Source organism: Pontibacterium sp. (assembly GCF_964228735.1).
Taxonomy (GTDB): domain Bacteria; phylum Pseudomonadota; class Gammaproteobacteria; order Pseudomonadales; family Balneatricaceae; genus Pontibacterium.
This window is the reverse complement of sequence record NZ_CAXRBQ010000123.1, coordinates 1-57,671: the sequence shown is the minus strand read 5'-3', so window position 1 is coordinate 57,671 and position 57,671 is coordinate 1. Positions and strand designations below refer to the sequence as shown.

General features: G+C 55.2%; 52 protein-coding genes (1 of these 52 running past the window's edge). 34 read left to right on the top strand and 18 right to left on the bottom strand.

What is annotated here, in order from left to right; translation table 11 throughout:
* Window positions 1–1,236: the 3' portion of a 1-acyl-sn-glycerol-3-phosphate acyltransferase gene (locus ACEQ15_RS14220; protein WP_370279873.1), read on the top strand. The gene continues 1,038 nt to the left of window position 1, outside the view; 1,236 of the gene's 2,274 nt are visible here — the last part of the coding sequence; its start codon lies beyond the left edge, outside the window; the stop codon is at window positions 1,234–1,236.
* A gap of 45 nt (window positions 1,237–1,281) precedes the next feature.
* Here ACEQ15_RS14220 and ACEQ15_RS14215 read toward each other — a convergent pair whose 3' ends face one another.
* From ACEQ15_RS14215 to mpl, 6 genes are read right to left on the bottom strand one after another with little or no spacing between them, the layout of a single operon-like run.
* Window positions 1,282–2,079 (bottom strand): class I SAM-dependent methyltransferase, encoded by a 798-nt coding sequence (locus ACEQ15_RS14215; protein WP_370279872.1) that lies wholly within the window; start codon window positions 2,077–2,079, stop codon window positions 1,282–1,284.
* A gap of 23 nt (window positions 2,080–2,102) precedes the next feature.
* Entirely contained in the window at window positions 2,103–2,408 is a 306-nt protein-coding gene (locus tag ACEQ15_RS14210; RefSeq protein WP_370279871.1) for a hypothetical protein, read from the bottom strand.
* A gap of 42 nt (window positions 2,409–2,450) precedes the next feature.
* Complete coding sequence (locus tag ACEQ15_RS14205) at window positions 2,451–3,251, bottom strand: undecaprenyl-diphosphate phosphatase (protein ID WP_370279870.1); 801 nt, start codon at window positions 3,249–3,251, stop codon at window positions 2,451–2,453.
* 3 nt (window positions 3,252–3,254) lie between these two features.
* A complete protein-coding gene (gene tsaB, locus ACEQ15_RS14200; protein ID WP_370279869.1) occupies window positions 3,255–3,944 on the bottom strand; it encodes a tRNA (adenosine(37)-N6)-threonylcarbamoyltransferase complex dimerization subunit type 1 TsaB in 690 nt (229 codons plus the stop codon).
* A gap of 55 nt (window positions 3,945–3,999) precedes the next feature.
* Window positions 4,000–4,617 carry a flavin prenyltransferase UbiX gene (locus ACEQ15_RS14195; RefSeq protein ID WP_370279868.1) on the bottom strand — a complete coding sequence of 206 codons (618 nt, stop codon included), beginning with the start codon at window positions 4,615–4,617 and terminating at the stop codon, window positions 4,000–4,002.
* Window positions 4,614–5,984: a UDP-N-acetylmuramate:L-alanyl-gamma-D-glutamyl-meso-diaminopimelate ligase gene (gene mpl, locus ACEQ15_RS14190; RefSeq protein WP_370279867.1), complete on the bottom strand. Its 1,371-nt coding sequence runs from the start codon at window positions 5,982–5,984 to the stop codon at window positions 4,614–4,616. The genes ACEQ15_RS14195 and mpl overlap by 4 nt, the downstream gene beginning before the upstream one ends.
* Window positions 5,985–6,194: 210 nt before the next feature.
* Here mpl and ACEQ15_RS14185 point away from each other — a divergent pair, with 210 nt between their 5' ends.
* The 3 genes from ACEQ15_RS14185 (at window position 6,195) to ACEQ15_RS14175 (ending at window position 8,332) form a co-directional block, all read left to right on the top strand.
* Window positions 6,195–7,196: a class 1 fructose-bisphosphatase gene (locus tag ACEQ15_RS14185; RefSeq protein ID WP_370279866.1), complete on the top strand. Its 1,002-nt coding sequence runs from the start codon at window positions 6,195–6,197 to the stop codon at window positions 7,194–7,196.
* A gap of 118 nt (window positions 7,197–7,314) precedes the next feature.
* Entirely contained in the window at window positions 7,315–7,848 is a 534-nt protein-coding gene (gene ppa / locus ACEQ15_RS14180; protein ID WP_370279865.1) for an inorganic diphosphatase, read from the top strand.
* 202 nt (window positions 7,849–8,050) lie between these two features.
* The gene (locus ACEQ15_RS14175; RefSeq protein WP_370279864.1) at window positions 8,051–8,332 is read left to right on the top strand and encodes a hypothetical protein; all 282 of its coding nucleotides are present in this window, start codon (window positions 8,051–8,053) and stop codon (window positions 8,330–8,332) included.
* Window positions 8,333–8,358: 26 nt separating this feature from the next.
* Here the strand turns inward: ACEQ15_RS14175 and ACEQ15_RS14170 are convergent, their stop codons facing one another.
* Window positions 8,359–10,551, bottom strand: coding sequence for an EAL domain-containing protein (locus ACEQ15_RS14170; protein WP_370279863.1), 2,193 nt, complete (start codon window positions 10,549–10,551; stop codon window positions 8,359–8,361).
* A gap of 189 nt (window positions 10,552–10,740) precedes the next feature.
* Between ACEQ15_RS14170 and ACEQ15_RS14165 the strand changes: the two genes are divergently transcribed.
* The 4 genes from ACEQ15_RS14165 to ACEQ15_RS14150 all read left to right on the top strand — a co-directional run bounded on the left by ACEQ15_RS14165 (window position 10,741) and on the right by ACEQ15_RS14150 (window position 16,410).
* Window positions 10,741–11,586 carry an AAA family ATPase gene (locus tag ACEQ15_RS14165; RefSeq protein WP_370279862.1) on the top strand — a complete coding sequence of 282 codons (846 nt, stop codon included), beginning with the start codon at window positions 10,741–10,743 and terminating at the stop codon, window positions 11,584–11,586.
* A complete protein-coding gene (locus ACEQ15_RS14160; protein WP_370279861.1) occupies window positions 11,586–12,761 on the top strand; it encodes a VWA domain-containing protein in 1,176 nt (391 codons plus the stop codon). Before ACEQ15_RS14165 ends, ACEQ15_RS14160 begins: the two co-directional genes overlap by 1 nt.
* A 135-nt stretch (window positions 12,762–12,896) precedes the next feature.
* Window positions 12,897–14,636 carry an ABC transporter ATP-binding protein gene (locus ACEQ15_RS14155; RefSeq protein WP_370279860.1) on the top strand — a complete coding sequence of 580 codons (1,740 nt, stop codon included), beginning with the start codon at window positions 12,897–12,899 and terminating at the stop codon, window positions 14,634–14,636.
* Window positions 14,626–16,410, top strand: coding sequence for an ABC transporter ATP-binding protein (locus ACEQ15_RS14150; RefSeq protein ID WP_370279859.1), 1,785 nt, complete (start codon window positions 14,626–14,628; stop codon window positions 16,408–16,410). Before ACEQ15_RS14155 ends, ACEQ15_RS14150 begins: the two co-directional genes overlap by 11 nt.
* 9 nt (window positions 16,411–16,419) lie before the next feature.
* Here ACEQ15_RS14150 and ACEQ15_RS14145 read toward each other — a convergent pair whose 3' ends face one another.
* The gene (locus ACEQ15_RS14145) at window positions 16,420–16,599 is read right to left on the bottom strand and encodes a DUF1289 domain-containing protein (RefSeq protein WP_370279858.1); all 180 of its coding nucleotides are present in this window, start codon (window positions 16,597–16,599) and stop codon (window positions 16,420–16,422) included.
* Window positions 16,600–16,958: 359 nt separating this feature from the next.
* On the opposite strand from ACEQ15_RS14145, the gene ACEQ15_RS14140 reads away from it, so the two are divergent.
* From ACEQ15_RS14140 to ACEQ15_RS14130, 3 genes are all read left to right on the top strand, one after another.
* A complete protein-coding gene (locus ACEQ15_RS14140) occupies window positions 16,959–18,539 on the top strand; it encodes a BCCT family transporter (protein WP_370279857.1) in 1,581 nt (526 codons plus the stop codon).
* Between the two features lie 84 nt (window positions 18,540–18,623).
* A complete protein-coding gene (locus ACEQ15_RS14135; RefSeq protein ID WP_370279856.1) occupies window positions 18,624–19,742 on the top strand; it encodes a mandelate racemase/muconate lactonizing enzyme family protein in 1,119 nt (372 codons plus the stop codon).
* Window positions 19,743–20,876: a mandelate racemase/muconate lactonizing enzyme family protein gene (locus ACEQ15_RS14130; protein ID WP_370279855.1), complete on the top strand. Its 1,134-nt coding sequence runs from the start codon at window positions 19,743–19,745 to the stop codon at window positions 20,874–20,876.
* A gap of 51 nt (window positions 20,877–20,927) precedes the next feature.
* Here ACEQ15_RS14130 and ACEQ15_RS14125 read toward each other — a convergent pair whose 3' ends face one another.
* From ACEQ15_RS14125 to upp, 3 genes are all read right to left on the bottom strand, one after another.
* Window positions 20,928–21,566 carry a GntR family transcriptional regulator gene (locus ACEQ15_RS14125; RefSeq protein ID WP_370279854.1) on the bottom strand — a complete coding sequence of 213 codons (639 nt, stop codon included), beginning with the start codon at window positions 21,564–21,566 and terminating at the stop codon, window positions 20,928–20,930.
* Between the two features lie 123 nt (window positions 21,567–21,689).
* A complete protein-coding gene (locus ACEQ15_RS14120; protein WP_370279853.1) occupies window positions 21,690–22,982 on the bottom strand; it encodes a uracil-xanthine permease family protein in 1,293 nt (430 codons plus the stop codon).
* 19 nt (window positions 22,983–23,001) lie between these two features.
* The gene (upp, locus tag ACEQ15_RS14115) at window positions 23,002–23,628 is read right to left on the bottom strand and encodes a uracil phosphoribosyltransferase (RefSeq protein WP_282350462.1); all 627 of its coding nucleotides are present in this window, start codon (window positions 23,626–23,628) and stop codon (window positions 23,002–23,004) included.
* A gap of 171 nt (window positions 23,629–23,799) precedes the next feature.
* On the opposite strand from upp, the gene ACEQ15_RS14110 reads away from it, so the two are divergent.
* Both ACEQ15_RS14110 and ACEQ15_RS14105 read left to right on the top strand, forming a co-directional pair.
* Complete coding sequence (locus ACEQ15_RS14110; RefSeq protein WP_370279852.1) at window positions 23,800–24,360, top strand: hypoxanthine-guanine phosphoribosyltransferase; 561 nt, start codon at window positions 23,800–23,802, stop codon at window positions 24,358–24,360.
* A gap of 158 nt (window positions 24,361–24,518) precedes the next feature.
* Window positions 24,519–24,662 (top strand): hypothetical protein, encoded by a 144-nt coding sequence (locus ACEQ15_RS14105; protein ID WP_370279851.1) that lies wholly within the window; start codon window positions 24,519–24,521, stop codon window positions 24,660–24,662.
* A gap of 58 nt (window positions 24,663–24,720) precedes the next feature.
* On the opposite strand, the gene ACEQ15_RS14100 is transcribed toward ACEQ15_RS14105, so the two are convergent.
* A complete protein-coding gene (locus tag ACEQ15_RS14100; protein ID WP_370279915.1) occupies window positions 24,721–25,494 on the bottom strand; it encodes a ParA family protein in 774 nt (257 codons plus the stop codon).
* Between the two features lie 343 nt (window positions 25,495–25,837).
* Here ACEQ15_RS14100 and aroQ point away from each other — a divergent pair, with 343 nt between their 5' ends.
* The 9 genes from aroQ (at window position 25,838) to ACEQ15_RS14055 (ending at window position 35,331) form a co-directional block, all read left to right on the top strand.
* Entirely contained in the window at window positions 25,838–26,275 is a 438-nt protein-coding gene (aroQ, locus tag ACEQ15_RS14095; RefSeq protein WP_370279850.1) for a type II 3-dehydroquinate dehydratase, read from the top strand.
* 43 nt (window positions 26,276–26,318) lie between these two features.
* Window positions 26,319–26,777, top strand: coding sequence for an acetyl-CoA carboxylase biotin carboxyl carrier protein (gene accB, locus ACEQ15_RS14090; protein WP_370279849.1), 459 nt, complete (start codon window positions 26,319–26,321; stop codon window positions 26,775–26,777).
* Window positions 26,778–26,810: 33 nt separating this feature from the next.
* A complete protein-coding gene (gene accC / locus ACEQ15_RS14085; protein ID WP_370279848.1) occupies window positions 26,811–28,154 on the top strand; it encodes an acetyl-CoA carboxylase biotin carboxylase subunit in 1,344 nt (447 codons plus the stop codon).
* 131 nt (window positions 28,155–28,285) lie between these two features.
* Complete coding sequence (gene prmA, locus ACEQ15_RS14080; protein WP_370279847.1) at window positions 28,286–29,179, top strand: 50S ribosomal protein L11 methyltransferase; 894 nt, start codon at window positions 28,286–28,288, stop codon at window positions 29,177–29,179.
* 246 nt (window positions 29,180–29,425) lie between these two features.
* On the top strand, window positions 29,426–30,409 hold the full coding sequence (gene dusB / locus ACEQ15_RS14075; RefSeq protein WP_370279846.1) for a tRNA dihydrouridine synthase DusB: 984 nt from the start codon (window positions 29,426–29,428) through the stop codon (window positions 30,407–30,409).
* A gap of 20 nt (window positions 30,410–30,429) precedes the next feature.
* Entirely contained in the window at window positions 30,430–30,714 is a 285-nt protein-coding gene (gene fis / locus ACEQ15_RS14070; RefSeq protein ID WP_370279845.1) for a DNA-binding transcriptional regulator Fis, read from the top strand.
* A 61-nt stretch (window positions 30,715–30,775) separates the two neighbouring features.
* A complete protein-coding gene (gene purH / locus ACEQ15_RS14065) occupies window positions 30,776–32,356 on the top strand; it encodes a bifunctional phosphoribosylaminoimidazolecarboxamide formyltransferase/IMP cyclohydrolase (RefSeq protein WP_370279844.1) in 1,581 nt (526 codons plus the stop codon).
* Between the two features lie 65 nt (window positions 32,357–32,421).
* Complete coding sequence (gene purD, locus ACEQ15_RS14060) at window positions 32,422–33,711, top strand: phosphoribosylamine--glycine ligase (protein WP_370279843.1); 1,290 nt, start codon at window positions 32,422–32,424, stop codon at window positions 33,709–33,711.
* 171 nt (window positions 33,712–33,882) lie between these two features.
* Entirely contained in the window at window positions 33,883–35,331 is a 1,449-nt protein-coding gene (locus ACEQ15_RS14055) for a tetratricopeptide repeat protein (protein WP_370279842.1), read from the top strand.
* Between the two features lie 70 nt (window positions 35,332–35,401).
* On the opposite strand, the gene ACEQ15_RS14050 is transcribed toward ACEQ15_RS14055, so the two are convergent.
* Window positions 35,402–36,610, bottom strand: a complete 1,209-nt coding sequence (locus ACEQ15_RS14050; RefSeq protein WP_370279841.1) for a murein L,D-transpeptidase family protein — start codon at window positions 36,608–36,610, stop codon at window positions 35,402–35,404.
* Window positions 36,611–36,924: 314 nt separating this feature from the next.
* Between ACEQ15_RS14050 and ACEQ15_RS14045 the strand changes: the two genes are divergently transcribed.
* The 8 genes from ACEQ15_RS14045 (at window position 36,925) to ACEQ15_RS14010 (ending at window position 46,620) form a co-directional block, all read left to right on the top strand.
* A complete protein-coding gene (locus ACEQ15_RS14045) occupies window positions 36,925–37,965 on the top strand; it encodes a Leu/Phe/Val dehydrogenase (RefSeq protein WP_370279840.1) in 1,041 nt (346 codons plus the stop codon).
* A 22-nt stretch (window positions 37,966–37,987) separates the two neighbouring features.
* Window positions 37,988–39,079 carry a pyruvate dehydrogenase (acetyl-transferring) E1 component subunit alpha gene (gene pdhA, locus ACEQ15_RS14040; RefSeq protein WP_370279839.1) on the top strand — a complete coding sequence of 364 codons (1,092 nt, stop codon included), beginning with the start codon at window positions 37,988–37,990 and terminating at the stop codon, window positions 39,077–39,079.
* Entirely contained in the window at window positions 39,069–40,055 is a 987-nt protein-coding gene (locus tag ACEQ15_RS14035; RefSeq protein WP_370279838.1) for an alpha-ketoacid dehydrogenase subunit beta, read from the top strand. Before pdhA ends, ACEQ15_RS14035 begins: the two co-directional genes overlap by 11 nt.
* A complete protein-coding gene (locus tag ACEQ15_RS14030; RefSeq protein WP_370279837.1) occupies window positions 40,052–41,185 on the top strand; it encodes a dihydrolipoamide acetyltransferase family protein in 1,134 nt (377 codons plus the stop codon). Before ACEQ15_RS14035 ends, ACEQ15_RS14030 begins: the two co-directional genes overlap by 4 nt.
* A 150-nt stretch (window positions 41,186–41,335) precedes the next feature.
* On the top strand, window positions 41,336–43,258 hold the full coding sequence (locus ACEQ15_RS14025) for a PrkA family serine protein kinase (RefSeq protein WP_370279836.1): 1,923 nt from the start codon (window positions 41,336–41,338) through the stop codon (window positions 43,256–43,258).
* A gap of 119 nt (window positions 43,259–43,377) precedes the next feature.
* A complete protein-coding gene (locus ACEQ15_RS14020) occupies window positions 43,378–44,667 on the top strand; it encodes a YeaH/YhbH family protein (RefSeq protein WP_370279835.1) in 1,290 nt (429 codons plus the stop codon).
* Window positions 44,664–46,184 carry a SpoVR family protein gene (locus ACEQ15_RS14015; RefSeq protein WP_370279834.1) on the top strand — a complete coding sequence of 507 codons (1,521 nt, stop codon included), beginning with the start codon at window positions 44,664–44,666 and terminating at the stop codon, window positions 46,182–46,184. Before ACEQ15_RS14020 ends, ACEQ15_RS14015 begins: the two co-directional genes overlap by 4 nt.
* Window positions 46,185–46,248: 64 nt before the next feature.
* On the top strand, window positions 46,249–46,620 hold the full coding sequence (locus tag ACEQ15_RS14010) for a histidine triad nucleotide-binding protein (protein ID WP_370279833.1): 372 nt from the start codon (window positions 46,249–46,251) through the stop codon (window positions 46,618–46,620).
* A 63-nt stretch (window positions 46,621–46,683) separates the two neighbouring features.
* On the opposite strand, the gene ACEQ15_RS14005 is transcribed toward ACEQ15_RS14010, so the two are convergent.
* The 5 genes from ACEQ15_RS14005 to ACEQ15_RS13985 all read right to left on the bottom strand — a co-directional run bounded on the left by ACEQ15_RS14005 (window position 46,684) and on the right by ACEQ15_RS13985 (window position 52,090).
* Complete coding sequence (locus ACEQ15_RS14005) at window positions 46,684–47,151, bottom strand: DM13 domain-containing protein (RefSeq protein WP_370279832.1); 468 nt, start codon at window positions 47,149–47,151, stop codon at window positions 46,684–46,686.
* A 163-nt stretch (window positions 47,152–47,314) separates the two neighbouring features.
* Complete coding sequence (locus ACEQ15_RS14000; protein ID WP_370279831.1) at window positions 47,315–48,349, bottom strand: DUF2333 family protein; 1,035 nt, start codon at window positions 48,347–48,349, stop codon at window positions 47,315–47,317.
* A gap of 112 nt (window positions 48,350–48,461) precedes the next feature.
* On the bottom strand, window positions 48,462–49,037 hold the full coding sequence (locus ACEQ15_RS13995; protein ID WP_370279830.1) for a GNAT family N-acetyltransferase: 576 nt from the start codon (window positions 49,035–49,037) through the stop codon (window positions 48,462–48,464).
* Between the two features lie 98 nt (window positions 49,038–49,135).
* A complete protein-coding gene (locus ACEQ15_RS13990) occupies window positions 49,136–50,392 on the bottom strand; it encodes a DUF2252 family protein (RefSeq protein ID WP_370279829.1) in 1,257 nt (418 codons plus the stop codon).
* A gap of 102 nt (window positions 50,393–50,494) precedes the next feature.
* Complete coding sequence (locus tag ACEQ15_RS13985) at window positions 50,495–52,090, bottom strand: methyl-accepting chemotaxis protein (RefSeq protein WP_370279828.1); 1,596 nt, start codon at window positions 52,088–52,090, stop codon at window positions 50,495–50,497.
* A 253-nt stretch (window positions 52,091–52,343) separates the two neighbouring features.
* Here ACEQ15_RS13985 and ACEQ15_RS13980 point away from each other — a divergent pair, with 253 nt between their 5' ends.
* From ACEQ15_RS13980 to ACEQ15_RS13965, 4 genes are all read left to right on the top strand, one after another.
* Window positions 52,344–53,285 carry a bifunctional enoyl-CoA hydratase/phosphate acetyltransferase gene (locus ACEQ15_RS13980; RefSeq protein WP_370279827.1) on the top strand — a complete coding sequence of 314 codons (942 nt, stop codon included), beginning with the start codon at window positions 52,344–52,346 and terminating at the stop codon, window positions 53,283–53,285.
* Window positions 53,285–54,466, top strand: coding sequence for an acetate/propionate family kinase (locus ACEQ15_RS13975; protein ID WP_370279826.1), 1,182 nt, complete (start codon window positions 53,285–53,287; stop codon window positions 54,464–54,466). Before ACEQ15_RS13980 ends, ACEQ15_RS13975 begins: the two co-directional genes overlap by 1 nt.
* 103 nt (window positions 54,467–54,569) lie before the next feature.
* Window positions 54,570–55,766, top strand: coding sequence for a substrate-binding domain-containing protein (locus ACEQ15_RS13970; protein WP_370279825.1), 1,197 nt, complete (start codon window positions 54,570–54,572; stop codon window positions 55,764–55,766).
* Window positions 55,767–55,779: 13 nt separating this feature from the next.
* Complete coding sequence (locus tag ACEQ15_RS13965) at window positions 55,780–57,540, top strand: sensor histidine kinase (protein ID WP_370279824.1); 1,761 nt, start codon at window positions 55,780–55,782, stop codon at window positions 57,538–57,540.
* Window positions 57,541–57,671: the final 131 nt, after the last annotated feature.

Sequence of the window (57,671 nt, the reverse complement as noted above, 5' to 3'; positions counted from 1 at the left end):
GGCCATGCCATTGAGTACTTTATTGAAGGAGGCCGCAGCCGTACCGGGCGTCTTTTACATCCCCGCACCGGTCTACTGCGCATGACCCTGGAGTCTTTCCGGGCAACACCCAATGTGCCACTGGCAATCGTTCCGGTGTGGATTGGTTATGATCGGCTGATCGAAGGCGCCAGTTACCAGGCGGAGCTGTCTGGCCAAGCCAAGAATCAGGAGAGTTTGGGCAACAGCCTGGCATCACTCAGCATACTGGGGAAACGCTTCGGCAGTGTACACCTGAACTTAGGCGAACCTCTGCTGCTGGCAGAACAGGATGACCCAGAAAAATCCGTCTTCGAACAGGCACACCTGCTGGGACGCCAGACATTGAAAGAGGTTAACCGGGTCGCCTCACTCCTGCCGATCTCGCTGCTGGCCACTTGCCTACTTGTTCAGCCAAGCCGCCGCATGACGAGCGACCAGCTCATGACACAAAGCCTGCAACTGCTGGATGTTCTGCGCCGCTTACCAAAGGTCAACCTCAGCCTGCCTGAAAGCGCTCCACAGCTCTGGCTGGATGAAGCGGTGCACCACCAGCTGATCAATCGCCAGGAAAATGAGATCAGCATCAGTGAAGAGCAGGCACAAAACCTCACCTTTTACCGCAACATGATCTCCCACCTGGTGGCACTGCCCGGCCTCTACCTGCTGGCAGCGAGACGCTTGGGCGGATGCCGTTCACAAACTATCAGCCGCCTGATCAGCCAGCTCTACCCCACTCTGGATGCTGAACTCACGCTGCCATGGCAGGCGGATCAGCTGACGCCAGTGCTGCGTGATATTCGCGACAGCCTGACAGACACCGGCTTGCTTACCCAATCCGAGCAGAGTTTCTACGCCACCGAGTCAGCTACCAGCCAGCTATTGCAACTGAGCACCGAACCGCTGCTGCTGCGTTACTATTTGGTACTGCGCGTTGTGGACCGCTATCATCAGATCAGCCAGGAGGACCTGCTCAGCCAAAGCAGTCGTCTGGCCAAGCAGCTACACCGCACCTACGGCTTCCAGTCACAGGAGTATGCAGATAAACGGGTGTTTAGCAGCTTTATCGAGCAGGCGCTGCGTAACGGTTTGTTACAGGAAGAGAAAGGCCGTTTAATGCTGGTAGAAGATCCGCAACCATTGTTCAAGTTGGCGCGCAGGATCCTTCGCCCCCACCTGATTGTGATGGTGGATCAGAAACTGGGCAGTGCAGGCTAAGCCTGCGGCCTAATGCCCAGCATCAAGTCCGAGAAGCGGAGCCGATTAGCCCAGCTTTTTCAGGGTGTAGATATCGTACCGGCTGGACTTGCCTTCCAACTGATAACTCGGCGCGCGGGTGCCAATCGTTGGCGCCTTGCGCGGGCGCTTAACCACCACACGATTCTCGGCAATCGCCAGCGCCGCTTCCAACAACTCCTCAGCATCCGTATCGTCGCCCACCACCGGACGGAAGACACGCATCTCCTTCTTCACCAGCGCTGATTTATCGTTGTGGGGAAACATCGGATCCACGTACACCACCTGGTAGCGCTCGCCACTTGCGGTCTGCTCACGCATCCAATCAATGCTGTTGGCGTGATGTAGTTGCATGTGTGCAACGATCTCCGCAACCTCCGGGTCTTGCCCAGCGCGCTCAAGTCCGTCACGCAGCAGCGCATGGATCACCGGAGAGCGCTCAACCAAGATCATCTCACACCCCAGCGTCGCCAATACAAAGGCATCTTTACCCAGGCCGGCGGTCACATCCAACACCTGAGGACGGATTCCGCCTTTGATACCCACCGCTTTAGCGATCATCTGCCCTTTGCCGCCACCAAACTTGCGGCGGTGCGCTGTAGCTCCGGCAAGGAAATCCGCGTTGATCGCCCCAGGCGCTTTCTTGCCCGTTGCCTGCAGACTTAAGCCATCCGCCCCCACCTGCAGCAATACCTCAAACTGCTCGGGATCATCGCCCTCGCTCAGCAGCGGGCAGCAGATCTCTTCAGCCAGGGCAGTGGCCACCTCAACAAAAGCAGGATCTAGCGGTAGGACGGCGTAGGGATTCAGGGGAGTATCGCTCATGGAGGTCTCGGGACAGAGTGGGATCAAACGTAGAGATCAACACCTACCAGCTCACCGCTCAAGTTACGCGGTTGAAAACTGGCGGTTTCGGAATAGGTTTCCAGCGCATTTCGCACTGACAGGCCAATGCCTTTGAGATGTTCAAAGGTCTCACTGCGGCTGCCCTGCTGTAGGTATTCACCTTGCAACACGGCAGAGTGATTGGTCTTGCGACCGGCGTCGGTACGCTGGCTATCCGTCGTTTTCTGCAGGGGCTGCGCACGTGTCACCGCTCGCTGCTTCTGCAGCGTCGCGAGCTGTGGCAATGTATTGTGCGCACCAACCTGCATATGCAATCTCTGTTAGCTATTCAGCGTTTTGGCCATGGTGGCTTACAGGGTGAAATACACCGCCAGCAAGGCCACACCTAATGCTAAACGGTAGATCACAAACGGCATCATGCCAATACGATCCAGCCATTTCAGGAAGAGATGGATACAGCTAAAGGCACTGACAGCCGCAATCACTGCACCACCGATCACCATCACCCACTGGGCATCGGTACCAGTTTCTACCAGTTCTTTACCTTTCAGCAAACCCGCACCCAGAATGACCGGGATAGATAGCAGGAACGAGAAACGGGCCGCCGCCTGACGTTCCAAACCCAGCATCAGCGCCGCAGTGATCGTTATCCCGCTACGGGATGTACCCGGGATCAATGCTACTGCCTGGGCTACACCGATAATCATTGCATCTTTAAAGGTAATCTTCTCCAGTGAGCGGACCTCTGTACGACTTTTATCCGCCCACCATAGCAGTGCACCAAAGATCAGGGTTGTACCAGCAATCACCAAAATGGAACGACCATACACATCGATGACGTCGTTGATCGCCAAACCAAAGGCCACTGCAGGGATCGTTGCAAAGGCTACATACCAGGCCAACCAACCTTCCGTGGATTGACGTCCACGCAGGGAGTTCAGCCAAGCGCCGATCATGGCAGCGATATCCTTACGGAAGTAGAGCATCACGGCACTCAACGTGCCCACGTGTACACCAACATCAAACGCCAATCCCTGGTCTTCCCAGCCCAGCAACTGCGACGGCAGAATCAGGTGGGCTGAACTGGAGATCGGGAGAAACTCGGTCAGCCCCTGAATCAGGGCGAGAAGTGTAACTTGTAGCCAATCCATAACTTATTGCTGGTCCTTCTTTTTCCATGCAACTTCATCACGCAAATAAACCGGCAGCGCCTCTTCCGGCGCCACGGCTTTCCCTGCGTTCCAATCTTCCAATGCCAATGTGACAATCTCTGCGGCCGCCGGATAAATCATCTCTTCCAGTGGTTTTACCGCCTGCTGTACCTCGGCAGACATCACGTCCAGGTACACCCAACCGCTGCCACCCACGGTCCAGCTATCTGCCGCATCCGGCAGTTGCAGCTGCTGTGGTGCACATACGGTTTCCGGCATCAGCTCCACCGGCAAGCCGTTCTGGATCTGGTACGCACAGCAGTAGATCTCGTCCATACGCGCATCCAGTGCGGTGACAATATACTCGGCGCCCGTATCACGGTGAATTTTCAGCGCCATCGCCGCCAGTGTCGAGGTTGGCAACATTGGCAGTTCCGCCGCAAACGCCAGGCCCTGAGCGGCACCGGTGGCGATACGGATACCGGCAAATGAACCCGGTCCACGCCCGACGGCAATGGCGTCCAGATCCGCTACAGTCAGGTCATGTTCACGCAGCATATCCTGCACCATCGGCAACAACTGCTTGGTGTGCTGACGAGGAATGATGCGGAAATCCTGCGTTACGTTTCCGTTTATATCCAACGCCACGGAGCAGGCATCAGTGGAGGTATCCAGCGCTAAAATCTTGGTCATGACTCAAACCTGTTATCAGACAAGGGGCGAATTCTACTCTGTGCGCGACCTGATTTCACCTGATCAGATCATCACCCCAGCGTGGCATCAGGTCCTGCTCAACACCCAGCTGATTGAGGATACGTGCTACGACGAAGTCGATCATGTCTTCAACGCTGGTTGGCTTATTGTAAAAGCCCGGACTGGCCGGGATCACCACTGCGCCCATGCGGGTGAGCTTGAGCATATGCTCCAGGTGAATCTCTGAATACGGTGCTTCGCGCGGAACTAGGATCAGTTGGCGACGCTCTTTCAAAGCCACATCCGCCGCCCGTTCAATCAGGTTATTGCTGGCACCGCAGGCAATCGCTGATAAGGTACCGGTGCTACACGGACACACCACCATCGCCGACGGCGCTCCGGAACCGGATGCCACCGGCGACATCCACTGCTCGCGCCCGAAGACACGGATCTGCCCCGCTTTGGCATTGCAGTGAGTGGTCAGAAACTGTTCCTGCTCAGCGGTACCACCCGGCAGATTCACATCGGTTTCCGTTGCGATCACCACCTGCGCAGCGCGGGAGATCAGCACCATCACCTGAATATCTGCGGCCACCAGGCATTCCAGCAGGCGCAGGCCATACTGGGCACCGGACGCGCCGGTGATCGCCAGCGTTACGCGGTCCAGCTTCATGCCTGTTTCTCCTGCAGCGCATCGACCAAGCGGCCGTGAATACCTTCAAAGCCCCCATTGCTCATCACCACCACATGGGTGCCCGGTGCGGACTGCGCAACCACCTGATCGATAATGTCCTGTGTATCGCTGCATACCTTTGCGGGTACCGGGCTTTCAGATACCGCCTCTTGCAGAGACCAATCCAGATGGGATGGCTGATACCAGAACACCTGATCGGCCATCACTGTGGATGCTGCCAGCGTATCCTGATGCACACCCTGCTGCATGGTGTTGGAGCGTGGTTCGATAACCGCAATGATTGGTGCATCTCCCACATTGGCGCGCAATCCCGCCAGGGTGGTTTCAATCGCGGTTGGGTGATGGGCAAAATCGTCGTATACACGGACGTTATCCACATCCCCCACCAGCTCCATACGACGTTTCACACCACCGAATTCGTTCAAAGCCTCAATGGCGTGTTCCGGCTGCACGCCCACATTGCGTGCTGCAGCGATGGCTACCAGGCCGTTATTCACGCTGTGCAGGCCGGTCATCGACCAGTTCACGGTGCCTTTCACCTCACCGTTAAAACGCACTTCGAAGCGGGAGCCGTCTTCTGCCAGCAGGCAGGCCTGAAAATCTGCATCGCCACCGTCAACGCTGGTCTGCACAACGTCAGTCCAGCAGCCTTTCTCCAGCACCTCATCCAGTGCAGGTTGCCCCTGTGGCAAGATGACCTGGCCGTTACCCGGTACAATCCGAATCAAGTGGTGAAACTGTGTCTGTATCGCCGCCAGATTCGGGAAGATATCCGCGTGATCGTATTCCAGGTTGTTCAGGATCAGGGTCCGCGGGCAGTAGTGCACAAACTTGGAGCGTTTATCGAAGAACGCAGTGTCGTATTCATCCGCCTCGATGACAAAAAACGGTGAGTCACCCACACGCGCCGATACCGGGAAGTTTTTCGGTACACCACCAATCAGGAATCCCGGCTTCATACCAGCGTGCTCCAGAACCCAGGCCAGCATGGTGGCGGTGGTGGTTTTACCGTGCGTGCCGGACACCGCCAGCACCCAGCAATCCCGCAGCAATGCGTCGTGCAGCCAGGCGGGTCCCGAGGTGTATTTCAGCCCTTTATCCAGCACATACTCCACCGCCGGGTTACCGCGGCTCATGGCGTTACCGACCACCACGAGATCCGGCTCGGGTTGCAGATGGGCAGGATCATAGCCTTCCATCAGTTCAATCCCCTGCGCTTCCAGCTGGGTGCTCATCGGTGGATACACGTTGGCATCGGAGCCGGTCACCTTATGCCCCAGCTCTTTTGCCAACAACGCCAACGACCCCATAAAGGTGCCGCAAATTCCAAGAATGTGGATATGCACTTAGCAAACTCCCTGATCAATCAATACGTTCCATAATAACAGTTTTTTACAGCTTTCCCGGCAGTCGCGTTACCTCTACGAAGGAATTCGTAAAAAAGCCCACTAATTGACCTGCAGGCCATGCAATCCGTGGCCATATCACGTAAAATCGCCACCCAAATACCAACCTGCAATTTACCAACCTGCCACAAGCGGAGAGATACAGATCTGATGCAGACTCTGAGCCAGTTTCTGACCCACCAAAAAACGGACACCAACCTGGTTGACCTGATTGACACTCTGATGATCGCCTGTAAAGAGATCGCCATTCAGCTGCGTGAAGGCGCACTGGCGGGTGTACTGGGCACCACAGACAACACCAATGTTCAGGGTGAGACGCAGAAAAAGCTGGACGTCATCGCCAACGACGTACTGAAAAAGGTCATGCTGGATAACCCGCTGGTTGCCGGTATCGCGTCTGAAGAGGAAGACGACCCGGTTGCAGGTCACGCGGACGGTCGCTACCTGATTATCTTCGACCCACTGGACGGTTCCTCCAACATCGACGTTAACGTCTCCGTGGGTACTATTTTCTCTATTCTGGAACTGCCTAAAGGCCTGACCGGCGCTGATGAAAAAGCGTACCTGCAGAAAGGTCGCGCACAGGTTGCATCCGGTTACGTACTGTACGGTCCATCCGCAGTACTGACCCTGACCACCGGTTCCGGCGTTAACATGTTCACTCTGGCGCACACCGGTGACTTCCTGCTGACCGAGCAGAACGTAACTATCCCGGCTGACACTAAAGAGTTCGCTATCAACATGTCCAACCAGCGCTTCTGGGAACCACAGATGCAGAGCTACATCAGTGACCTGCTGCAGGGTGCTGAAGGTCCGCGTGGCAAGAACTTCAACATGCGTTGGGTTGCATCCATGGTTGCCGAAGTACACCGTGTACTGACCCGCGGCGGTATCTTTAGCTACCCTTGGGATCAGCGCGATCCTAAGAAACCAGGCAAACTGCGCCTGATGTACGAAGGTAACCCAATGGGCCTGCTGATCGAACAGGCCAGCGGTAAGGCAAGCACCTGCTACGAAAACATTCTGGATATCGAGCCAAGCCACATTCACCAGCGTGTGTCTGTTGCTCTGGGCTCCCACAATGAAGTGGCAACCGCGATCGAGTACCACCAGGGTAACGAAGAATCCCAGGCGGCTAAGCTGAACAGCTAAGCAAAAATACTCTTTTCAGCGGATTATCCTCAGCGTTAAGTCGTATTCATCGACCGTTTACGATCTGGGTATAATCCGCCCATCACTGAATTTATTAATCGTTAACAGGAAGACAAGCATGAGCTTCGCTAAAATCCCTGCAGGTAAAGAACTGCCAAACGACATCTACGTTGTGATCGAAATCCCGGCAGAGAGCTCTCCGGTTAAATACGAGATCGAGAAAGAAGAAGATGCGATCTTCGTTGACCGTTTCATGGCTGCTCCTATGTTCTACCCAGCTAACTACGGTTACATCAACAACACCCTGGCTGACGATGGCGACGCGTTGGACGTACTGGTTCTGACTCCATACCCGGTAATTCCAGGTTCTGTAATCCGTTGCCGTCCTGTAGGCGTTCTGAACATGACCGACGAAGCAGGCGAAGATGCTAAGCTGGTTGCTGTTCCTCACGACAAGCTGACTAAAGCGTACAAAGATGTTCAGGACATCGAAGACGTACCTCAGCTGATGCGTGACCGCATCAAGCACTTCTTCGAGAACTACAAAGGTCTGGAAGAAGGCAAGTGGGTTAAAGTTGAAGGCTGGGACAACGCTGACGCTGCACGCGCTGCGATTGTTGAAGCTGCAGCTGCATACGAAGCGGCTAAATAATACGCAAGCAGCCTCAGGCGGCTTAACGCTTTAGAAAACCTCGCTCAGGGCAACTTGGGCGGGGTTTTATTTTATCTGCCTGAGATCAACAAAAGGCCTGATGCAGGAACGGAACTACGAAAAAAGTATGAGTTACACTAGTAACTGTCATCTTTAACCTCTACTCTAGAAGCTGAATCTCACCCAATCAGGTAGAACCGCCATGGATATTCAGCCAGCCAGTCAGTCGGCTTATCAGGCCATCAACCAGTCCCAACAACGCATGGACCAGGCGGCAACCGAGATCGCACAGGCTCCCATCGATACCCCGGTTGAAACTACAGACGCTCAGAAATCTTCCAACACTTTTGCTCCGGTGGCCAATAAACCGATCGAGTCATCACTGGTTGAACTGCAGCTGGCAAAAACAGAAGCGGAAGCAGGCACCAAGGTCCTGCAGGCCGATAGCGAACGTATCGGCACACTGATTGATATTGAGGTGTAAGGAAGGTTCTCAGCTTCCTTTTCTTCTTACAGATTGATCTCTGATGCAGGTTCGCTAAACAGATAGCCCTGCGAATACTCGATTCCCAACTCTTCAACGATCGCCTGAACAGCCTCGCTGTGGACAAACTCGGCCACGGTTTCGATGCCCGCGTTCTTAGCAAAATACACAATCGCCTGGGTGATCTCGTAGCTCGCGTTGTCCTCGGCGATGTTCTTGATGTACTTGGCATCAATCTTCACCACATCCACATTCAGCTCGAGGATGCGCTCGAAATTTGAGTATTCAGTGCCAAAGTCATCAATCGCCAGGTAATAACCACGTGCCTTCAATGCACGCAGTTGCTTGATATGGTTCTTCTTACCCGTTGAGCTGACCCCTTCCAGAATCTCCAGCGTTACCTGCTCCGGCTGCACCGCATATTCGGCCAGCTTAGTTTCCAGGTACTGCTCCAAGTAGTGCTGGTTGAGGTCCTCTTCAGTAACGTTGATCGACAACTCAATGGCTGTACCGGCAATCTGGGCAAAACCTCGGTCAATCACACGGCGGGTGATCAGCGGCAACAGCCCCGACAGACGGGCCGCTTCCAGAAAGTGGTAAGGGCTATGCACCGTGCCGCCCTCGATCAGGCGCACCAGTGCTTCATATTTAACGATCTCGCCCGTGCGGTTATCACGAATCCCCTGGAAATAAGGCTCGATGCCACCGTTCGCCAGTGCGTCGTGCAGCATACCGTTCCAATAGATATGCTCGGCACGTTTTGCCTGATCCGGCTCGTCGCTGTCCGCAGCATAGAGGTGGAACTGGTTCTTACCCAACTCACGCGCTTTACGCAGCGCTTGCACCGCTTTACTCGCCAGACCTTCGTGGCCAACGGCGCCACCGGCGGTAAAGGTAATGTTAAAGCCTAAGTCTTCCACATTGATCTGGCGGGAGAAGAACTGTTTCTGTACGCGGGCATTTGCCGCCACCAAGTCAACCTCACGATCGAAGTACAACGCAAACTCATCGGCGTTGATTCTGAAAATCTGGGCCTCAGGTTCGATCTCAAGCAGGCGGCGGGCAATGGCACACAGCAGTTTGTCGCCAAAGGCCAGGCTGTAGCCGGTATTGATGTAGCTGAAGTTATCCACATTCAACAGCAGCAATGAGCGGTTGTGAGTTCCTTCATCCAGTAGCATGTTCAGCTTGGACTTGTTGGGCAAACCGGTGAGTTGGTCATGCTCCAACGCGTGAACCAGTTTCTCCTTACCCGCTTTCAGTTCAGTCAGGTCGGTAAACACCGCCACATGGTTGCGGATACGTCCCATCGGGTCGCGGATCACACTCAGGCTCATCCACTGGCACAATGCCGAGCCGTCTTTGCGCATATTGGTAATTTCGCCGTGCCACGAATCATGCAGCAACAGTTCGGCCCACATCCGTTCGTAGAAAGCAGTGTCCTGCAAACCGGAAGAGAGCAACTTAGGATCGCGACCGCGCACCTCATCATTGCGGTAACCCGTAATACGCTCAAACGCAGCGTTGGTTTCAACGATGCGGTTGTGCTCATCGGTCACCAGCACCCCTTCCGAAGACTGAGTCAGAACGGTCCCCATCAGCTCGATCCGCTTGCGGCTGGCCTCCAGGTCCTCAACCTGTCCCTGACGCGCCAATACGATACTGATGATATGCGCGCCAACTTCCAGCAGGCGTTTATGAAAAGCAGACGGGAAACGGTGTTCAAAGGAGGAAAGTGCAAAAGAGCCAATCGCTTCCAGCTTTTCGTTGCGCACCGGCGTCGACCAACAGGAGCACAGGTTAAAGTCGTAGGCGATCTGCCTCAGATCCGCCCAACGGGGATCGGTGAAGGTGTCCTGAACATACACTGGCTGATTGGAAAAGACGGCATTGCCGCAGGAACCACCCGACTTCCCGGGTTTGAGGCCATGCAGGGCTTCGATCCCCTGCTGCGGCACACTCGGTGCGGAGAGCACATTCATCAACCCGGTTTGCGGGTCAAGCAGCATGACCGACGCCACCGCATTGGGCAGGAAGCCTTCCGCCAGGGCACAGATCTGCGCAATAATCGACAGATGGTCGTCGTTACGCGCCACACTGGCAAACAGCTCTTGCTGCAGTTTGAGGATCTGGTCCAGCTCCTCCACTGTCATCGGGACTTCGGGTTGCGCTACTGCAGAACCGGGCTCAGCGCTGAGCTCATCGATGGAACCTGCCATACACCTTCCAATCAATACATCTCAAAAAGAGTTCCAGCAATACTACCGTCAGAGTCTCTTAAATAGAACCGGGCTGGTTATTTTTAGCACAAACAACCCCTACCAAATTACATGATAACCCGTATTTATTAGCATCCTTCGAAACCCTTTTGGTACACTGCCGGTTCCGGACACAGGAGGATATGTTGGATGAGATTTGAAGGTACCGACCAGTATGTAGCCACCGAAGACCTGCAGATGGCTGTTAACGCCGCCATTACCCTGCAGCGCCCACTGCTGATCAAAGGCGAACCGGGCACCGGTAAAACCATGCTGGCGGAAGAAGTGGCCGCCTCCCTGGGCATGAAGTTGCTGCGTTGGCATATCAAATCCACCACTAAAGCCCAGCAGGGTCTGTACGAATACGATGCGGTAAGCCGCCTGCGTGACTCCCAGCTCGGTGATGACCGGGTGCACGACATCGCCAACTACATCAAAAAAGGGATGTTATGGCAGGCGTTCGACTCTGAGGAGCAGGTGGTTCTGCTGATCGACGAAGTGGATAAAGCCGATATCGAATTCCCGAATGATCTGCTGGTTGAGCTCGATAAGATGGAGTTCTTCGTTTACGAAACCGGTGAACGCGTGCAGGCGAAACACCGCCCGATTATTATCATCACCTCCAACAACGAGAAGGAACTGCCGGACGCGTTCCTGCGCCGCTGCTTCTTCCACTACATCAACTTCCCTGATCAGGCGACCATGCACCAGATCGTGGATGTGCACTTCCCTGAAATTAAGCAGGAGCTGGTGCGCGAAGCACTGGAGATCTTCTTCCAGGTACGTAACGTCAACGGCCTGCGCAAGAAACCGTCCACCTCCGAGCTGATCGACTGGCTGAAACTACTGCTGTCCGACGATATCTCCCGTGACGCCTTGATCAACCGTGATCCATCACAGGCGATGCCGCCACTTTACGGCGCTCTGCTGAAGAACGAGCAGGACCTGCACATGTTGCAACGCCTGGCTTTTATGGCGCGTCGGGATAACCGCTGATGCTGATCGACCTCTTCTACCACCTGCGTAAGAGTGGTGTCCCGGTCACCATCAAGGAGCTTTTGATCCTGCTGGAAGCCTTGCAGGCGCGGCTGGTTTTCTGCAGTGCCGACGAGTTCTACCTGCTCGCACGCACCTGCCTGATCAAGGACGAGAAATACTTCGACCGCTTCGACCAGGCGTTCGGTGCCTACTTCAAGGATCTGGAGCTGATAGAAGACTTTGCCGACGCGTTGATTCCGGAACACTGGTTGGAAGCCAACTTCCTGCGCCAGCTCTCCGACGAAGAGAAAGCGGAGATCGAAGCAATGGGCGGCCTGGAAGCCCTGCTCGACACCCTGAAAGAGCGGCTGGAGGAGCAGAAAGAACGCCATTCCGGCGGCAACAAGTGGATCGGTACCGGCGGCACCTCCCCCTTTGGCCACAGCGGCTATAACCCGGAAGGGATTCGGGTTGGCGGCGAGAGCAAGAACAAACGTGCAGTCAAAGTGTGGGAGAAACGCCAGTTCCGCAACCTGGACGACAGCGTGGAGCTGGGCACCCGCAACATCAAAGTTGCCCTGCGCAAACTGCGCCAGTTTGCCCGCACCGGCGCGGCCGAAGAGCTGGATCTGGACGACACGATCCAGTCTACTGCCAATAATGCCGGCCTCTTGGACATCAAGATGGTGCCCGAGCGCCACAACGCGGCCAAGGTCTTGCTCTTCCTCGACGTGGGTGGCTCGATGGATCCCTATATCCGCGTCTGCGAGGAGCTGTTCTCAGCCGCCCGCACCGAGTTCAAGCACCTGGAGTACTTCTACTTCCACAACTGTGTTTACGAGCACGTCTGGAAGGACAACAGCCGCCGCTTTGCCGAGAAGATCTCCACCCTCGACGTACTGCACACCTATGGCCCCGACTACCGGGTGATCTTTATCGGCGACGCCTCCATGTCTCCTTATGAGATTGTGGATCGTTTCGGCAGCGTGGAGCACATGAACGACGAACCAGGCCAAGTCTGGCTGCAACGGATCAAGGAGACCTGGGACAAGGTGATCTGGCTCAACCCTAGCCAGCAACGCTACTGGAACTACACCCACAGCATCAGCATGATCCAGCAGATCATGGAGGATCAGATGTATCCACTGACACTCGACGGCATCGAACAGGGGATCAAGTACCTGTCCAAGTAGGTCTGTCTTACTTTCCGTGCGTTCGCCGCATCACTCTGTTGCAGTTATGCGGCCCCTCTCCCTCTGCACCTCAACCCGGTCTACGCTGTACACTAACAGCCCTTTACCCGCTGACAGCAACGGACTCACCTGCAGATGCAACTGTTTCACCAACTGGCGTGGTTTTTTAAAGCCAACCGGCGCACCTATGCTCTGGCCCTGATGATGCTGGCAGGCGTTGCCCTGCTCAACGCGGCCCTGCCCTACCTGATCGGCCAGACCATCGACCTGTTGCTGGCCGAAGGTGAACTGAACCACCCGGTCGAACAGTATCTGCTGGTATTGTTGGGCATGGGCCTGCTGATCTATCTGTTGCGGGTGGGCTGGCGTCTAATCCTGTTTGGCACCTCCTACCGCCTGGGCGGCATCCTGCGCCAGCGCTTCTACCAGCGCCTGACCCGCTTAGGACCGGCGTTCTACAGCCAGCAAAGTACCGGTGACCTGATGGCCAAGGCCACCAACGATATCGACGCCATCGAGCTGGCGGCCGGTGAAGGTGTTCTGTCCGGCTTCGACGGTGCACTCACCTTTGTCCTGGTGATCGCCATGATGCTGTTTGCCATCGACTGGCGTCTGACCCTGATCGCTCTGCTGCCGTTCCCGTTAATGGGCTACGGTTTCTATAAGATCTCCCGTTCCGTTCATAAACACTTTCAGGAGTCGCTGGAACGTTTTTCCGATCTGAACAACCAGACCCAGCAGGCGTTGGCCGGTATCCGGCTGGTCAAGGCGATGGGACGTGAGCAGGCGGAAAGTGACACCTTCAACGGCATCGCCGAAAAAGCCGCCCGCTGCAACTACCAGGTGGCCCGTTACGAAGCCCTGTACGAACCGGTGATCTACCTCTGCCTGACCACCTCGCTGCTACTGATCCTGGCGGTCGGCGGCTGGCTGGTGTGGCAGGAGGAGCTCACGGTTGGCAAGCTGGCCAGTTTTACTCTCTACATGGGGCAGCTGATCTGGCCGATGTGGGCCTTTGGCTGGCTGCTCAATATCGTTGAGCGAGGCAGCGCGGCATTCAAGCGCGTGGATGAACTGCTCAATACCGCCGATACCATCGATGATCGTGGAGAAACTCGACCGCAGACACCCGCGATTGAGGTGGTGAACCTCGACTTCAGCTACGAGCCCACCAGCCCACAGATTCTAAAAGGCCTGAACTTCGTCCTGCCAGCCGGTAAACGCCTGGGGATCGCGGGTCCAACCGGATCGGGCAAAACTACGCTGATTCAGCTGCTGATGCGTCACTGGGAATCCAATACCGAGCAGATCCGCATCGACGGCACACCGCTGCAGGCGCTTTCCCTGCATGAACTGCGCGCCTGTTTTGCCTACGTGCCGCAGGACAGTTTCCTCTTCAGCCTCAGCATTGCGGAGAACATTGCACTAGCAAAACCGGACGCATCCCAAGCGGAGATCCGTCATGCAGCCCGGATTGCCGCGCTGGACGAGGATATCCAACGCTTCCCCGATGGGTACGATACCCAGGTGGGTGAACGCGGTATAACCCTGTCCGGCGGACAACGTCAGCGCCTGGCGATTGCCCGCGCCCTGATCACCGATGCACCGGTGCTGATTCTGGACGATGCCCTGTCTGCAGTGGATGTACATACCGAACAGCAGATCCTGCAGCACCTGCGCAGCGACACCCAGAACCGCAGTGTGATCATTATCAGCCACCGCCTTTCGGCGATCGAAGATGCCGATGAAATTCTGGTACTCAACCATGGTGAGATCAGCGAACGGGGGCACCACGACAGTCTGACCCAGCATGACGGCTGGTACAGCCGTATGTGGACCTACCAGCAGATGGAGGCGGCTTTGGATGAACGATAAGCCACGCAGTACTGCAAATACCAACAACCGCCGCGGCACTTTCCAGCTGCTGTCGGCTTATATCTACGGCGACAAGGCTCTACTGAGCAAAGCCACGATCTTCCTGTTGCTGGCGACTGCGGCCGACGTGTTCGGCCCCTATCTGGGCAAGGTGTTTATCGATGACTACCTGATGCCCCGCAACTTCGACACCCAGGCGCTGGTTATCCTGTTGTGTCTATATCTGGTGACACAGGTCGCAGCAGCCTGGTTGCGTTACAAGCAGACCATGCATTTCACCACTATGGCACTGAACGCGGTGCAGGATATCCGCCAGCGCGCTTTCAAGCACGTGCTCAACCTGCCGATGGCCTATTTCGACCACGCCCGCACCGGCCAGCTGGTCAGCCGCATCACCAACGACACCGAAGCGATCAAAGACCTTTACGTGCAGTTCCTGTCGGTGGTGATGAGCAACCTGATCCTGTTGGTGGGTATCCTGATTGCCATGGCCTTGCTGGACCTGCAGCTGATGCTGGCGTCGGCCCTGCTGATTCCCACCGTCGTAGGTGTGATCTTCCTCTACGAAAAGTTCAGCGGTCCGGCGGTACAACACAGCCGCCACCTGCGTTCCGAGATCAACGCCAACGTCAGCGAATCGATTGCCGGCATGTCGGTCGTGCAAGCGACCAACCAGCAACAGCGCTTTATCGGCAAGTTCGACTCCGTCAACGACGATTACTACCGTGCCCGCATGCGTACCATCAAGGTCAGCGCCCTGCTGCTACGCCCGGCCATCGATCTGCTCAGTGTACTGGTACTGGTCGCCATCATCTGGATGTTCGGTTTGCAGGTCACCACGGGGGTGGCCGAGGTCGGTGTGCTTTACGCCTTCCTTAACTACCTGGGCCGTTTTACCGAACCGCTGGCCGAAGTAACTCAACGCTTCAACCTCTACCAGCAGGCGATGGTGGCCGGTGATCGGGTACACACCTTGATCGAGGAGAGCGAACAGCAGTACCACAACACCCCAGCACAGGTCAGCGAAGGTCGCTTATCGGTGTCCCAGCTCAACTTCGCGTATCAGGTAGACAAACCGGTGCTGCACGATATCAGCTTCAGCCTGCAACCGGGCGAGCTCTATGCAGTAGTGGGTCATACCGGCAGCGGTAAGAGCACCCTGCTCAGCCTGCTGCTCAACTTCTATCAGGGCAATCCGGGTGCGATCCAGCTGGATAACCAACCACTGGAAAGTTTCAGCCACGACAACCTGCGCCGGGGCATTGGCCTGATTCCGCAGGAGCCGTTCATCGTAGCGGGCACCCTGCGCGATAACATCGATATGGGCCGTGGTCTGCCAGAAAGTGAACTGCTGCGTGCTGCACAACAAGCCCACTTGAGTGACACACTGGCGCAACTGCCGGAGGGTCTGGATACGCTGCTGGGTGAAGGCGGTACCCGCCTGTCCACCGGACAGCGACAGCAACTGGTGATCGCCAGAGCCCTTGCCGCATCTCCGCGTATCTTGCTGCTTGATGAAGCGACTGCAAATGTGGACAGTGAAACGGAACAGGTGATTCAACGGGCGCTGAAGGAACTGCACGGTCAGGTCACTATGATCATTGTTGCGCACCGGCTCTCGACGATAAAACACGCCGATCAGATTCTAGTGTTGTCCCACGGACGGATAGAGGAAAGAGGCACCCATAAGGAGCTGATGGGCGAAGAGAAAGGGTTGTACCGCTCCATGTATCAGCTGCAACAGCAGGCGAAGCGGGTCGAGATGCTCAGTTAAAGCACTGTATCAGGTTGGCAATCGGCGCTTCCGCCGTCGCCCGGTAGCTTCTTCCAACCAGCGTTCGCGCTGCGCCTGATCGACCTCATTCCAGTTGAGGATCTGCTCCAGCGAGCGCCCGCAACCAAGGCAGATGTCGTCCTCGTCCAGGCAACAGTTGCGCACACAAGGCGCGTTTTTCCTTTTCATCTGCATCCTTGAGTCTCTCCGACTTACCTTGTCCTATCCCGGAAATGAAAAAGTTACCCTGAAGCTTAGCTCAGGGTGGCTTTTTTGCGAGTTGCCCAACCCGGCACCCGCATAAACCAGGCACTTCCGACTACCCGGCCCCATACATCAAGTCCCCCAAAACCCTTACACCACACCCCCCGTTGTACTGCTTTTGCATCACTTACCCCATCAGGTTTCAGGAACTGAAACCCAATCACCATATTGTAGATTGTTGGACAATCTACAATATGGTGATATTATCCATCCTGTTCCTGGTCACCAAACGACCAATTCGGAAACACCGATTCAGACAAATAAAAATAAATGAGGTACCTAAGATGGGTATTCGTACTGACTGGCCGACCTTTGTCACCACACTGGTGGTACTGCTCGGCATCTGTATTCCTTTGCTAGCGATGCCCGAGCAAGCGAATGCATTCATCAATGCAGCCTTCGGCATCATGACGTCCAAATTCGGCATTCTTTATCTCTGGGGTGGGATCGCGGCTGTGATTCTGCTGGTTTGGCTGGCAATGAGCCGTTACGGGCAAGTAAAGCTGGGTAGTCCCGAAGACAAACCGGAATTCACGGCTTTTAGCTGGGCCGGCATGCTGTTCTGCGCCGGTATCGGTTCCGGCATCCTGTATTGGGGTGTAATCGAGTGGGCGTATTACCTGCAGTCACCACCGATGGGTATTGAAGCAAACTCTGATGCCGCCGCCGAATGGGCCGCCACCTACGGCATGTTCCACTGGGGTATTACCGCCTGGGCATTCTATGGTGTTCCTGCCATTCCTCTGGCGTACCTGTACCACGTTCGCAAACAGCCGGAACTGAAACTCAGTGCAGCCTGCGAAGGCGTAATTGGCAAACACGCCCACGGTCCGCTGGGGCGTATCATCGATATTCTGTTTATGTTTGGTTTGCTAGGAGGTGTGGGTACCAGCCTGGGCCTGGGCACACCGATGGTGGCAGCAGGCCTGAGCGATATCCTGGGCATCGAAAACACCATGGGCCTGAGCGTGTTTGTCATGCTGCTCTGCACGGCGATTTTCGGCATCAGTGCTTACTCTGGTCTGAAGAAAGGCATCAAGGTGCTAAGTGACATCAATGTCTGGCTGGCAATTGCGCTACTGGTATTCATTGTTGCGGTGGGCCCGACCCTGTTTATCCTCAAAACCACCACCAACGGCATTGGCCTGATGTTCCAGAACTTTGTGCGCATGAATTTCTGGACCGATCCGGTTACCAACTCCGGTTTCCCGGAAGGCTGGACCATTTTCTACTGGGCATGGTGGATCGCGTATGGTCCGTTCATGGGGCTGTTTGTCGCCAAGATCTCCCGTGGTCGCACCATCCGTCAGGTCATCTCCGGTATGTTGATCTTTGGCAGCTTGGGTTGCTGGGCCTACTTCGGTGCACTGGGCAATTACGCCATGCATCTGGAGTTGAACGACATCCTGTCTGTGACCACGTTGCTGAATGAAAAGGATGCGCCAACGGCCATCATCGCAGTGATCAACTCCCTGCCACTGTCCAGCATCGTGCTCCCGCTGTTCTGTATCCTGGCGCTGATCTTCCTTGCCACCCAGTTTGACTCTGCCGCGTACACCATGGCGGCGGTAGCAACGGTGGAACTGAAGGAAGATGAACATCCTGCACGCTGGCACCGTCTGTTCTGGGCATTTGCCCTGGCTGGCTTGCCCCTCAGCTTGCTGTTTGTTGGCGGCCTGAAAGCCCTGCAGACCGCGGCGATCACACTTGCCCTGCCACAACTGTTCATTACCGCCATTATGGCGATCTCCCTGGTGCGTTGGTTACGGGAAGACGAATACCGCCTGCAGCCAGCTATGGCTCCAATTCCGGTAGCGGCTCATCAACCACGCCGTGAAGAAACAACCGCAGACATGACCGTCTGACATTGAGTAATGTGACCAACGCCCTATACCCGGCTGCGGTCACAACTCCCCAAATTTTACTCCCCAAACCATGGGATTGCGTGAATGAAAGAGCTTGAAATTGAAAGCGCGGAGGTCTTCGCCGTTACACCTCCGGTCGAGCGTTACCGCCTGGCGGGTGATATGGGCGAAGTATTCGAAACCCTGACTCTGCTGCGCTTAAACACCCGTTGTGGTGCGCAGGGATTCGCCGGTATTACCACCTACTCGGAACATGACTTCGACAGCGCGCCGGCAGCCGCCCTGAAGTCCCTGCTACCTGAATTGATGGGACGCAATGCCTGGGATACGGATACGATCTGGCGACACCTGATGGGTCGCTACAACAGCATGACCCCGAAACCTCAATCGGTCATCGATATCGCCTTGTGGGACATGAAAGCCAAGGCGCTGGATCTGCCGCTCTACCGCCTGCTGGGAGGCAGCCGCAACAGCATCGACGCGTATGCCAGCACTCCCGTATTTGACCACCCGTCCGAGTACGTGACGTTTGTCCGGCAACTACTGGCCCAGGGACACCGTACGATCAAGTTCCATGTCTGGTGTAACCTGGAACAGGACCTGGCGCTGCTTGACACCATCGATGAAGTATTTGGCTCTAAACTGCCATTTATGATCGATCTGGAGGAGCGTTACAGCCGTCAGGATGCACTGGTCATCGCCAAACGACTGGAGCAGATGAACTGCATCTGGCTGGAAGCCCCATTACTTGATACGGATCTGGCGGGCTATGCCGAACTGCGTAGCGCAACGACAGTGCCGATACTACCGGCAGGCAATACCCTGCTTACCCCGGGGCTTTTAAATCTGGCTCTGAAAGAAGAGGCCTGGGATGCACTGCGCACCGACGTGACCTACGCCGGTGGCTTTACCGCGGGTCGCACGATTGCAGCCCTGGCGCAGGCCAACAACCTGGACCTTGAGCTACAGTCCTGGGGTTACAGTCTGACTCAGGCCGCCAATCTGCACCTGATGCTGTCGCTGCCAAACAGTCAGTTCTTCGAACAACCCGTACCTTACCCTAGCCATGAAGCCTGCTGCTTAACACCGATACGTACAGTAGATGGTCAGGTCCAGGCCCCTTCCGGTGCGGGTCTGGGCATCGAGATGGACTGGCAAGCGGTGCAGGATCACTCAATCTGGCACTACACGATAGGTGGTTAAGTGGTTCAAATAACGGATATCGAAGTCATTGAGCTGCGGGTGCCCAGCGAGCGCGAACTGGACCTGGATCCGACCAATAACAATTGTCTGATCCGGATTGATACCGATGCCGGGGTCAGCGGTATTGCCGAAGTCGACAGCTTACCCTCGGTAATCAAGGCGATCGTTGAAGCACCGCCCCGTATCAACACACTGATGGGGTTGAAGTCGATCCTGCTGGGTCAGGATCCAACGGATATCAACGGCCTGTGGCAGAAGATGTACCACCACACCAGCTACTGTGGGCGGCGTGGTGTGGTCATGCATGCCATCAGTGGCGTCGATATCGCCCTGTGGGACCTGCTGGGCAAACTGGAAAACAAACCCGTCGCCGAACTGCTGGGCACGGTTCAGCAACGTCAACTTCCGGCCTACACCACGGTATACCCCCTGGGTCGTAATTTGGAAGAGTTACAGCAAGCGTTGGAACGGGCAATGGAATACCCGGTCAGAGCCCTGAAACTGGCGATCGATCCCTTCTGGCGGGACGAACCCGAACTCGGCGCTGAGCTGCTTGATGCCGCTCGCCGTTTTGTCGGTGATGAGATGGAGCTGATGCTGGATGCCACGGCCAGCTTTCACAGTTATCAGGAATTGGCGCCGCTTTTGCCTGCACTACGTGAATGTCGGATTCAGTGGCTGGAAGCTGCGTTCCCGCTGGATCTCATCGATCAATTCACCGCCCTGCAAGCGGCTAACATACCGGTAGGCGCTGGAGATACCGGCCTGACTGCGCCAGCAGAGTGGCAACCGTTTTTCACCGAGGCGGGCATTAATATCGCCCAGCCCGACATCAGTTGGGTAGGCGGGTTCACTGCTCTGAAGCAGATCACGAGCATGGCAGCTGAACATAATTGCCGGCTGATCCCTCACGGTTGGAATACAGACCTCACCCTGGCGGCCAATCTGCACTTTCTGGCAGTTCAGCCCAAGGCGGAATACGTGGAGTTTTCAACCTCCACATCCCCATTACGCTGGCAGCTCGCCACGAACGGTCCACAGATCGGCCCCGACGGAATGATTGAACGGCCAACTGGCCCCGGCCTGGGTATTGAGCTGGATGATGAGATCATCCAGCGCTACCGTGTTGCCTAAAAGATGACCTCAACAGAAAAAGGCGTCGGATGACGCCTTTTGTTTTCTCGCTTATCGGAGCTCCTCAAAGCCGGTGATATTACGGATCGCCTCGGTCTCTGCCCGGTCACTTTCCCCCGCACAAATCGCCTCCACCAGGGCAGCATGGCTGAGGCCCACACTCTCCGGTTCAAAATCCCGGTTAGCAGCGGCGATATAGGCAAGGAACTGATTCTCGACCAACTGGTACTGGCTGGCCAGACGGGAGTGGCTGGACAATTCGATGATCAGCTTATGAAGGTCCAGATCGGCACGGGTAATTGCCTTGAGATCGCCCAACTTACATAAAGCCAGGAGTTGCTGATAGGCCTCACGCAAGCGATCAGCTCCTTCTTCACAGATCCGCTCGGCCGCCAAACGTGCCGCCATCCCTTCCAACGTCGCGCGCAGGGTATACAGCTCCCACAGGTCCTGGTCGTTGAGTTCAGTAACCGACCAGCCGGCATACGGCACCTGGGTTACCAACCCTTCGGTCCCCAGCTGGTGCAGGGCGATACGGATGGTGCCACGGGACAAGCCATACTCTTTGGCCAGGGTTGTCTCCACCAGGCGGGTTCCCGGGGTTAGATTCCCGTTTACAATATCTTCCCGCATCAGATCGGCCGCCTGACTTTCCAGACTGCGCTTGCTGATCTTCGCCGATTTATTCATCTCTTCCTGGATACCCGTCACATTGTCAATTGCAGGACAATTATATCAGAGCCTGAATTATTTCCGCCCACAAAAAAAGCCCACCATAAGGCGGGCTTTTTCGAATACGGGATTAACAGCGAATCACGACTTACCGTGACTTACCATATCCTCAACCACGGCCTGCTCTTCGTGCAGGTCATCTGCTACCGGCTCAGACATCGGCAGAACCAGGTTCAGTACAATCGCCACCAGACCACACAGACTTACACCCTGCAGGTTCAGGTCGCCGTTGCCGATCGCCATGCCACCAATACCAAATACCAGGGTAGTGGAAACGATCACCAGGTTGCGCTGTTCGCTCATATCAACACGGGCTTTCACCAGCGTGTTCAGACCCACACTTGCGATGGAGCCGAACAGCAGGATCAGGATACCGCCCATCACCGGTGCAGGAATGGTCTGCAGCAGCACACCAAACTTGGACACAAATGCCAGCAGGATCGCGAAGATAGACGCCCAGATCATGATCTTAGGGTTGAACGCTTTGGTCAGCATCACCGCACCGGTTACTTCGGAGTAAGTGGTGTTAGGTGGACCACCGAACATGGATGCAGCGGAGGTTGCGATGCCGTCACCCAGCAGGGTACGGTGCAGACCTGGCTTTTTCAGGTAGTTTTTACCGGTTACGTTTCCGATCGCCAGTACGTCACCCACATGTTCGATCGCCGGTGCAATCGCCACCGGCAGCATGAACAGAATCGCCGCCAGGTTGAACTCAGGGGTTACGAATTCAGGCATTGCCAACACTGGCGCTTCGGCAACCTTGGTCAGGTCAACCATACCCATGGTGCTTGCCGCGATATAACCTACCAGTACGCCTGCCAGGATTGGCACCAGGCGGAAGACACCTTTCGCCAGGGTCGCAACCAGCAGCGTGGTTACCAGCGCAATCATGGAAACGATCATCGCATCCTGGTACGGGAACAGCTCAATCGCACCGTCGCCGGTTTTACCCATCGCCATGTTGACGGCGATCGGTGCCAGACCCAGACCAATCACCATGATCACAGGACCGGTGACCACCGGTGGCATGATACGGTGCAGGAAGCCGGAGCCTTTGATCTTAACCAGCAGCGCCAGCAGCATGTACACCACACCTGCAGCAAACAGCGCGCCCATGGTGGCTGAAACGCCCCAGGTCTGTGTGCTGTAAGTGATCGGTGCAATAAACACGAAGGAAGACGCCAGAAAGACCGGCACGGAGTTTTTGGTTACTGCGTGGAACAGCAGGGTACCAATACCCGCGGTAAACAGCGCAACACTTGGGTTCAGACCTGTCAGCAGCGGCATCAACACCAAAGCGCCGAAAGCCACAAACAGCATCTGCGAGCCCGCAAGGATGGTGCGCAGGTTTGTGAAGGAAGAATCACTCATTCAGGTAAGCTCCTGTTACTTACTGAGTACCAAAGATTTTGTCACCCGCGTCGCCAAGACCCGGGATAATGTATCCCTTTTCGTTCAGGTGGCTGTCCACAGACGCCACGTACAGGTCCACATCCGGGTGAGCTGCCTGCAATTTTTCAATACCTTCTGGTGCAGCAACAAGCACCAGAGCACGGATGCTGGTACAGCCAGCTTTTTTCAGCATATCGATGGTCGCAATCATGGAACCACCGGTCGCCAGCATCGGATCGATCACTAGGGAAATACGGTTGTCGATATCACCCGCCAGCTTCTCGAAGTAAGCAACCGGTTCAAGGGTTTCTTCGTCACGATACAGACCCACTACGCTGATTTTGGCGCTTGGCACCAGCTCCAGCACACCGTCCAGCATACCGAGACCGGCACGCAGGATTGGTACGACGGTAATCTTCTTCCCTTTGATACGTTGCGCTTCCACGTCGCCACACCAGCCGTCCAGGGTGTAAGTCTCCAGCTCCAGATCCTTGGTCGCTTCGTAGGTCAACAGACAGCCAACCTCAGCAGCCAGCTGACGGAAGCTACGGGTACTCATATCCCGTGCCCGCATTAAGCCGATCTTGTGCTTAACAAGCGGGTGATTGATCTCTTTTACACTCATTTTTGGACCTCAAATGAAGCTTTTTGGAAACAAAAGGAAAGGATTGGAAAAACTTGCTAATATTAGCGAAATCGTTCAAATATGTCATTTAAACGACGCCATTTCAGCCGCGTATCTTACCGCGTCATACAACTTTCGTTTAGTCCTTAAACATGGAGAAATGTCAGGAAAATGAGCAGTCCTGATCTGGAACACATTACGCAGGCGTATATGCAGGCTGATCTGCTGTACAGCGAGGCAGAAGTTGAGCAAGCCCTGCAGCGGATGGCGGTCGAAATCACCAACGATCTGATAGACAAAAACCCAGTGGTTTTTACGGTGATGAACGGTGGTTTGGTCACTGGTGGCAAGCTGCTCACCAAGCTGATCTTTCCACTGGAAGCGGAATACCTGCACGCAACCCGTTATCGCAACACCACCTCGGGCAACGACCTGGAGTGGAAAGTCGAACCGTCTATTGATTTCCAGGGCCGCAGCGTACTGATCGTCGATGACATTCTCGATGAAGGACATACCCTGGCTGAAATCTGCAACTACTGCCAACAACACGGCGCCAGCGAAGTACGTGTTGCGGTACTGGTTAACAAGCTGCACGACCGCAAAGCACGACCTGACATGAAAGCAGATTACATCGGCCTGGATGTGGAAGACCGCTACCTGTTCGGTTACGGCATGGACTATCAGGGCTACTGGCGTAACGCCCCGGGTATTTTTGCGATTAAAGGCAAATAATCACCGGTAGAATCTGTTCCCGGCTTATTGTTGCCTGATTCTTTCTAATCCCCGTTTTTCTAAGACAAAGGGATAAGCGGTGATTGAATTTTTCTCTGTTGCCAGCGGGGATAAATTGGATAGAATCGAAACCGATATAAACAACCAACGGTTAAATCATGACGGAAGTCGTCATTCTGGTGGTCTCCACCACCCTGCTCTTTTTCTGGCTCCTCAGCCTGCGAGCAAAAGCGGTCGAGATGCGCCGCCAGCCTGTTTCCGAAAGCCTGACCGGCGACGATCAGCGCACTTACCGGGAATAAGCATCGGCAGTAAGCCACCACGAACAGGCCCCTTGCGGACCTATTCGCCCAGCCCTAGTTAGCCGTTTCCGTGCAACTCTTCAAATAGCGCGACGTATTCCTGCGTCATCTTGTGCTTTGGTGCCAGGTGGATCAGCGGGATGCCTTCGTTGTGAGACTCTTTCATCTTCACCGATGAGGAGATCTTGGTGCCCAGCACCGGCAGGTCATCCGCCAGCAGCTCATCCACAATCGCCTGTGGTAAGGTCGCGCGCGGCTGGAACTGGTTGACCACAATGCCTTCGATCTGCAGATCTTCGTTGTGATCCATCTGGGTTTCCTGCACGTTTGCCAGCAGGCTATAAAGTGCCTGACGGGCAAACTCGTCACAATCGAACGGGATCAGACAACGTTGTGCTGCTACTAGGGCTGACAAGGTAAAGAAGTTGAACGCAGGCGGCGTATCGATATACACCGCATCGTATTCGCCATCCAGCTTATTCAGTGCATCGCGTAACTTGTAGATCTTATGCTTGGATTCCAGCTTGGACTGGAGATCACCCAGGTTATAGGCCGACGGCAACATATGCAGGTTGTCGTACTGGGTTTCGTGGATAAAACTAGAGGGCGCAGCCGGGTTCACCTGAAAGCTCAGGGTCTGCTCAAAGAAGCTACGCACCGTCGGATCCAGCTCCATGTAATCGTCGCCCATCAGGTAGTGACTGGAGTTACACTGCGGGTCCAGATCGATAACCAGAGTGCGCAATCCACGGGCGGCGCTTATCGAGGCCAGGTTCACGGCGATACTGGATTTTCCCACCCCACCTTTCTGGTTAAATACAACGCGTCTGATCATCGTAATTGCTCCTCTCCATCCCCAGTTTTCCAAGCCCACCAAAATCTGGCTTTTCCGCACTGCAATATCCGAAATATTGAAGCGATCGTCAATCGTTATGGTGGGAATTTACGTCAAACTAACGGGAAATAATCGATTTCCATACTGGAATAGAAATTGCTGCAAAAACAACCAGGACTTTAGTCAAACTCCGTAGGGAAATCGTGGGTAAATTCGGGTAATTTGACAGAAAACAACTAAAACTTGCCATGTTGTAGACATCGAGTTCGGAGTTGTGCACACTATAGCGCTAAATCTCTCTCTGCGGTGCTATTCAGCACGTTTGCATAAGGCTGCATCGATGGCAAAAATTCTTGTATTGCACGGCCCGAATTTGAACCTTCTCGGCACCCGGGAACCCGAGGTGTACGGTTCAACGACGCTTGCCGATATCAATCAGGAACTTAGCCAGCAGGCCGGCGCGGCCGGTCATGACCTCGACAGTTTTCAGAGCAACGCCGAATTCGAACTGATTGAACGTATCCACCGGGCCCGTGATGAAGGTGTAGCCTTCATTATTATCAACCCGGCCGCGTTTACTCACACCAGCGTAGCCCTGCGTGATGCCCTGTTGGGTGTTGCTATTCCGTTTATCGAGGTCCACTTATCTAATGTGCATGCTCGCGAGGCGTTCCGTCACCACTCCTACTTCTCCGATAAAGCAGTAGGTGTGATCTGTGGTCTGGGCGCACAGGGATACCAGTTTGCGCTGCAATCTGCGATAACGCAGGTTGCGTGATACCGAACAGCAACAGTAAACAGCTAAAGAGACAAAATTCAGAATGGATATTCGTAAAGTTAAAAAGCTTATCGAACTGCTTGAAGAATCCAACATCAACGAAATCGAAATCAAAGAAGGCGAAGAGTCTGTACGCATCAGCCGTGGCAGCTCTGCTGCACCTGCAGTAGCGTATGCAGCTCCTGCGCCTGTAGCAGCACCAGCTCCTGCTGCTGCAGCTCCGGCGGCAGCGCCAGCAGCTGAAGCGGAAGCGCCAGTTGCTCATTCCGGTCACGTTGTAACGTCTCCGATGGTAGGTACTTTCTACCGTTCCCCATCTCCTAGCTCCCCTTCTTTCGTTGAAGTGGGCCAGACTGTAAAAGTGGGCGACGTAATCTGCATCGTTGAAGCGATGAAGATGATGAACCAGATCGAAGCAGACAAAGCCGGCGTTGTGGAAGCGATTCTGGTAGAAGACGGTCAGCCGGTCGAGTTCGACCAGCCACTGGTTACTATCGTTTAAGCGTTCCCACAGACCTGATTCAAGGACATCCAGATGCTGGAAAAAGTTGTCATTGCCAACCGAGGCGAGATCGCACTGCGCATCCTGCGTGCCTGTAAAGAGCTGGGCATCAAGACCGTAGCGATCCACTCCAAGGCTGACCGCGACCTGATGCATGTACGCCTTGCAGATGAAGCTGTCTGCATCGGTCCGGCGCCATCTCCACAGAGTTACCTGAACATCCCTGCTATCATCGCAGCAGCAGAAGTAACCGACGCCATGGGCATCCACCCAGGCTACGGCTTCCTGGCTGAAAATGCGGACTTTGCCGAGCAGGTAGAGCGTTCCGGCTTCCAGTTTATCGGCCCGAAAGCTGAAACCATCCGCCTGATGGGTGACAAAGTTTCCGCAATCGAAGCGATGAAAAAAGCAGGTGTACCAACCGTACCGGGCTCTGACGGCCCACTGCCGGTAGACGACGGCGAAGCGATGAAGAAGATCGCACAGCGCATCGGCTACCCGGTAATCATCAAAGCGGCTGCCGGTGGTGGTGGTCGTGGTATGCGTGTGGTTCACTCCGAAGCATCCCTGCTGAACTCCGTACATGTAACCCGTTCCGAAGCTGCTGCAGCATTCGGCGACGACACCGTGTACATGGAGAAATTCCTGGAAAACCCACGTCACGTGGAAGTACAGGTTCTGGCCGATGGTCAGGGCAGTGCGATCCACCTGTATGACCGCGACTGCTCCATGCAGCGCCGTCACCAGAAAGTGGTTGAAGAAGCACCAGCACCACACCTGGATCCGGACGCACGTGCGAAAGTACTGCAGTCCTGTGTGGATGCATGTCTCGAGATCGGTTACCGCGGCGCAGGTACCTTTGAGTTCCTGTACGAAGATGGCGGTTTCTACTTCATCGAGATGAACACCCGTGTTCAGGTTGAGCACCCGGTTACCGAGATGATCACCGGTATCGACATCGTGAAAGAGCAGCTGCGCATTGCATCTGGCCTGCCACTGTCTATCAAACAGGAAGACGTTGTTGTTCAGGGCCACGCGTTTGAGTGCCGTATCAACGCGGAAGATCCAAAATCCTTCCTGCCAAGCCCGGGTACCGTGAAGCACTTCCATGCACCTGGTGGTCTGGGTATGCGTGTAGACTCCCACCTTTACAGTGGTTACACCGTTCCACCTCACTATGATTCCCTGATTGCCAAGCTGATTAGCTTTGCAGAGGATCGCGAAACCGCCCTGATCCGCATGCGCAACGCGCTGGACGAAACACTGATCGACGGTATTCGCACCAACATCCCACTGCATCAGGATATCGTGCGTGACTCTCACTTCCAGAAAGGTGGTGTAAACATTCACTACCTGGAGAAAAAACTGGGCCTGTAATAAGACCGGTTTAAGAAGCCCAAAAAGCCCGTGTTTACACGGGCTTTTTTGTGCATGCAATCAAGCCCCAACCTCCCGCACCGTGCCGGAAGGCGATATACTGGGGGTTCTCTCGTGAATTGGAAAACACCATGCCTTGGCTACAGATTAAAATCACCACAACACCGGACCACGCTGAACAGTATGAAGACCTGCTGCTGGCAGCCGGCTGTGCATCCGTAACCTTTCAGGACAACAAAGACCAGCCGATCTTTGAACCGGATCAGGGTACCACCCCACTCTGGGATAGCACGGTGATTACCGGCCTGTTTTCCGCCGATCACGACCTAAACGCCACCAACCGTTTTATCCAGCAGGCACACGACCAACTCTTCCCGGGGCAACCACTGCCACCAATTAAAGAAGAAATTCTGGAAGATAAGGATTGGGAGCGTGAGTGGATGGACAACTACCACCCGATGCAGTTCGGCAAACGCCTATGGGTCTGCCCAAGCTGGAAGGAAGCCCCGGAACCGGATGCGGTAAATATGATGCTGGACCCGGGTCTGGCTTTTGGCACCGGCACCCACCCAACCACAGCCCTGTGCCTGGAGTGGCTGGATGCACAGGATCTGGATGGCTTTAAAGTTGTCGACTACGGCTGTGGCTCCGGCATCCTGGGTATTGCCGCCCTGCTGCTGGGTGCAGACCACGTCACCGCTGTGGATATCGACCTGCAGGCACTGCAAGCCAGCAAGGATAACCTGGCACGTAACAAGCTGAGCGAAGAGCGTCTGAACGTCTACCTGCCGGAGAACACCCCGGACGTAGAAGGCGACCTGATCGTTGCCAACATTCTGGCAGGCCCGTTAGTCGAGCTGGCGCCAACCATCGCCAAGCACGTAAAGTCCGGCGGCAAACTGGCACTGTCCGGCCTGCTGGCTGAACAGGCCGAGGCAATCAACGAAGCCTACTCTCCTTGGTTCGACCTGGATGCACCGGTTGAACGCGAAGGCTGGATTCGCATCACCGGCACCAAACGCTAAGCAGACTCTGCACTGCCCCATCAAATTTAAGGGACGACCCTAATGTCGTCCCTCATCCCAGCACTGATGCGCCCTGCGAGAGCTTAAAAGACTAAAACAGTCAAGCCAAAATCGTACAAAAAAGCATCAAAAACGGCTTGGACCTCTGCCGCTGAAGCGTTATCATTGTCCGCCTTCCTTGTATTAAATCGCCTTGGGGCTCTGTGCAGCCTCACGGTATTTTTTTACCCAAAATTAAGGTTAACCATGTTCCGAATCGGACCATATACCATTGATAGCCAGACCATTCTGGCCCCAATGGCAGGCGTCACGGACCGACCGTTCCGGCAGCTTTGCCGGCAGTTTGGTGCGGGCCTGGTTGTGTCCGAGATGGTGACCTCCGATACCCGTCTGTGGAAATCCCGCAAGTCTACCTACCGCCTGAATCACGAAGGTGAAGCCGAACCACGATCTGTACAGATCGCGGGCGGCGATGCCCAAATGATGGCGGATGCCGCGCGGATGAATGCAGAACGGGGTGCTCAAATCATCGATATCAACATGGGTTGTCCTGCAAAAAAAGTGTGCAATAAAGCCGCTGGTTCCGCGTTGCTGCGGGACGAAGCACTGGTTGCTGATATTTTGCAGACCGTTGTTGCGGCTGTTGATGTGCCTGTCACGCTGAAGTTCCGTACCGGCTGGGATATGGATAACCGCAACGCGCTGAACATCGCGCGCATGGCGGAAGATGCCGGTATTGCGGCGTTGGCGCTGCACGGCAGAACCCGCGCCTGTGGATACAAGGGCGAAGCCGAATACGACACCATTGCAGAGGTTAAGCAAGCGGTATCCATCCCGGTTTTCGCCAACGGCGATATCGATTCACCACAAAAGGCCAAACAGGTTATCGCGCACACCGGTGCCGATGCCGTCATGATTGGCCGGGGAGCACAGGGACGCCCTTGGCTATTCAGGGAGATCAACCATTACCTGGCAACAGGTGAGTTAATGGAAGAACCCTCACTGGATGAGATCAGAACTGTTCTGCTGGGACATCTGCAGGAGCTACGAACCTTTTACGGCGACTACTTAGGCGTTCGGATCGCTCGAAAGCACGTAGGGTGGTACCTGCAAGCCCAGCCGGAAGGCAAGACCTTCCGCAAGGAATTCAATGTATTGGAAACAGCAGAAGAGCAGACGCAAGCGCTTGAGCTTTACTTTGAGCGCGCTGCCGACCCTCTGGCTGCCTGACAAACTGGATACGTATTACTGTGGAATATAAAGAAATTAATCAGCCGACCCTTACTCAGAACGCAACTGCAGAAACCGGCACTACCCTGCGCGACAGTGTACACCTGGCGCTGAACAACTACTTCCGTCAGCTCGACGGACAGCCGGTTACCGACGTATACCAGATGGTATTGTCTGAGATCGAAGCACCACTGTTCGAATCTGTAATGGCATACACCAAGGACAACCAGACCAAAGCTTCTCAGGTTCTGGGCCTGAACCGCGGTACCCTGCGCAAGAAGCTGAAACAATACGGTCTGCTGTAATCGCTTTTTACTAGTACTTTTTCTTAGTGCTTTTTGTTAGTTAATGGGAACTCCAATCACCATGGCAGAGAACACCACTCCTGTACGCCGCGCCCTGATCAGCGTGTCAGACAAAACCGGCATCGTAGAATTTGCTCAGTCACTGAACGCACGCGGTGTTGAGATTCTTTCTACCGGCGGCACCTACAAGCTGCTGAAAGAAAACAACATCCCTGCAGTCGAAGTATCTGACTACACCGGTTTCCCGGAGATGATGGATGGTCGTGTTAAGACCCTGCACCCGAAAGTACACGGCGGCATCCTGGGCCGTCGCGGTACCGACGATGCAGTCATGTCCGAACACGGCATCACCCCAATCGATATGGTCGTAGTTAACCTCTACCCATTCGAACAGACCATCAACCGTCCTGATTGCGATCTGCCTCTGGCGATCGAAAACATCGACATCGGTGGTCCTACCATGGTGCGTTCCGCAGCGAAAAACCACAAAGATGTAGCGATCGTTGTAAATGCATCCGATTACGATGCAGTTGCAGCTGAACTGGAAGCTGACGGTGGTCTGGGCTACAAAACCCGTTTCGACCTGGCTGTTAAAGCGTTCGAGCACACCGCTGCATACGACGGTATGATCGCGAATTACCTGGGCGCAATCGTAGAAGGTGAAGAGGAAGAACCAGCAGACTTCCCTCGTACCTTCAACACCCAGTTCGTGAAAGCACAGGACATGCGCTACGGCGAGAACCCACACCAGCGTGCGGCGTTCTACGTTGAGTCCAACCCGGCTGAAGCCTCTGTTTCTACTGCGCGCCAGCTGCAGGGTAAGGCACTGTCCTTCAACAACGTTGCAGACACCGATGCAGCGCTGGAATGTGTTAAGCCATTCAAAGAGCCTGCATGTGTGATCGTAAAGCACGCTAACCCATGTGGCGTAGCAATCGGCGCAGACATCCTGGAAGCGTACAACCGTGCATTCCAGACCGATCCGACTTCCGCATTTGGTGGCATCATCGCGTTCAACCGCGCGCTGGATGCAAAAACTGCACAGGCGATCATCGAGCGTCAGTTCGTAGAAGTGATCATCGCACCATCCGTATCTCAGGAAGCGTCCGACCTGGTGGCATCCAAGCCAAACGTTCGTCTGCTGGAGTGCGGCGAGTGGGATGCTAACCGTGCACACGGTTTCGACTACAAGCGCGTAAACGGTGGTCTGCTGGTTCAGGACCGCGATCTGGGCATGGTAGACGCATCCGCACTGAAGGTTGTATCTCAGCGTCAGCCAACCGAGCAGGAGATCCGCGATCTGCTGTTCTGCTGGGAAGTGGCTAAGTTCGTTAAATCCAACGCCATCGTCTACGCGAAAGACGGTCAGACCATCGGTATCGGTGCAGGCCAGATGAGCCGCGTATACTCTGCGAAGATCGCAGGTATCAAAGCAGCGGACGAAGGCCTGGAAGTGAAAGGCTCCGTTATGGCGTCTGACGCATTCTTCCCATTCCGTGACGGTATCGATGCAGCTGCAGAAGCGGGCATCGAAGCAATCATCCAGCCAGGCGGCTCCATGCGTGATGAAGAAACTATCGCAGCAGCCGACGAGCACGGCATGGCGATGGTCTTCACCGGCATGCGTCACTTCCGCCACTAAGCGGTTACAAGAACAACCCAGCAGCCCGGCATGTCCGGGCTGCTCTGTGTTTGAGGATTAAAGAGATGAAAGTACTGGTTATCGGCTCCGGCGGTCGTGAACACGCTCTGGCATGGGCGGCAGCACGCGACAGCAAAGTAACCGACGTTTTCGTTGCACCCGGCAACGCAGCGACTGCCCAGGAAGAGAAGATGCAGAACGTCGCAATTGACGTGATGGACCTGGACGGCCTGCGCACCTTCGCTAAAGACAACGCCATTGACCTGACCATCGTCGGCCCTGAAGCGCCACTGGTTGCCGGTGTAGTCAACCACTTCCAGGCAGAAGGCCTGCGCATCTTCGGCCCAACCGAAGGCGCGGCACAGCTGGAAGGCTCCAAGGCGTTCACCAAGGACTTCCTGGATCGCCAGAACATCCCAACCGCTGAATACGCCAACTTCACCGAGATCGAGCCTGCCCTGGCTTACGTGCGTGAAAAGGGTGCACCGATCGTGGTTAAGGCTGACGGCCTGGCTGCCGGTAAAGGCGTTATCGTTGCGATGACCCTGGAAGAAGCGGAAGACGCGATCAAAGACATGCTGGCAGGCAACGCGTTTGGCGATGCAGGCAGCCGTGTTGTGATCGAAGAGTTCCTGGAAGGTGAAGAAGCGTCCTACATCGTAATTGTGGACGGCGACAACGTACTGCCGATGGCAACCAGTCAGGACCACAAACGTGTCGGCAACGGCGACACCGGTCTGAACACTGGTGGTATGGGTGCATACTCCCCTGCCCCTGTGGTAACGCCGGAGATCGACCAGCGCGTGATGGACGAAGTGATCATGCCAACCGTGAACGGCATGAAGGCTGAAGGCAACGAATACGTTGGCTTCCTGTACGCCGGCCTGATGATCACCGCCGACGGCACGCCAAAAGTGATCGAGTACAACTGCCGTTTCGGTGACCCAGAAACCCAGCCGATCATGCTGCGCCTGAAGTCCAGCCTGGTGGATATGTGCAACGCTGCCCTGGACAAAAAGCTGGCTGAAACCACCGCTGAGTGGGATAGCCGCAAGTCCGTGGGTGTTGTTATGGCGGCAGGTGGCTACCCGGGTAGCTACGGTAAAGGCGACGTAATCAGCTTCCCGGCAAAATGCCCGGAAGGCACTAAGATTTTCCACGCCGGCACCAAGCTGGATGAGGAAGGTAACGTTGTTACTGCCGGTGGCCGTGTACTGTGCGTAACCGCACTGGGCGACAGCGTAACCGAAGCGCAGAAGCGCGCCTACGAGCTGCTGGACCAGGTAAGCTGGAAAGACGCGTACTTCCGTACCGACATCGCTTATCGCGCAATCGCACGTGAGCAGGGTGAATAATTCTCCTCTTACCGTGTGACCAGAAAGCCTCCTTCGGGAGGCTTTTTTGTGGGCGTTACTGGAAGGTTACGGAAAAATCAACAGCACTACAGGTAATCCCCCTGCCTTTGACGGCCGAGATGTTTATAATGTCGGCTTCGATATTTTCTCTGAATGACGTACTGAACAACGATGGCTTCATTACAGCGGCTAGACCAGGCACCCGGAAAGAAAAGATGGCTTCCAATTGCGATTGTCGCGGCAATTGCCGCAGGTGCAATTGCATACAGCGTACTGGACAACTCTGATAAGCAACCTGTTCCGATCACTCAGAGTACTGATGATGCATCCGATACAGAGCAAACTATGCAGCAGGCATACCGCCTTGCCCAGAATGGCCTGTACCGTGACGCCCTGAATACGGTCAACCAAGCACTGGCAAACAACGCCAACAACATGGATGCCCAGCTTTTGCAGGCAACCCTGCTGGCCAAAACCGGAAATACAACGGAAGCCGAGCGCCGTTTCAACGCCCTGCATGAACAGTATCCCGAACGTCCTGAGCCGCTGAACAACCTGGCGGTCCTCTATGCCGAAGCCGGTGACAGCAGCCGTGCCATTCAGACCCTGCAGAAAGCCTTCAAGACCCACCCAAGTTACGACCAGGTCTACCAGAACCTGAGCGATATGTACGCGGTCCTGGCAGCCGATGCCTATAACAAGGCACTGGGCCTGTCCGGGAGCGAAAACGGTCCCCAGCTCGCATCGCTGGATCGCTTTGGTCAACCAACTGCAATCAACGCCAGCAGCTCGCTGATCAGTCTCGCCACAACAACCCAAAGCGAAACGGCAGAGACAACTCCGGTTGTAACCACAACACCGACTCCACTTGTGGCTGATAGGGTTACTGAAACCGCAGTTGAAGTGACAGCCAATGAAGCAACAGAGCAAGAAACGGCTAGCACAGGGTCCGTTAGCGAGACCACTGTTGCTGTAACCGATAACGTACAGAGCGGCACTACAGAAACCGTTGGCATCAACGAAGCCGCACCGGAACAGACACCGCCCTACACCAACGTGGTGTTGAACGAAGCGGATTCGGAAGCCATTACCGCCGCACAAAACAATCCGGAAACCTTAAGCGACAACAACGGTACAATCGACAGCACCGTGCTGAGTGCATCGCCGGAAGAGCTGGCAATAGCCCGCGAAACGGAACGTGCTGCACAGTTACTCGCGAGCCTGGAATCCGGTACAGTGCCGGAAGCGGTCGAAGAAGTTGCGGAAGAAACGCCACCAACGCCGGAAGAGCTGGTTAGTGAACACCTCAAAGGCTGGGCTGAAGCCTGGTCTGCACAGGATGTGGACGGCTACCTGCGTGCTTACGTGGCGGGCTACAAACCGAATAATGCTACCAGCCACAAACAGTGGGCTGACCAGCGTCGTTCCCGTCTGACCCGGCCAACCTTTATCAAGGTTGAACTGAGCGACATCGAAGTCACTATGCTGTCGGATAACCGCGCCGAAGCCACCTTCCGCCAGAGCTACCGCTCCGACCGCTACCGCGACGTAGAGCGCAAACGGGTGAGCCTGATGCGCCGCTCCTCCGGCTGGAAAATTGTGGAAGAAGGCAAACTATAGTTGCTTCCTTTTTACCACGCATAAAAAAACGCTCTTCATTGAAGAGCGTTTTTGTTTATGTTGATAGTGTTTAAGGTTTACCCCGTCCCGGATTGCCCTCGTAGGCGATCTTCCAGCCATCGTCTTCCAGCACCCAGTACTGACGTTTCATGGAATCACCTTTGTAGTTGCTGCTTTTATAGGATTGACGGAACGTCGCCACCAACAGGTCCGGCTGATCCGGATAGGTGAACAGACTGAGCTGATCCACGTCCACTTTGATATATTTTTTACCCGAATTCACGCGACGCTTGTGAGACGCAAAACGCTTATAATCCCAACTACCGTTTTTGTAATCGGTAGAGTAATGGGACAAGTAACGATCGTTATCCAGGCTCTCCCAATCCACACGCCAGTTCTCCACCAGCCCCCGGTAGGAAGCCTGCTGGGCCAGCCAGTCGCTGCGTTTCATCCAACGCACGTTGTAACCCACCAGCACCGGCGTATTGCGGATATCCACCAGACCATCGAGTTCAGTGAAGTCTACGTTGCTCAGCGAGATACAACCTTCACTCGCCTCTGGCGGACGGCTGTAAGTTTCGAACGGCGAGCCATGTACCCAGATACCGTTGCCGGTGCGGCCCAGACGCTCATCCCACCGGTTAGGATAGTTCAGCGGCAACGCACCGGTACCGTATCGCTCGGGTAGATTTTCGTCCAGGAAACGTCCAGTTACAAAGTAGACACCTAGTGGAGTTTTCAGATCCCCCTGGCGCTCTTTACCGACACCACCACGGCCGTAGGAGGCGTAATAATCCTTGATCAGCTTCGGTACGCCCATCACATTTTCGAACACAAACAGACGGCGCAGACGGGTATCCATCACAATTGCGTATTTCTGTGACGGCGCCAGCTGGATCATCGACGCAGGCACCATATCCGGCGCCGGTTTCTCCTGTTCAATCAGTAAACGTGCTTTCGCTTCGGAGATCAGGCCGTGCAGCTGTTTGTCATCAATCGCCCGGTTACGACCTACATCCGTCAGGGGCGCACCACGTGCCGTCATCAAATCTGCGTAGATCAACTGTGCAAGGCGAAAATCCGGCTGCTGACTGGTCAGCGTACGCAGATCCTGCAGGGCAGAATCCACCCGATTTTCACGCAGGTGCCGCAAGCTGCTCAGCAGCAGCTCTTCGTTATCCGGTTGTACCTGTGCCGGAGAACTGGCAGGCGTCTCCGCATGCAGCGGCTGGGCTGCGATTGCGGCGGCTAACAGTATCCCTGGTACCAGTTTGTACATAGTCACTCAAACTCAGTGTGGTGGTCGTAGGGGGGTGATTATAACCGCATCTGCGCAAACACCCCAGATCAAAATTTAACCCGCCTGCCGCATTGCAGTTAGCAGTGATCGGTTCCGGATCTGTGACCGTAACTTGTTAGAAAAATTCGCTAAATTTATCTGAACTTTGCGAAAAGCTGTGCTATCCAAAATAGGAGGATACGCAAAGTGGCGTTCGGGAAATCCCTATAAAAATCATGGTGATCAGCGATTGGGGGATGATTCCAAAACGCACAATAAGGTTTTCCAAGATAACGCGTACGGAGGATCCCGTCATGTTTGAACAGATGGAAAACGCGGGCCTGGAAAGGCTGCATCTAGCCTGCGACCCTGAGAGCGGTTTAAGAGCAATCATTGCGATTCACTCCACTGTACGTGGACCTGCAATCGGCGGCTGTCGTTTTATCAGCTACCAAAGTGAAGCCGACGCCATTACCGATGCGACCCGACTCGCCCGCGGCATGAGCTACAAAGCTGCCCTGGCTGGCCTGCCCCACGGCGGCGCCAAAGCGGTGCTCATCAAACCCGAGCATAACTTTGATCGGCACGCCCTGATGAAGTCGTTTGGGCGCTTCGTGCAGGACCTGGGCGGTAAATACATCACCGCCATGGACAGTGGCACGCAAACCAGTGATATGGACTCTATCAGTCAGTCCACCAAGTGGGTGACCTGTACCAGCCAGACCGGCGATCCGTCGCCCTATACCGCGCTGGGTGTGTTCGAAGGAATCAGAGCCTCAGTCAAACACACATACGGCAGCGATGACCTGCATGGCATCCATGTGTCCGTACAGGGCCTCGGTCACGTCGGATACGCCGTTGCCGAACTGCTCTATAAGAGCGGTGCCCACCTGACCGTCTCCGATATCGACAACGCCAAAGTCCTTAAGGCGGTCAATGAACTGGGCGCCAAAGCGATCGCCCCTGACCGGATCTACGGGGTTGAAGCTGACGTGTTCTGCCCTTGTGGTCTTGGCGCCATCATCAACGACCACAGCCTGCAACAGCTGTGCTGCCGCATCGTGGCTGGCTCCGCCAACAACCAACTGGAACGGGAAGAACACGGTGAGCTACTGCGTCGCCGCGGCATTCTGTACGCCCCCGACTACCTGATCAACGCCGGAGGCCTGATCTTCGTCGCCATGCAACACGCAGGACAGAGTGATGCAGCGATCCATAGCAAAGTACGCCAGATAGGCACCTCTCTAGGCCAGCTGTATCAACAGGCCGATCAGGAAGATCGCTCCACCCACCGTATCGCCAACGAACGGGCCGAAACCATCATCGCCCGGGCGGCACTGCATTCTGCTGCGTAAACCTCATAGAGGAGTAGAGCACATGGACACTGTATATGAAGGCGATATTCGTTATCGCCAGTATCTCAGCGCGCAGGGCACAGCCACGACCGAATTACCGGACTGGGCAAAAGATCCCGAATGGCTGACCCTCTGCTACCGCAATATGGTTCTGGCACGTGCCCTGGATAATAAAGCGATCGCGCTGCAGCGCACCGGCCAGCTCGGCACTTACGCCTCCCTGCTGGGATCGGAAGCGATCGACGTACCCGCCGGATTGCTGATGCGTCCTGAAGATGTACTGATCCCGTACTACCGCAATCACGCCAGCCAGATGCTGCGTGGCATGCCGATGGAGGAGGTCCTGCTGTACTGGGGCGGTGATGAACGCGGTAACGCATCTGCTCAGCAGGGACAGGACTTTCCCAACTGTGTACCTATTGCCACCCAATCGATGCACGCCTGTGGCGTTGCCACCGCCATCAAGATGCGTAATGAAAAACGTGTTGCCGTAACCTTCTGCGGCGACGGCGCCACCTCCAAGGGTGACTTCCTCGAAGGCCTGAACGTGGCCGGTGCCTGGCAGTTGCCGGTGGTCTTTGTGGTGAACAACAACCAATGGGCGATCTCCGTGCCCCGTGCCCTGCAGAGCGGCGCACCCACACTGGCACAAAAAGCGATCGGCGCGGGTATCCGTGGCGAACAGGTGGACGGTAACGACGTGATCGCCGTGCGCGAAGCGTTCGAGCTGGCCCTGGAGCGAGCCCGTGACGGCAAAGGTCCTAGCCTGATCGAAGCGATCAGCTACCGCCTGTCAGACCACACCACCGCCGACGACGCCACCCGTTACCGCGACAACGAGGAGTTGAAGAAAGCCTGGGAACTGGAACCGGTTAAACGCCTGCGCACTTTCCTGCACAGCCAGGGTTGGTGGGATGAAACCCAGGAAACCGTCTGGCAGGAGGAGGTCAACAGCATGGTGCAAACCGCCACCGAACGTTACCTGGCCACACCGGCCCAACCGATCGAATCGATCTTTGATCATCTGTTTGCCGAACTGCCCAAGCAGCTGCACGAACAGCGTGACTGGGCGATGGTAAAAGCGATGAAAGGAGGCACACACCATGACTCATGAAGCAATTACCATGGTCGAAGCGGTCAACCTGGCGCTCGCCCATGAGTTGGAACATGACGAGAACGTGGTCATCCTGGGTGAAGACGTGGGCACCAACGGCGGTGTATTTCGCGCCACTGCCGGCCTGAAAGACCGTTTCGGTCACCGTCGGGTGATGGACACCCCACTGGCGGAAGCGATGATCGGTGGTCTCACCGTGGGGATGGCCAGCCAGGGCCTGAAGCCTGTCGCTGAGATCCAGTTTATGGGCTTTATCTTCCCCGCACTGGAGCACATCATCTGCCATGCGGCCCGCTTGCGTAACCGTACCCGCGGCCGTCTGACCTGCCCGATGGTGCTGCGCGCGCCCTTTGGCGGTGGTATCCGTGCACCGGAGCACCACTCCGAGAGCACCGAAACTCTGCTCGCCCACATTCCGGGTCTGCGGGTGGTGATTCCCTCCTCCCCTGCCCGTGCCTACGGCTTGCTGCTGTCCGCCATTCGAAATCCCGATCCAGTGATCTTCCTGGAACCCAAACGGATCTACCGCGCCAGCAAACAGCCAGTACCGGACAACGGCGCCGCCCTGCCACTGGACACCTGCTTCACCCTGCGCGAGGGCTCCGACATCACCCTGGTGAGTTGGGGCGCAATGGTGAAGGAAACCCTGGAAGCGGCCGAACAGCTGGCAGAGGAAGGCATCAGTTGCGAGGTGATCGACGTCGCGACCATCAGCCCGCTGGATATGGACACCATCCTGGCGTCCGTTGCCAAAACCGGCCGTTGTGCCATCGTTCACGAGGCCTCCCGTAATCTCGGTGTCGGTGCCGAGATCGCAGCTAATTTGTGCGAAAAAGCATTGATGGATCTGCAAGCGCCGCCGGTGCGTATAACCGGTTATGACACGGTGATGCCGTACTACCGACTGGAAAACCACTTTATGCCCAACACCGCCGATATTAAGGATGCGGTCAGACAGACACTGGAGTTCGTATGAAATACTTCAAACTGCCGGACCTGGGTGAAGGACTGCCCGAGGCCGAAATTGTGGAATGGCACGTCAAGGAAGGTGATGAGGTAAAAACTGACCAGATCCTGGCATCGGTGGAAACTGCTAAGGCGATTGTTGAAGTCCCTTCGCCGCAGGACGGCGTGATCGCCCACCTGTTTGGTGATGTGGGCGATACCATCCACACCGGCGAACCACTGGTTGAATACATCAGTGAAGAGAGCGACGACAGCGGCACCGTGGTGGGCGAAATCCCCACCGCCGACAGTACTGCCGCCGGCGATGACTTTATCATCGGCGCCGCACCCAGCACCCGCGCCCACCAGAGTGCCCGTGCCACACCGGCAGTGCGTGCCCTGGCCAAACGCCTGAACGTGGACCTCAACGGCCTGCAGGGCAGCGGACGGGAAGGCGCCATCACTCCTCAGGATGTGGAACAAGCCGCCAACATGAACCGTACCCACGGTCATGCCAAACCGTTGCGCGGGGTACGTAAGCAGATGGCCAAAACCATGGCGCTGGCCCATGCAGAAGTGGTTCCGGTCACTCTGTGTGAAGACGCCGATATCCACAGCTGGCCGAAAGGCACCGATATCACCATGCGGCTGGTGAATGCTATTGCCGCAGCCTGCAAAGCGGAGCCTGCGCTGAATACCTGGTTCGACGGCAATAATCTGAGTCGACGCCAGCACCGCAAAATCAATCTTGGGGTCGCGGTGGATACCGATCAGGGACTGTTTGTGCCGGTATTGCGTGATATCGGACGGCGCAGCAGTGAAGAGTTGCGCGCCGGTCTCGATCAGATGCGGGCCGACGTCAAAGCCCGCACCATCCCGCCAAAAGAGCTGCAGGGAGCGACTATCACACTCAGCAACTTTGGCACCATCGCCGGTCGTTACGCCTCTCCGGTGGTCGTTCCACCGCAGGTGGCGATTCTCGGCGCCGGGGTGATCCGCGAGCAGCCGGTTGCGGTTAATGGCGAGCTGGTTGTGCACCGGGTGATGCCCCTTTCGCTGACGTTTGACCACCGCGCTGCCACCGGTGGGGAAGCCGCACGTTTTATGGGGGAAATCATTCGAGTTCTTGAACAGGAATTCTCTGAAGAATCAATTGGTTAAAATTCGAACAAGCGTTGTCTAAAAAACAGAATCAATTCGTTCGACACCCCAAAATGTGAACTACACTAAAAAGCGAAACAACCAGAGAGAACAACACGATGAGCCCTTAAGCGTCTGATTTTAAAGGATCTCAATAGGAAGGTGACCACAATGAGTATTTTTGAGCATTATAGAACCCGCTACGAGTCAACGAAGCAAGAAGAGATGTCTCTGCACGAGTATCTCGATCTGTGTAAGCAAGACCCGTCGGTATATGCCGATGCTGCAGAAAGGATGCTACAGGCGATTGGTGAGCCGGAGATTGTAGATACTGCCTCCGACCCACGTCTCAGCCGCATCTTCTCCAATAAACTGATCAAGCGCTACCCTGCGTTCAGCGAATTTTATGGAATGGAAGATGCCATCGAAAACATTGTGGCGTATTTCAAACATGCAGCTCAGGGACTCGAAGAGCGCAAACAGATCCTTTATCTTCTAGGTCCGGTGGGTGGCGGTAAATCCTCACTGGCAGAACGGCTGAAGTACCTGATGCAACACGTGCCGTTCTACGCAATCAAGGACTCCCCGGTGTTTGAATCACCGCTGGGGCTGTTTAATCCGGAAGAGGACGCTTCCATTCTGGAAGAGGAATACGGTATTCCTCAACGCTACCTGAAAGGCGTTATGTCTCCGTGGGCCGTAAAACGCCTGCATGAGTACGGCGGCGACATCACCAAGTTCCGTGTTGTTAAGCTTTATCCGTCTGTGCTTGACCAGATCGCCATCGCGAAAACAGAACCGGGCGATGAGAACAACCAGGATATCTCCAGCCTGGTGGGTAAGGTTGATATTCGTAAGCTGGAAGAGTTTGCCCAGCACGATCCCGATGCCTACAGCTTCTCCGGTGCGCTATGTCGTGCCAACCAGGGTATGATGGAGTTTGTAGAGATGTTTAAAGCGCCGATTAAAGTGCTGCACCCTCTGCTAACCGCGACCCAGGAAGGCAACTACAACAGCACCGAAGGTATGGGTGCCATCCCATACAACGGCATCATCATGGCGCACTCCAACGAATCGGAGTGGCAGGCCTTCAAGAACAACAAAACCAATGAAGCCTTCATCGACCGTGTGTATATCGTGAAGGTGCCGTACTGTACCCGTGTTACCGAAGAGATCCATATCTACGAGAAGCTGCTGGAGCACAGCTCGCTGTCCTCTGCACCCTGTGCACCAGACACACTCAACATGCTGGCCCAGTTCTCCGTGCTGTCACGTGTGAAGTCACCGGAAAACTCCAGCATATACTCCAAGATGCGGATCTACGACGGTGAGAACCTGAAAGACACCGATCCAAAAGCCAAATCCTTGCAGGAGTACAAAGACTCCGCCGGTGTGGACGAGGGCATGGACGGTCTTTCCACCCGATTTGCGTTCAAGATCCTGTCCAAGGTGTTCAACTTCGATCCATCTGAAGTGGCCGCCAACCCAGTACACCTGATGTACGTGCTGGAAAAAGAGATCGAACAGCAGCAGTTCCCACCGGAGATGCAGGAACGTTACGTGGGCTTCCTGAAGGAATTCGTCACACCGAAATATATCGAGTTCCTGGGCAAAGAGATCCAGACCGCGTATCTGGAATCCTACTCCGAGTACGGTCAGAACATATTTGACCGCTACGTAACTTATGCCGACTTCTGGATTCAGGATCAGGAATACCGCGATCCGGAAACCGGTGACATTCTGGACCGACAGGCGATCAGCGAAGAGCTGGAGAAAATCGAAAAACCTGCCGGTATCAGTAATCCAAAAGATTTCCGCCATGAAATCGTCAACTTCGTTCTGCGCGCTCGGGCCTCCAACCACGGTAAGAACCCGGCCTGGTCCAGCTACGAGAAGATGCGTACGGTGATCGAGAAGAAGATGTTCTCCAACACAGAAGATCTGCTTCCTGTTATCTCCTTCAACGCCAAAGCTTCCAGCGACGACCAGAAGAAGCACAGCGAGTTTGTTAAACGCATGATCGAACGTGGATACACCGAGAAGCAGGTTCGCCTGCTGTCCGAGTGGTACATCCGCGTACGTAAGTCGCAGTAATCGCTGAATAGCAGACTGCCCGGAGGGCCGCCTGGCTCTCCGGATATTACGGATCAATTAGCAGGTCGCTGTTTGCGCAGGCTGTAAGTAAGCATCGACCCTTCATGGGGATCGGAAGTATGAGCTATATCATCGACCGCCGTCAGAACTCGAAGAAGAAAAGCACGGTCAATCGCCAGCGCTTTCTGAAACGCTATAAGAAGCATATCAAGGAAGCGGTAGAGGATGCGGTAAACAGTCGCTCGATCACCAACATCGATCAGGGCGGTTCGGTTACCATCCCCCGACGCGATATTTCCGAGCCGATCTTCCACCACGGTCCTGGTGGCAAGACAAAACGTGTATTCCCGGGCAACAAGGAGTTTGTAGTCGGGGATGAATTTCAGCGCCCTTCCGGTGGTGGCGGTGGTGGCGGTGCCGGTGAAGGCAGCGCCAGCAACCAGGGTGAAGGGATGGACGACTTCACCTTCCAGATCAGCCAGGATGAGTTCCTCGACTTTATGTTCGACGGCCTGGAGCTGCCCTATCTGGTCAAGAAGCAGCTGAAGAACACCACCCAGTTTGAAACCCGTCGCGCCGGCTTTACCAATGCCGGGGCACCGGAAAAGATCCATATCGTGCGCTCCCTGCGCTCGGCTCAGGCCCGCCGTGTCGCCTTGAGCGGCAAAGAACGCCGCGAAATACGCGAACTCGAGCAGGAGATCCTGACGCTGGAAGCCCGTCTACCCGACGAGGAAGCGGCTCAGCAGATCGTGTGTCTGCGCGAGCGCGTGGAGGAGCTGAAAGAGCACATCAAGCGCATTCCATGGATCGACGACTTCGACATCAAATACAACAACACCATCCGGGTACCGGTACCGTCCAGTAAGGCGGTGATGTTTTGCGTGATGGACGTGTCCGGCTCCATGACCCAAAGCATCAAAGATATCGCCAAGCGTTTCTTTGTCCTGCTGTACCTGTTCCTGAAGCGGAACTACAAACAGATTGAAGTGGTGTTTGTGCGCCATCATACCCACGCCAAAGAAGTGGATGAACAGGAGTTTTTCTACTCCCGTGAAACCGGCGGCACCATCGTTTCCAGCGCGCTCAAGCTGACCGCTGAGATTCTGGAAGACCGCTACCCACCAGGCGATTGGAACATCTATGTCGCCCAGGCCTCGGACGGGGATAACTGGGATGGTGACTCCAACATCTGTGGCGATCTGCTGGACGCTAAGATCCTGCCAAAAGTGCAGTATTTCTCTTATGTAGAGATCACCACCGGTCCACACCAGAATCTGTGGATGGAGTACGAGAAGGTGCATGCGAAATGGGAAGAAGCGTTCGCCATGCATCAGATAACGGATGCATCGGAAATCTATCCTGTCTTCCGTAAGCTGTTTGAGAAGAAGACCGAGGGGGCCGCATGAAGAAGGAACCTATCTCCACCGGCGCAGAATGGACCTTTGAACTGATCGAGCGATACGACCGGGAAATTGCCCGTATCGCCGAGGGTTTTGGTCTGGACACCTATCCCAATCAGATTGAGATCATCACGTCCGAACAGATGATGGACGCCTACGCCTCCGTGGGCATGCCACTCAACTACAACCACTGGTCGTTCGGCAAACAGTTTGTTGAAACGGAACAGAACTACAAACGCGGACGTATGGGCCTGGCGTACGAGATCGTGATCAATTCCGATCCCTGCATCTCCTACTTGATGGAGGAGAACACCATGACCATGCAGGCACTGGTGATTGCGCACGCCTGCTACGGTCACAACTCCTTCTTCAAGGGTAACTACCTGTTCCGCACCTGGACCGATGCCACGGCGATCATCGACTATCTGCTGTTCGCCAAGAACTACATCCGCAAATGCGAAGAGCGTTACGGCGTGACCGAGGTGGAAGAGATCCTCGACTCCTGCCACGCCCTGATGAACTACGGCGTGAACCGTTACCAGCGTCCACAACCCCTCACCGCGGCGGAAGAGCGCGAACGCCAGCAGGCACGCGAAGAGTACATCCAGCGCCATGTTAACCAGCTGTGGAACACCATCCCGCAGAAGGAAACAGAGGCAAAAGCCACCGAGCAGCGCTTCCCGGCTGAACCCGAGGAGAACATTCTTTATTTCGTCGAGAAGAATGCACCACTTCTGGAGCCCTGGCAGCGTGAGATCATCCGTATCGTGCGCAAGGTCTCCCAGTATTTCTATCCTCAGAAACAGACCCAGGTGATGAACGAGGGTTGGGCTTGCTTCTGGCACTACACCCTGCTGCACGCCTTGTATGATGAGGGTTTGGTGACCGATGGCTTTATGATGGAGTTCCTCCACTCCCACTCCAGCGTAATCTACCAGCCACCGTTTGATAGCCCGTACTTCAGCGGTATCAATCCTTACACCCTGGGTTACAACATGATGCAGGATATCCGCCGCATCTGTGAAAACCCAACCGCCGAAGACCGCGATTGGTTCCCGGATATTGCTGGCAGCGACTGGAACGAAACCCTGCACAACGCCATGCGCAACTACAAGGATGAGAGCTTCATTCTGCAGTTCCTGTCGCCGGCACTGATCCGTGAATTGAAACTGTTCACCATCCTGGACGATTCGGAGAAACCAACCTTAGGCGTCTCTTCAATCCACGACGAGATCGGTTATCAGCAGATCCGAGAAGACCTGTCGGCCCAGTACAACCTGGGTAACCGTGAACCGAATATCCAGGTGTATAACGTGAATGTTCGCGGCGATCGTGCTCTGACCCTGCGCCACTATGTGCACAACGGCCAGCCACTAGCCGAGGACGGTGAAGAGGTATTGCGTCACTTGCACCGCTTGTGGGGCTTTGATGTGCATCTGGAGTCGGTACTGCCGGACGGTACGGTCAGCAACTCGATGCATTGTCCGCCGATACAAACGGACATGATTCAAGCAGCGATTTAATGATTCCCCGCTCATCGCTATACTGCTGTGAACTCAGCCGTATTTAGCAATGAAGGGTATCACTATGGACTGTTTGTTCTGCAAGATTCTGAACAAGGAAATTCCGGCAGATATTATCTACGAAGATGACCAGGTCATCGCTTTCAACGATATCAACCCGCAGGCACCAACCCACGCGTTGGTGATCCCGCGGAAACATATTGCCTCCACCAATGAGATTGCTGACGAAGACCAGGCACTGGTGGGCCACATGGTGCAGGTCGCAGGTAAGATCGCCAAGGAACAGGGCTTTGACGAAAGCGGTTACCGCACCGTCTTCAACTGTAACGGCCACGGCGGTCAGACCGTGTTCCACATCCACCTGCATCTGTTGGGCGGCAAGCCACTGGGTTGGCCACCGTACTTCGATGAGAACCTCAAACAGCCGGTGGCATAACGGCACAAAAAACGGGCGCTTCAGGCGCCCGTTTTAGTTACTGCGATAATAACGTCAGCCGCTCTAACGGTATTTAGCAGCCGTAATAAATTCACCGAAGGTCTCACACCAGACCAGTACCGTATTGTACTGTTCCAGATCGACCCCCTCAGGCAGGGTTACCACGAAGTTATCGAAGGTTTTGATCTCACCCACCTGCACTGAGTTGCGCTTAACCTGTAGGAACTGCTCTTCCGTTTCCACAAACTCAGGAGCCAGGTAGAGCTTGTAATCCGGACCCGGTGACACCTCCCCCATCAGGGAGATCGCTTTAGGGCTGACATACACGGTGCCCTCGCCCCAGTGCAGCAGATCACTGCCCGCCAGATCACGCTTAAACTCAGCATTGTAGGTCGAGGTGGAGGCGACCGCTTCCACTTCGGTCATCGATGGTCCCTGCGGCTCGGTCAGGATGGGCAGCATGTAGATACCCAGCGCAAAACCAAGCGCTACAGCACCAAGGTGAGTGATCAGTAAAAAGATACGCTTCATGGGCTCCTCCAATTGCGTCTGGCGATAACCGTTATCTATGGCTACAGCAGGCACCGCACGCGGTACATCAGTTTTCAGGTTATTGTAAGTGTAGGCGGAAATTGCCTGGAACTATGAAAAAGGCAGCCAAATCGGCTGCCCTTCTCTTTAGCACTCAATCACATCAGCCGCGGCTCAGCAGCTCACGCAGATCGATGATCGCCGCATTGGCGCGGGAGATATAGTTCGCCATCACCAGAGAGTGGTTGGCAAACAGGCCGAAGCCACCACCATTGAGGATCATCGGGCTCCACACGGTATCCTGAGAGGCTTCAAGCTCACGGATAATCTGACGCAGGCTGACACGGGCATTTTTCTTGTCCAGCGTTGGGCCGAAGTCCGCTTCCATGGCACGCAGGACGTGCAGCAGAGCCCAGGTATAACCCCGTGCTTCGTAGAATACGTCATCGATCTCAAGCCACGGTGTTTTCACTTCCTGCTCGGATGCGGTGGCTGTTGACTGGGTTGCTTCCGCTTCGCCCGCCAGATCGGTGTTCAGACGCTTCTGACCCACACTGGCACTCAGGCGCTGGGACAGGCTACCCAGACGGGTTTGTACGTCCGCCAACCAGTTATTCAGGTTGTCAGCACGGGCGTAGAACTGAGCATCTGCCTGGCCACCGTCTGCCAGTGCAGTCAGGTAGGTCTGCAGCGCTTCCAGGCCCTCTTTGTACTGGGACTCGGAGGATGGCAGCATCCAACTGCTGTTGTCGAAATGGAACTGCGGCTCAGCAACGGTCAGCGCCGGGTATTCAACCGACTGGGACTGGGAACGACTGAAATCCTTACGCAGTGCACGGCTCAGGTCACGTACCTGTACCAGCACACCAAACTCCCAGTGGCTGATATTGTCCAGCCAGACACCCGGAGGGGTACGGTCGTTGGTGATGTAGCCACCCGGCTTATCCATCAGGGTCGTCATCACCTGATTGAGGGTGTACACCGTGGTATAACCCGTTGCCGGTGTCAGGCCACGCGCCTGCGCATCCTCTTTCGCCGCTGCAACCGGATCAAACTCCGCCGGTGTCATACTCCAGTACATGCCTACCGGAATCGACAGCACCAGGTATGCGCCCAATGCAGCCAGAACCATACGCACCAGTTTACCGCCCGGTGTGGCATCCCAAAGATCCACACACCAATCAAATAGTCGTCCCATCTGTCTTCCCTAAGTACTTGGTATGCGCGTGATTATGCCCCATCCACCGACAACTGGACAGGTTCCAAAACCTAAAATCGGACAATATCTGATCGGTGGCAGCTGGGAAGGATTAAATGTCCTTCACCATCATCAACCACTTACCGTTGTGGATAAGGCTGCCAAAGCGGATGAACTCCTCTTCGGCAATCACCTGAAAGCCAAACCCCTGGCACAACGAACAGGCTTCGGTGTTTTCGCTGGCGACCGCGATACTGAGCTGGCGCAGACGCATCGTCTGTGCTTTTTGCTCAATCGCTTCCAATAGCTGCATGGCAAGACCGCGGTGACGCACACTTTCATCCACAGCCAGCGCCGTGATGTTCCACGTATGCTGTACCTTGGTTTCAAGCTGGATCAACGGTCGGATAAACGGCAGGAAGTCATCCAGCCGGACCGGCAGATTGCTGCCCTGCAGATGCCGCCCGGAAATCAGCCCCAGAACCTGGTGGCCCTGTGCGATGACCGTTGTGTTGTGAAAACTGAAGATGCCGCTATCTTTCGCAATCAGACGAGCCCCGGCTTGCAAAGGGGTCTCTTCCCCTTGCGCCAGGTGCTCCCAGATACATCCAGACATCCCTTCGGACGATAGATTGGTCAGATAGGCAAGTGCGTCGGCATCGGTTGAAAAAGCCGGCCTGATGTTCATCGCCATACCCCTAGCTATCGCTAACACTCTAAGGATAGACCGTAACGTTCAGGTTTGACGTGAATATGTAAAGCAGGGCTTACAATTAAGCGATTGTGTTATTCCTGCATGGCACAAAACACCTGCCAGTCCTGCTGCACGCAACGTGCATAATGCGGCGCAACCGCACGCAACAGGCGCACAAACGCCTTTTTCTGCGGCAGAATTTCACTGCGAATGAAATCACTGAAGCGTGACTCAGGCTCCTGCACGCAGTACGCGCCCCGTGCATGCTCACGGCCTAGCACCTCACCCCAGATCGCCGCCATCTCCAAGTACTCATCGGCATTAAGCTTGTGTGCCGGATAGTCTTTCTTAAACGGCGAGCGCTCCCTGACCGAGTACAGCTTCCCTTCCAAACTCAGCCAGCCTAACCAGCCGTCCGGATGCTCAGCGATCGCCCGGAACGCATCCGCGTGGCGCCGCCCTTCATGGGTAAAGGTTTCCCGGTACCACTGCTGTTCCGGCAGTGGCATCGCTTCCACTGAAGCCGGTTCACGTTGCTGCTTGATATCCAGAATCACGTTTTCCCGTGGACAATCTCCCTCCACCAGCACGTAGTAGCGACGGCTGCCCAATGAGCCGGTGCCGGCCTGGGTACGGCGGGCGACATCCAGCACTTTCGGAATACCATCCACTTCCGGTATCCGGGTCTGGTGATAGTCATCCACGGCAGCTTTGATCTTCAGAAACAGATCATCTTCCAGCGCTTCCAGTTTCTCATGCTGGTGATCAAAGGTATGAAAACCCTCCTGCGTCCACTTACCCAGCATCCGCTCCCGGGTATTTTTCTCATGGACTTTTTGCAGGAATTTTCGCAGGGGCTTTGGGGCATGTTCCATACGGATCGCCGGACAATCGGGGTTAGCTTCCGCCACGGTGGTAACATAACTGTTGCCCAGTTTTTTCACCGCCTGGTCCACCAATTCATCGCTGTAGAACTCACGCTCCTGCAGATCCAGCACCATGCTCGCCGCCAATCGCCACAGGTCAAACTGATAATCGGCAACCACTGCATCATCAAAGTCGTCCATGCCGAAATAGATCCGGTTCTGGTGATCGTGCAGCGCGCCAAAGTTATAGATATGCGCATCACCCTGCAGCCAGATCTGGCTCTCCGGGCGGCCACCAAACAGCGAGATACGCCAATCCCGCGACACATCGTACCAGTAGAGGTGGCTGCTGCCCCGATAGAAAATAAACGGTGACTGTGCCATTTTTTCAAACTTCAGTGCCCGATCCGACTCGGGCAACCCGGCATTAAAGCGTTCAATCTGTTCCTGAACTTGCACCGCCCGGGTGTGAAGAACTTTCATCTGTCGCTCCTTCTACTGGTCTGCTTGCTCTGAAACAGTGGCAACAAAAAAGCCCGATTGCAATCACAACCGGGCTTTCAGATGTTTACGACAGAACAGGGATCAAAGCTTGAACTTCTGCACCAGCATATTCAGCTCATGAATCTCACGACGGATCTCTTCGGTCGCTTCCACCACGCGCTGGGTATCTTCCTTGGTTTCCCCGGCCACGGCGGAGATATTCACCACGCGCTGATCGATGTCGGCCGCAACAGCACTCTGCTCCTCGGAAGCAGTGGAGATCATGGTGTTCATAGAGGAGATGGTGGAGGTGGAGTCAATAATACCCTGCAACGCCTCGGCCCCCGCCTGGGACAATTCACTGCTCTCACCCGCCAACTGGGTACTGCGCTCCATCGAGGATACTGCGGTCTGTGACTGCTGCTGCAAACGCTCGACAATGTCCTGAATCTGGTGGGTAGACTGCTGGGTTCGTTGTGCCAAGGTGCGTACTTCATCCGCCACAACCGCAAAGCCACGCCCCTGCTCACCGGCCCGCGCCGCTTCGATCGCTGCGTTCAGTGCCAGCAGGTTGGTCTGCTCGGCAATATCGTTGATCACCGAGGTCACCTGATCAACCGCCTGGGTTTCGCTCTCCAGCTGCAGCAACATCTCTTCGGTTGCTTTCAGTGTTTTCAGCATCTCCTTAGACTGCATCTCGGAACGGCGCACCATTTCGCCACCGGTATTCGCCTGCTTATCGGTTTCACCGGCCGCCCGTTCGGCCTCGACAGCATTGCCGGCAACTTCCTGGACGGTGGCGGCCATCTCAGTGATCGCGGCAGCCACCTGTTCCAGATCGTCATACTGACGGCTTACACCACGCTCAGTATCCGCGGTAGCCTTAGCCACACGGCCTACATGACGGTCAGTATTACCGGCTACGGCCTGCACTTTCGCCATCAGATCACTGACATGCTGCAACATATCGTTGTAGCACTTAAACAAGCGGCCAATCTCGTTGTCTTCGCGGGTGATACTGAAACGGTGGCTGAAGTCACCACTGCCCACCTGGGTCATTCGCTTCTCCAGACGCAGGATGTTATCCATCAGCATGCGCAGGCCAAAGACGCGCCCCATCACCACTAGCACCAGGATCAAAATGACACAGACAAAGGCGATCATCAGGTAGCTGCGGGTAATGCTGCTGGACTCTTTGGTCATCATCACCACCGCTTTGTTCATCTCCTTAAGAACAACCGGTGACTGTTTATGAATTTGGGAGAGTGTTTCGTTGGAGGCGTTGTCGATATGACGCAGCAGAAGGCCTTTATAGTTTTTCCACAATCCCTCTACCTTCTGCAACTGCGCCAGGATCTCAGGATTGGTGATCCGCTTCATATTCTGTGCGGAATCACCATCCACAATTGCCCGGTGAGAGCGCTCGAACAAGGTGATTGTTTTTTCCAACACCGCCCGTTGCTCAATCCCGGCTTCCACCAGCATCGCCTCTTTCGCAATACGCTGACTCAGCATGCGCTGTCGACCAGCCACGTTAATGGTATTCGGGTCAATCGCCATACTAAGGTACAGGGAGATACCCGATGCCGCCGCCAATAAGAAGATGATTGCGTACGACAACAGAAACTGCTGGTTCAGCGTGCGACAGCCCAATGCACGTAACATTCCGTCGATTACTCGGGCAATACCGGTATTCATTTAGAACACTCCCTCAATAAATGGTTATCCGCTTGAGTGTAGAACAAAGTTATAAGCTTACTACTGTAATAAATGGTGTTTTCGGCAGGTTGATTCAGAAGTTAAGCCCTCTGATACATATCAATAGTCGTAATTGCTGCACTGCGTCATAATGGCTTCACAGAGTTATCATAGCCTTTAGTCCAATACCCATAGACGCAGGCAAAGAACGGGAAACGCGAACATCGATTCCCAATATTAAGGAAAACGTACGATGATTATTAAAGAGAAACCTCCCCTTCATGATCAGCTGGAGTTCTTTATCGAGCAGGCGATCAAAGCCACGCCAATTCGTACTGCCGTTGTTCATCCTGTCGACCACAATAGCCTGGTGGGCGCTGTTGAAGCAGCCGAGCAAGGTCTGATCCAGCCAATCCTGGTGGGCCCGGAAAATAAAATCCAAGCCGCTGCCGACGAAAATAACCTCGACATCACCCCTTACGAAATCATCGACGTTCCGCACAGCCATGCAGCAGCCGAACATTCTTGCAATCTTATTCGCACCGCTGACGCCTGTGCCTTGATGAAAGGCAATTTAGCGACGTCTGAGCTGTTAAGTGCTGTGGTGCATAAAACCAAGGGTATTCGTACCGAGCGTCGCCTGAGCCACGTGTTTGTATTTGATGTGCCGAACTACCACAAACCACTGATCATCACTGACGCGGCGATCAACATCGCCCCCGATCTGATGACCAAGCGTGATATCACCCAGAACGCCATCGATTTCTGCCATGCTTTGGGTGTGGATGTACCCAAGGTGGTGATCCTGTCTGCGGTGGAGAAAGTGAAACCGGCGATTCAGAGCACCATCGATGCAGCAGCACTGTGCAAAATGGCTGATCGCGAGCAGATCCGTGGTGGCATCCTGGATGGCCCGCTGGCGTTTGATAACGCGATCTCCCAGCAGGCTGCTATCGACAAACACATCAAGTCGGTTGTATCCGGTGATGCCGACATCCTGCTTGCACCGGACCTGGAATCCGCCAATATGATCGCTAAGCAACTGGTCTACCTGGCCGACGCAAAATCCGCGGGGATCGCATTGGGAGCCAAGGTACCGATCATCCTTACCAGTCGTTCCGAGAAAACCCTAGGCCGTCTGGCCTCCTGCGCTCTGGCATCACACATGGTTCTGCACCCGAACGGTATTGAGTAATGAAGACTGTACTGACCGTCAATGGCGGTTCTTCAAGCCTGAAGTGTGCCCTCTTCGCTCAGGAGAAGAGCGGATTGAACCGTCTGTTTACCTTTAAACTGGGTAACATACTCGGTGATGCCCGTTGCAAAATTATCAACAGCGCTGGCGAAACAATAGAAAAAGCTGACCTGGATCTGTCTGCCGCATTCCGCGACAACCGTCACCAGGCCGCCCTGCAGCATGTGCTGAACTGGATTGGCGAGCAGGTGCCGAAGAGCGAGCTGATCGCCTTTGGCCACCGTGTGGTGCACGGCGGTGAGCAGTTCAGCAATCCAATGCGGGTGAATTCCCAGCTGCTGATGGCGCTGGAACAGTATGTACCGCTGGCGCCGCTGCACCAGCCCTACAACCTGAAGCTGATCCGTGCCTGCCAGATCCTGGAACCCTCACTGCCACAGATCGCCTGCTTCGACACCATGTTCCACGTCGGCCAGCCTAAAGTGGAGCGTAGCTACGCCATTCCACGCCGCTTCACCGAAGAGGGTGTACACCGCTACGGTTTTCATGGCCTGTCCTACGAGTTTATCCAGCGCCAGCTGACCCAACTGGAAAGCGGCAACCTGAATACCGTGATCTGTCACTTGGGCGCCGGCGCCAGCATGTGTGCGGTAAAAGCGGGTCAGTCGATCGCGTCCACCATGGGGTTTACCGCAGTGGATGGTCTACCCATGGGCAGCCGCTGCGGCAACATCGATCCGGGTGTATTGATCTACCTGGCACGTCATTACGATATGGATCTGGATGCGCTGGAAACCCTGATCAACAAGGAGAGTGGCCTGCTGGGCGTATCCGGCATCAGCGCCGATATGCTGGAACTGCACCAGGCGGATCATCCACACGCTGAAGAGGCGATCGACATGTTCGCCTACCGTATTGCGCTGGAGATCGGTCGCCTGACGGCGGCGCTGGAAGGCCTGCAGCAGCTGGTATTCACCGGCGGTATCGGTGAAAACGATGCCGACCTACGTCAGCGTGCGCTGGACCGCTGTAGCTGGCTGGGTATTCAGATTGATAAAGACGCCAACGATCGCGGCGCAAGCGTTATCAGCACGCCGGATTCCAGTATTGTGGTACGCGTGATCCCAACCGATGAAGAAGCGATGATCGCCACCCACGTGGAAGAACTGCTGCACGACTAACTGCTTTACGTGCCACCAATTCATTCCAGGCTCTGGACAGCACCTGCAATCGGGGCTAATCATGTAGTGATTGGCTCCGATTTGTTATATCCATGTTGAATCCATGCCAGAATCTACGGTTCAGACCGATCGATTCCGGATTCAACCCAGAGCAGGCTTGCAAACCATGCCCGAGCGTCACCATTACAGCCTCCCATTTCGCACTTTCATCCGCCGTTGCACACTGCTTCTGGTATCCCTGCTGATGGCTGTCAGCGGCAGTGTCTGGGCTGGGAAACTGGCCGATTACTGGATGTACGACGAATACTACGCAGAACACCCGGAACAACAGCAGGCCTCAGCCGAACTGATTGCCGCTGTGCGTAACGAATCGGTACCCGTGGGCACACCACACAAGAAGATCAAGATCGGCATCATCTACCCGTCCATCCAATACTCCGGGTACTGGTTGCGCAGTGTGCGCTCCTTTGCCTTGCGCATGGATGAACTGGGCATCAACTACGAACTGCAAACCCGCTACACCAAACCGTTCAGCGAGATCTCCAAACAGCTCACCCAAATAGAGCAGATGCTGGAGTGGAAGCCAGACTATCTGGTGTACACCCTGGATTCCGCCCGCCAGAGAGCAATGGTCGAGCGCCTGATTCGTGGCACCAACATCAAGTTGATCCTGCAGAACATCACCACCCCGATCAAAGACTGGGGCAGCCGCCAGCCGTTTATGTACACTGGTTTTGACCATGCCGAAGGCGCCAAACGGTTGGCGCAGTACTTCAGGCAACGCATGCCGCGGGGAACCCCCTACGCTGTGCTGTTCCGCAACAAAGGGCTGGTGAGTGAGATGCGTGGCCTGACCTTTATCCGGGAGATCGGCAGCTACCACAAGCTACGTACCAGTTATTACGCCAACTCCAACCGCGAGGGCGGTTACAAAGCCACCCTGCAGATCCTGAAAGAGACGCCGAACATCAAATACATCTATGCCTGTGGCACCGACACCGCAATTGGCGCATTGGATGCCCTACGTGAAACCGGTCGCCAGGACATCATCGTCAACGGCTGGGGCGGTGGGTCCGAGGAAATCCAGGAACTGGTCAATGGCAATCTTAAGGTGGTACTGATGCGCATGAACGACGCCAACGGCATCTCCATGGCGGAAGCGATCAAGCGTGATCTCGAAGGCAAACCGGTACCTCTGATCTTCTCGGGAGACTTCACTATACTGGATGAGAGTATGTCGCTGGATGAGATAAAACGGATGGAAAGCCAGGCTTTCCAATACTCCAACAAGGATTTGTGAACACGGCCCCACTATGCGCGCCAACCTACGGTTTAAAACCATCACCTTCCTGTTGCTGTTGCTGGCAACCTTTACCTTCCTCGTCTCATTTCTGATCAACATCTTCTATGAGTCGCGGGAGATCATCGGCAAACAGGTCGACTCTCACAACCACGCGATGTCGTTTCGCCTGGAGGAGGGCTTACGCACCTACCTGGATGGCGTGGAGGATAACCTGCTGACCATCCGCTCCAACGAGCGTATGATCGAGTCCTTCTACCGGGGTGATCAGGCCAACTTTCTTTCCACCCTCTCTGCCTGGGAAGAGGAGTTCGAAAAGGTCCGCTACGACTTCATCGCGGTCTCCTTTCACGGCTCCAACCGCTGTTTCCTGTTTGCCGGCTATTTCACCAAGCTGCACCACCTCTCCTGCGATGAACTGATTATCCGCAACGGCGGGCTGGACAGTTATGGTTGGAACACCCTGCAGATCAAGGACACCTTGCTTGGGGTGTACACCATCAACCTGGACATTAAAAGTTCAGGTAAGGTGATCGGTCAGTTGGCCGGTGGCATCAAACTCTCCGACAACCAGTACTTGCTGGAGAAGCTGTCGTTCTATGACCAGAATGGCCTGCGCAAAATCAGCTTCCAGTATGACAACCAACCGATCAGCACGGTGGAATTCCCCAGCCCCCGCCGGGATAACTGGCTAACGACATTGCTGGCGATGGAACAGGACGATACGGTAGTAACGTCATTAGGTGACACGGTATTAGGCGAGAACTTCAAAATTCAGTTCTCCCCCAACGATGATTTAAGCCAGGACCTGCGCCTGCAGTTCTGGGAGACCATGCTGTTTGGCTGCGTGGTTGCCCTGCTAATCTCCCTGGCGATCGCCTTCACCCTGTCCAGCTCCGTCGATACCCAGCTACAGTCACTGATCCTGTTCGCCCGTAAAGCACACGCCGATAAACGCACCACCTGGCGGCGCACCAATATCTCCGACTTCAACGCCATCGGCGAAGAGATCGTGCAGATCATGCGCGACCTGAAGCAGAAAGAGGAGATGCTGGAACGTACCAACACCGAACTGATCGCCATCAACGAAGACAAACGCCGCATCCTGCACCACCTGATCAGCTCGCAGGAGCATGAACGCTCGCGCATCTCCAACGACCTGCACGACGACATGAGCCAGCTGCTGGCGGTGGTACATATCAACCTGGTGACCCTGAAAGATCAGCTGATGCACGAAGATGCCTCCAAAGAAACCGTCAGCGAGTGCCTCAACATCATCAACCTGATGTACGACAAGGTCTACAACCGGATCGAATCCCTGCGTCCGTTCGAGATGAACGACTTCGGCCTGAGCATCAGTATTCCAAAAATCCCGACCATCAAGCAGCTTGAGATGCAGGATTATGGCGTGTTGATGGAGCTGGAGCAGGAAAAACCGCTGAAGGACGAAATCAAGTCCAACCTGTACCGCATCACCCAGGAGGCCCTGACCAATATTATGAAACATGCCAAAGGCACGCTGGTCACCATCAAGCTTAAAGATGAGTTGCAGGGGCTCAGGCTAATCATTGAGGATGACGGTGTGGGCTTGCCCAACTCACTGAAGAAAGAGGCCACACGCGGAGGTTTTGGTTTGATGAGTATTCAGGAGCGCGCGGATTATATGAACGCCACCCTGAGCATCGGCCCAGGTACCGATAACGAAGGTGTAGCCATTGATGTGTTTGTGCCGGCCGAGCACGCCTATAACGTAAAGAACACACCCGCGAAATAAACCCGGAACCTGCCGCTCTGAGTGAACAACCACTCGGTAGCACGAACTAAATCCACGACGCTTAGTCTGAACGTTCGTAGGAGTTTTACGCACACACGGAGGACAGTCAGTTATGCGTCTGTTTAAGCTTT

Coding starts and splice junctions, on each gene's coding strand:
- ACEQ15_RS14215 (WP_370279872.1), bottom strand. CDS start 2,079: ATGAGCGATACTCCCCTGAATCCCTACGCCGTCCTACCGCTAGATCCT.
- ACEQ15_RS14210 (WP_370279871.1), bottom strand. CDS start 2,408: ATGCAGGTTGGTGCGCACAATACATTGCCACAGCTCGCGACGCTGCAG.
- ACEQ15_RS14205 (WP_370279870.1), bottom strand. CDS start 3,251: ATGGATTGGCTACAAGTTACACTTCTCGCCCTGATTCAGGGGCTGACC.
- tsaB (WP_370279869.1), bottom strand. CDS start 3,944: ATGACCAAGATTTTAGCGCTGGATACCTCCACTGATGCCTGCTCCGTG.
- ACEQ15_RS14195 (WP_370279868.1), bottom strand. CDS start 4,617: ATGAAGCTGGACCGCGTAACGCTGGCGATCACCGGCGCGTCCGGTGCC.
- ACEQ15_RS14185 (WP_370279866.1), top strand. CDS start 6,195: ATGCAGACTCTGAGCCAGTTTCTGACCCACCAAAAAACGGACACCAAC.
- ppa (WP_370279865.1), top strand. CDS start 7,315: ATGAGCTTCGCTAAAATCCCTGCAGGTAAAGAACTGCCAAACGACATC.
- ACEQ15_RS14175 (WP_370279864.1), top strand. CDS start 8,051: ATGGATATTCAGCCAGCCAGTCAGTCGGCTTATCAGGCCATCAACCAG.
- ACEQ15_RS14170 (WP_370279863.1), bottom strand. CDS start 10,551: ATGGCAGGTTCCATCGATGAGCTCAGCGCTGAGCCCGGTTCTGCAGTA.
- ACEQ15_RS14165 (WP_370279862.1), top strand. CDS start 10,741: ATGAGATTTGAAGGTACCGACCAGTATGTAGCCACCGAAGACCTGCAG.
- ACEQ15_RS14160 (WP_370279861.1), top strand. CDS start 11,586: ATGCTGATCGACCTCTTCTACCACCTGCGTAAGAGTGGTGTCCCGGTC.
- ACEQ15_RS14155 (WP_370279860.1), top strand. CDS start 12,897: ATGCAACTGTTTCACCAACTGGCGTGGTTTTTTAAAGCCAACCGGCGC.
- ACEQ15_RS14150 (WP_370279859.1), top strand. CDS start 14,626: ATGAACGATAAGCCACGCAGTACTGCAAATACCAACAACCGCCGCGGC.
- ACEQ15_RS14145 (WP_370279858.1), bottom strand. CDS start 16,599: ATGAAAAGGAAAAACGCGCCTTGTGTGCGCAACTGTTGCCTGGACGAG.
- ACEQ15_RS14140 (WP_370279857.1), top strand. CDS start 16,959: ATGGGTATTCGTACTGACTGGCCGACCTTTGTCACCACACTGGTGGTA.
- ACEQ15_RS14135 (WP_370279856.1), top strand. CDS start 18,624: ATGAAAGAGCTTGAAATTGAAAGCGCGGAGGTCTTCGCCGTTACACCT.
- ACEQ15_RS14125 (WP_370279854.1), bottom strand. CDS start 21,566: ATGAATAAATCGGCGAAGATCAGCAAGCGCAGTCTGGAAAGTCAGGCG.
- ACEQ15_RS14120 (WP_370279853.1), bottom strand. CDS start 22,982: ATGAGTGATTCTTCCTTCACAAACCTGCGCACCATCCTTGCGGGCTCG.
- upp (WP_282350462.1), bottom strand. CDS start 23,628: ATGAGTGTAAAAGAGATCAATCACCCGCTTGTTAAGCACAAGATCGGC.
- ACEQ15_RS14110 (WP_370279852.1), top strand. CDS start 23,800: ATGAGCAGTCCTGATCTGGAACACATTACGCAGGCGTATATGCAGGCT.
- ACEQ15_RS14105 (WP_370279851.1), top strand. CDS start 24,519: ATGACGGAAGTCGTCATTCTGGTGGTCTCCACCACCCTGCTCTTTTTC.
- aroQ (WP_370279850.1), top strand. CDS start 25,838: ATGGCAAAAATTCTTGTATTGCACGGCCCGAATTTGAACCTTCTCGGC.
- accB (WP_370279849.1), top strand. CDS start 26,319: ATGGATATTCGTAAAGTTAAAAAGCTTATCGAACTGCTTGAAGAATCC.
- accC (WP_370279848.1), top strand. CDS start 26,811: ATGCTGGAAAAAGTTGTCATTGCCAACCGAGGCGAGATCGCACTGCGC.
- prmA (WP_370279847.1), top strand. CDS start 28,286: ATGCCTTGGCTACAGATTAAAATCACCACAACACCGGACCACGCTGAA.
- dusB (WP_370279846.1), top strand. CDS start 29,426: ATGTTCCGAATCGGACCATATACCATTGATAGCCAGACCATTCTGGCC.
- purH (WP_370279844.1), top strand. CDS start 30,776: ATGGCAGAGAACACCACTCCTGTACGCCGCGCCCTGATCAGCGTGTCA.
- purD (WP_370279843.1), top strand. CDS start 32,422: ATGAAAGTACTGGTTATCGGCTCCGGCGGTCGTGAACACGCTCTGGCA.
- ACEQ15_RS14055 (WP_370279842.1), top strand. CDS start 33,883: ATGGCTTCATTACAGCGGCTAGACCAGGCACCCGGAAAGAAAAGATGG.
- ACEQ15_RS14050 (WP_370279841.1), bottom strand. CDS start 36,610: ATGTACAAACTGGTACCAGGGATACTGTTAGCCGCCGCAATCGCAGCC.
- ACEQ15_RS14045 (WP_370279840.1), top strand. CDS start 36,925: ATGTTTGAACAGATGGAAAACGCGGGCCTGGAAAGGCTGCATCTAGCC.
- pdhA (WP_370279839.1), top strand. CDS start 37,988: ATGGACACTGTATATGAAGGCGATATTCGTTATCGCCAGTATCTCAGC.
- ACEQ15_RS14035 (WP_370279838.1), top strand. CDS start 39,069: ATGACTCATGAAGCAATTACCATGGTCGAAGCGGTCAACCTGGCGCTC.
- ACEQ15_RS14030 (WP_370279837.1), top strand. CDS start 40,052: ATGAAATACTTCAAACTGCCGGACCTGGGTGAAGGACTGCCCGAGGCC.
- ACEQ15_RS14025 (WP_370279836.1), top strand. CDS start 41,336: ATGAGTATTTTTGAGCATTATAGAACCCGCTACGAGTCAACGAAGCAA.
- ACEQ15_RS14020 (WP_370279835.1), top strand. CDS start 43,378: ATGAGCTATATCATCGACCGCCGTCAGAACTCGAAGAAGAAAAGCACG.
- ACEQ15_RS14015 (WP_370279834.1), top strand. CDS start 44,664: ATGAAGAAGGAACCTATCTCCACCGGCGCAGAATGGACCTTTGAACTG.
- ACEQ15_RS14010 (WP_370279833.1), top strand. CDS start 46,249: ATGGACTGTTTGTTCTGCAAGATTCTGAACAAGGAAATTCCGGCAGAT.
- ACEQ15_RS14005 (WP_370279832.1), bottom strand. CDS start 47,151: ATGAAGCGTATCTTTTTACTGATCACTCACCTTGGTGCTGTAGCGCTT.
- ACEQ15_RS14000 (WP_370279831.1), bottom strand. CDS start 48,349: ATGGGACGACTATTTGATTGGTGTGTGGATCTTTGGGATGCCACACCG.
- ACEQ15_RS13995 (WP_370279830.1), bottom strand. CDS start 49,037: ATGAACATCAGGCCGGCTTTTTCAACCGATGCCGACGCACTTGCCTAT.
- ACEQ15_RS13990 (WP_370279829.1), bottom strand. CDS start 50,392: ATGAAAGTTCTTCACACCCGGGCGGTGCAAGTTCAGGAACAGATTGAA.
- ACEQ15_RS13985 (WP_370279828.1), bottom strand. CDS start 52,090: ATGAATACCGGTATTGCCCGAGTAATCGACGGAATGTTACGTGCATTG.
- ACEQ15_RS13980 (WP_370279827.1), top strand. CDS start 52,344: ATGATTATTAAAGAGAAACCTCCCCTTCATGATCAGCTGGAGTTCTTT.
- ACEQ15_RS13975 (WP_370279826.1), top strand. CDS start 53,285: ATGAAGACTGTACTGACCGTCAATGGCGGTTCTTCAAGCCTGAAGTGT.
- ACEQ15_RS13970 (WP_370279825.1), top strand. CDS start 54,570: ATGCCAGAATCTACGGTTCAGACCGATCGATTCCGGATTCAACCCAGA.
- ACEQ15_RS13965 (WP_370279824.1), top strand. CDS start 55,780: ATGCGCGCCAACCTACGGTTTAAAACCATCACCTTCCTGTTGCTGTTG.